General features: G+C 39.0%; 62 protein-coding genes and 2 pseudogenes (2 of these 64 only partly in view). 38 read left to right on the top strand and 26 right to left on the bottom strand.

Annotation, left to right across the window (positions count from 1 at the left end; all coding sequences use genetic code 11):
- On the bottom strand, positions 1–173 hold the 5' end (the start) of the coding sequence (gene prpC, locus ACIPUA_RS22850; protein WP_042845018.1) for a bifunctional 2-methylcitrate synthase/citrate synthase. Its footprint begins 991 nt before the window's first position; the window shows 173 of its 1,164 coding nt (coding positions 1–173); its start codon is at positions 171–173; the stop codon falls past the left edge of the window.
- A gap of 62 nt (positions 174–235) precedes the next feature.
- Positions 236–1,123 (bottom strand): methylisocitrate lyase, encoded by an 888-nt coding sequence (gene prpB / locus ACIPUA_RS22845; RefSeq protein WP_042845017.1) that lies wholly within the window; start codon positions 1,121–1,123, stop codon positions 236–238.
- Positions 1,124–1,367: 244 nt separating this feature from the next.
- On the opposite strand from prpB, the gene prpR reads away from it, so the two are divergent.
- The gene (prpR, locus tag ACIPUA_RS22840; protein WP_105881231.1) at positions 1,368–2,948 is read left to right on the top strand and encodes a propionate catabolism operon regulatory protein PrpR; all 1,581 of its coding nucleotides are present in this window, start codon (positions 1,368–1,370) and stop codon (positions 2,946–2,948) included.
- 608 nt (positions 2,949–3,556) lie between these two features.
- On the top strand, positions 3,557–4,699 hold the full coding sequence (locus tag ACIPUA_RS22835; protein ID WP_042845016.1) for an MFS transporter: 1,143 nt from the start codon (positions 3,557–3,559) through the stop codon (positions 4,697–4,699).
- 68 nt (positions 4,700–4,767) lie between these two features.
- Here ACIPUA_RS22835 and ACIPUA_RS22830 read toward each other — a convergent pair whose 3' ends face one another.
- Together ACIPUA_RS22830 and ACIPUA_RS22825 are read right to left on the bottom strand one after the other, a co-directional pair.
- Positions 4,768–5,712 carry an ATP-grasp fold amidoligase family protein gene (locus ACIPUA_RS22830; protein ID WP_449060194.1) on the bottom strand — a complete coding sequence of 315 codons (945 nt, stop codon included), beginning with the start codon at positions 5,710–5,712 and terminating at the stop codon, positions 4,768–4,770.
- A gap of 382 nt (positions 5,713–6,094) precedes the next feature.
- The gene (locus ACIPUA_RS22825) at positions 6,095–7,192 is read right to left on the bottom strand and encodes a fatty acid desaturase family protein (protein ID WP_131680647.1); all 1,098 of its coding nucleotides are present in this window, start codon (positions 7,190–7,192) and stop codon (positions 6,095–6,097) included.
- Positions 7,193–7,768: 576 nt separating this feature from the next.
- On the opposite strand from ACIPUA_RS22825, the gene ACIPUA_RS22820 reads away from it, so the two are divergent.
- The 4 genes from ACIPUA_RS22820 (at position 7,769) to fghA (ending at position 10,639) form a co-directional block, all read left to right on the top strand.
- Positions 7,769–8,095, top strand: a complete 327-nt coding sequence (locus tag ACIPUA_RS22820) for a DUF1090 family protein (RefSeq protein ID WP_042845013.1) — start codon at positions 7,769–7,771, stop codon at positions 8,093–8,095.
- Between the two features lie 302 nt (positions 8,096–8,397).
- Positions 8,398–8,670, top strand: coding sequence for a formaldehyde-responsive transcriptional repressor FrmR (frmR, locus tag ACIPUA_RS22815; RefSeq protein WP_042845012.1), 273 nt, complete (start codon positions 8,398–8,400; stop codon positions 8,668–8,670).
- A gap of 17 nt (positions 8,671–8,687) precedes the next feature.
- Entirely contained in the window at positions 8,688–9,800 is a 1,113-nt protein-coding gene (locus ACIPUA_RS22810) for an S-(hydroxymethyl)glutathione dehydrogenase/class III alcohol dehydrogenase (RefSeq protein WP_042845011.1), read from the top strand.
- An 11-nt stretch (positions 9,801–9,811) separates the two neighbouring features.
- Complete coding sequence (gene fghA, locus ACIPUA_RS22805) at positions 9,812–10,639, top strand: S-formylglutathione hydrolase (RefSeq protein WP_449060193.1); 828 nt, start codon at positions 9,812–9,814, stop codon at positions 10,637–10,639.
- Between the two features lie 96 nt (positions 10,640–10,735).
- Here fghA and ACIPUA_RS22800 read toward each other — a convergent pair whose 3' ends face one another.
- The 9 genes from ACIPUA_RS22800 to hemP form a co-directional block, all read right to left on the bottom strand.
- Positions 10,736–10,954: a HEAT repeat domain-containing protein gene (locus tag ACIPUA_RS22800; protein WP_449060192.1), complete on the bottom strand. Its 219-nt coding sequence runs from the start codon at positions 10,952–10,954 to the stop codon at positions 10,736–10,738.
- A gap of 328 nt (positions 10,955–11,282) precedes the next feature.
- Positions 11,283–11,495: a HEAT repeat domain-containing protein gene (locus ACIPUA_RS22795; RefSeq protein ID WP_042845008.1), complete on the bottom strand. Its 213-nt coding sequence runs from the start codon at positions 11,493–11,495 to the stop codon at positions 11,283–11,285.
- A gap of 307 nt (positions 11,496–11,802) precedes the next feature.
- The gene (locus ACIPUA_RS22790; RefSeq protein WP_395347456.1) at positions 11,803–12,594 is read right to left on the bottom strand and encodes a heme ABC transporter ATP-binding protein; all 792 of its coding nucleotides are present in this window, start codon (positions 12,592–12,594) and stop codon (positions 11,803–11,805) included.
- Positions 12,595–13,596 (bottom strand): FecCD family ABC transporter permease, encoded by a 1,002-nt coding sequence (locus tag ACIPUA_RS22785; protein WP_042845007.1) that lies wholly within the window; start codon positions 13,594–13,596, stop codon positions 12,595–12,597. It abuts the gene before it with no gap.
- Positions 13,593–14,414 (bottom strand): heme/hemin ABC transporter substrate-binding protein, encoded by an 822-nt coding sequence (locus ACIPUA_RS22780; protein ID WP_042845005.1) that lies wholly within the window; start codon positions 14,412–14,414, stop codon positions 13,593–13,595. Before ACIPUA_RS22780 ends, ACIPUA_RS22785 begins: the two co-directional genes overlap by 4 nt.
- Positions 14,415–14,430: 16 nt before the next feature.
- Complete coding sequence (locus ACIPUA_RS22775; RefSeq protein WP_042845003.1) at positions 14,431–15,480, bottom strand: hemin-degrading factor; 1,050 nt, start codon at positions 15,478–15,480, stop codon at positions 14,431–14,433.
- A gap of 24 nt (positions 15,481–15,504) precedes the next feature.
- Positions 15,505–17,505: a TonB-dependent hemoglobin/transferrin/lactoferrin family receptor gene (locus tag ACIPUA_RS22770; RefSeq protein WP_449060191.1), complete on the bottom strand. Its 2,001-nt coding sequence runs from the start codon at positions 17,503–17,505 to the stop codon at positions 15,505–15,507.
- An 82-nt stretch (positions 17,506–17,587) separates the two neighbouring features.
- Positions 17,588–17,860, bottom strand: a complete 273-nt coding sequence (locus ACIPUA_RS22765) for a hypothetical protein (protein WP_129466200.1) — start codon at positions 17,858–17,860, stop codon at positions 17,588–17,590.
- Between the two features lie 82 nt (positions 17,861–17,942).
- Positions 17,943–18,116: a hemin uptake protein HemP gene (hemP, locus tag ACIPUA_RS22760; protein WP_094301214.1), complete on the bottom strand. Its 174-nt coding sequence runs from the start codon at positions 18,114–18,116 to the stop codon at positions 17,943–17,945.
- A 225-nt stretch (positions 18,117–18,341) separates the two neighbouring features.
- Between hemP and ACIPUA_RS22755 the strand changes: the two genes are divergently transcribed.
- Both ACIPUA_RS22755 and uhpC read left to right on the top strand, forming a co-directional pair.
- Complete coding sequence (locus ACIPUA_RS22755) at positions 18,342–18,971, top strand: NAD(P)H-binding protein (RefSeq protein ID WP_042844998.1); 630 nt, start codon at positions 18,342–18,344, stop codon at positions 18,969–18,971.
- Positions 18,972–19,139: 168 nt separating this feature from the next.
- Entirely contained in the window at positions 19,140–20,465 is a 1,326-nt protein-coding gene (gene uhpC, locus ACIPUA_RS22750) for an MFS transporter family glucose-6-phosphate receptor UhpC (protein WP_042844996.1), read from the top strand.
- 53 nt (positions 20,466–20,518) lie between these two features.
- Here the strand turns inward: uhpC and ACIPUA_RS22745 are convergent, their stop codons facing one another.
- From ACIPUA_RS22745 to ACIPUA_RS22725, 5 genes are read right to left on the bottom strand one after another with little or no spacing between them, the layout of a single operon-like run.
- A complete protein-coding gene (locus ACIPUA_RS22745; RefSeq protein WP_048607809.1) occupies positions 20,519–21,463 on the bottom strand; it encodes a DUF1177 domain-containing protein in 945 nt (314 codons plus the stop codon).
- 2 nt (positions 21,464–21,465) lie between these two features.
- Positions 21,466–22,188 (bottom strand): dipeptidase PepE, encoded by a 723-nt coding sequence (gene pepE, locus ACIPUA_RS22740; RefSeq protein WP_042844993.1) that lies wholly within the window; start codon positions 22,186–22,188, stop codon positions 21,466–21,468.
- Between the two features lie 3 nt (positions 22,189–22,191).
- Positions 22,192–23,385, bottom strand: a complete 1,194-nt coding sequence (locus ACIPUA_RS22735; protein WP_449060190.1) for an aminotransferase class V-fold PLP-dependent enzyme — start codon at positions 23,383–23,385, stop codon at positions 22,192–22,194.
- A gap of 20 nt (positions 23,386–23,405) precedes the next feature.
- Entirely contained in the window at positions 23,406–25,034 is a 1,629-nt protein-coding gene (locus ACIPUA_RS22730) for an OPT/YSL family transporter (RefSeq protein ID WP_042844990.1), read from the bottom strand.
- A gap of 53 nt (positions 25,035–25,087) precedes the next feature.
- Positions 25,088–25,801 (bottom strand): IclR family transcriptional regulator, encoded by a 714-nt coding sequence (locus ACIPUA_RS22725; protein WP_164975506.1) that lies wholly within the window; start codon positions 25,799–25,801, stop codon positions 25,088–25,090.
- A 643-nt stretch (positions 25,802–26,444) separates the two neighbouring features.
- Between ACIPUA_RS22725 and galE the strand changes: the two genes are divergently transcribed.
- The 6 genes from galE (at position 26,445) to ACIPUA_RS22695 (ending at position 33,945) form a co-directional block, all read left to right on the top strand.
- Positions 26,445–27,470, top strand: coding sequence for a UDP-glucose 4-epimerase GalE (gene galE, locus ACIPUA_RS22720; RefSeq protein WP_131680639.1), 1,026 nt, complete (start codon positions 26,445–26,447; stop codon positions 27,468–27,470).
- Between the two features lie 12 nt (positions 27,471–27,482).
- Positions 27,483–28,535 carry a UDP-glucose--hexose-1-phosphate uridylyltransferase gene (locus ACIPUA_RS22715; protein WP_048607805.1) on the top strand — a complete coding sequence of 351 codons (1,053 nt, stop codon included), beginning with the start codon at positions 27,483–27,485 and terminating at the stop codon, positions 28,533–28,535.
- Positions 28,536–28,628: 93 nt separating this feature from the next.
- The gene (galK, locus tag ACIPUA_RS22710) at positions 28,629–29,789 is read left to right on the top strand and encodes a galactokinase (RefSeq protein ID WP_042844983.1); all 1,161 of its coding nucleotides are present in this window, start codon (positions 28,629–28,631) and stop codon (positions 29,787–29,789) included.
- 29 nt (positions 29,790–29,818) lie between these two features.
- On the top strand, positions 29,819–30,859 hold the full coding sequence (gene galM, locus ACIPUA_RS22705; protein ID WP_449060189.1) for a galactose-1-epimerase: 1,041 nt from the start codon (positions 29,819–29,821) through the stop codon (positions 30,857–30,859).
- A 163-nt stretch (positions 30,860–31,022) separates the two neighbouring features.
- Positions 31,023–32,027 (top strand): substrate-binding domain-containing protein, encoded by a 1,005-nt coding sequence (locus ACIPUA_RS22700; RefSeq protein ID WP_042844978.1) that lies wholly within the window; start codon positions 31,023–31,025, stop codon positions 32,025–32,027.
- Positions 32,028–32,313: 286 nt separating this feature from the next.
- Entirely contained in the window at positions 32,314–33,945 is a 1,632-nt protein-coding gene (locus tag ACIPUA_RS22695) for a sodium/sugar symporter (protein WP_042844975.1), read from the top strand.
- 124 nt (positions 33,946–34,069) lie between these two features.
- On the opposite strand, the gene ACIPUA_RS22690 is transcribed toward ACIPUA_RS22695, so the two are convergent.
- Positions 34,070–34,984, bottom strand: a complete 915-nt coding sequence (locus ACIPUA_RS22690) for a LysR family transcriptional regulator (RefSeq protein ID WP_042844974.1) — start codon at positions 34,982–34,984, stop codon at positions 34,070–34,072.
- Between the two features lie 79 nt (positions 34,985–35,063).
- Between ACIPUA_RS22690 and ACIPUA_RS22685 the strand changes: the two genes are divergently transcribed.
- The 4 genes from ACIPUA_RS22685 to ACIPUA_RS22670 are packed head-to-tail and all read left to right on the top strand — an operon-like array spanning position 35,064 to position 37,432.
- Entirely contained in the window at positions 35,064–35,942 is an 879-nt protein-coding gene (locus ACIPUA_RS22685) for an HARLDQ motif MBL-fold protein (protein WP_449060188.1), read from the top strand.
- Positions 35,943–35,966: 24 nt separating this feature from the next.
- Positions 35,967–36,755, top strand: coding sequence for a MipA/OmpV family protein (locus ACIPUA_RS22680; protein WP_449060187.1), 789 nt, complete (start codon positions 35,967–35,969; stop codon positions 36,753–36,755).
- An 11-nt stretch (positions 36,756–36,766) separates the two neighbouring features.
- Entirely contained in the window at positions 36,767–37,003 is a 237-nt protein-coding gene (locus ACIPUA_RS22675) for a hypothetical protein (protein WP_042844971.1), read from the top strand.
- Between the two features lie 42 nt (positions 37,004–37,045).
- Complete coding sequence (locus tag ACIPUA_RS22670; RefSeq protein ID WP_042844968.1) at positions 37,046–37,432, top strand: hypothetical protein; 387 nt, start codon at positions 37,046–37,048, stop codon at positions 37,430–37,432.
- 957 nt (positions 37,433–38,389) lie between these two features.
- Here ACIPUA_RS22670 and ACIPUA_RS22665 read toward each other — a convergent pair.
- Positions 38,390–39,142 (bottom strand): LexA family transcriptional regulator, encoded by a 753-nt coding sequence (locus tag ACIPUA_RS22665; RefSeq protein ID WP_071548264.1) that lies wholly within the window; start codon positions 39,140–39,142, stop codon positions 38,390–38,392.
- A gap of 459 nt (positions 39,143–39,601) precedes the next feature.
- Between ACIPUA_RS22665 and ACIPUA_RS22660 the strand changes: the two genes are divergently transcribed.
- From ACIPUA_RS22660 to ACIPUA_RS22610, 11 genes and pseudogenes are all read left to right on the top strand, one after another.
- Positions 39,602–39,772, top strand: a complete 171-nt coding sequence (locus ACIPUA_RS22660; protein ID WP_164975505.1) for a hypothetical protein — start codon at positions 39,602–39,604, stop codon at positions 39,770–39,772.
- A gap of 393 nt (positions 39,773–40,165) precedes the next feature.
- Positions 40,166–40,627 carry a DUF1367 family protein gene (locus tag ACIPUA_RS22655; protein WP_042844962.1) on the top strand — a complete coding sequence of 154 codons (462 nt, stop codon included), beginning with the start codon at positions 40,166–40,168 and terminating at the stop codon, positions 40,625–40,627.
- An 11-nt stretch (positions 40,628–40,638) separates the two neighbouring features.
- Entirely contained in the window at positions 40,639–41,442 is an 804-nt protein-coding gene (locus tag ACIPUA_RS22650; RefSeq protein ID WP_048607795.1) for an antitermination protein, read from the top strand.
- Between the two features lie 250 nt (positions 41,443–41,692).
- Positions 41,693–42,199: a hypothetical protein gene (locus tag ACIPUA_RS22645; RefSeq protein ID WP_042844959.1), complete on the top strand. Its 507-nt coding sequence runs from the start codon at positions 41,693–41,695 to the stop codon at positions 42,197–42,199.
- 321 nt (positions 42,200–42,520) lie between these two features.
- A complete protein-coding gene (locus tag ACIPUA_RS22640) occupies positions 42,521–43,027 on the top strand; it encodes a hypothetical protein (protein WP_042844957.1) in 507 nt (168 codons plus the stop codon).
- A 107-nt stretch (positions 43,028–43,134) separates the two neighbouring features.
- Complete coding sequence (locus tag ACIPUA_RS22635) at positions 43,135–43,404, top strand: HP1 family phage holin (protein ID WP_449060186.1); 270 nt, start codon at positions 43,135–43,137, stop codon at positions 43,402–43,404.
- A complete protein-coding gene (locus ACIPUA_RS22630) occupies positions 43,404–43,874 on the top strand; it encodes a lysozyme (protein ID WP_449060185.1) in 471 nt (156 codons plus the stop codon). Before ACIPUA_RS22635 ends, ACIPUA_RS22630 begins: the two co-directional genes overlap by 1 nt.
- Positions 43,856–44,017, top strand: coding sequence for a hypothetical protein (locus tag ACIPUA_RS22625; protein ID WP_449060184.1), 162 nt, complete (start codon positions 43,856–43,858; stop codon positions 44,015–44,017). Before ACIPUA_RS22630 ends, ACIPUA_RS22625 begins: the two co-directional genes overlap by 19 nt.
- 32 nt (positions 44,018–44,049) lie before the next feature.
- Entirely contained in the window at positions 44,050–44,481 is a 432-nt protein-coding gene (locus ACIPUA_RS22620) for a lysis system i-spanin subunit Rz (protein ID WP_423810700.1), read from the top strand.
- Between the two features lie 10 nt (positions 44,482–44,491).
- A pseudogene (locus ACIPUA_RS22615) lies at positions 44,492–45,523 on the top strand (DUF3383 family protein); the annotation flags it as partial.
- 41 nt (positions 45,524–45,564) lie between these two features.
- Complete coding sequence (locus ACIPUA_RS22610; RefSeq protein WP_042844954.1) at positions 45,565–45,927, top strand: hypothetical protein; 363 nt, start codon at positions 45,565–45,567, stop codon at positions 45,925–45,927.
- Positions 45,928–46,542: 615 nt separating this feature from the next.
- Here ACIPUA_RS22610 and ACIPUA_RS22605 read toward each other — a convergent pair.
- Positions 46,543–46,737, bottom strand: a complete 195-nt coding sequence (locus tag ACIPUA_RS22605; RefSeq protein ID WP_042844950.1) for a hypothetical protein — start codon at positions 46,735–46,737, stop codon at positions 46,543–46,545.
- 427 nt (positions 46,738–47,164) lie between these two features.
- On the bottom strand, positions 47,165–48,040 hold the full coding sequence (locus ACIPUA_RS22600) for a LysR family transcriptional regulator (protein WP_449060183.1): 876 nt from the start codon (positions 48,038–48,040) through the stop codon (positions 47,165–47,167).
- A gap of 300 nt (positions 48,041–48,340) precedes the next feature.
- On the opposite strand from ACIPUA_RS22600, the gene ACIPUA_RS22595 reads away from it, so the two are divergent.
- The 3 genes from ACIPUA_RS22595 to ACIPUA_RS22585 all read left to right on the top strand — a co-directional run bounded on the left by ACIPUA_RS22595 (position 48,341) and on the right by ACIPUA_RS22585 (position 50,410).
- On the top strand, positions 48,341–48,841 hold the full coding sequence (locus tag ACIPUA_RS22595; RefSeq protein WP_042844948.1) for a DUF4334 domain-containing protein: 501 nt from the start codon (positions 48,341–48,343) through the stop codon (positions 48,839–48,841).
- A gap of 92 nt (positions 48,842–48,933) precedes the next feature.
- A complete protein-coding gene (locus tag ACIPUA_RS22590; RefSeq protein ID WP_197679462.1) occupies positions 48,934–50,028 on the top strand; it encodes a Zn-dependent alcohol dehydrogenase in 1,095 nt (364 codons plus the stop codon).
- 223 nt (positions 50,029–50,251) lie between these two features.
- A complete protein-coding gene (locus ACIPUA_RS22585) occupies positions 50,252–50,410 on the top strand; it encodes a hypothetical protein (RefSeq protein ID WP_155405735.1) in 159 nt (52 codons plus the stop codon).
- A gap of 345 nt (positions 50,411–50,755) precedes the next feature.
- Here the strand turns inward: ACIPUA_RS22585 and ACIPUA_RS22580 are convergent, their stop codons facing one another.
- Positions 50,756–51,754, bottom strand: coding sequence for an FUSC family protein (locus ACIPUA_RS22580; protein WP_042844947.1), 999 nt, complete (start codon positions 51,752–51,754; stop codon positions 50,756–50,758).
- A 274-nt stretch (positions 51,755–52,028) separates the two neighbouring features.
- Between ACIPUA_RS22580 and ACIPUA_RS22575 the strand changes: the two are divergent.
- Positions 52,029–52,240: pseudogene (locus ACIPUA_RS22575) on the top strand (IS1 family transposase); the annotation flags it as partial.
- A 557-nt stretch (positions 52,241–52,797) separates the two neighbouring features.
- Here ACIPUA_RS22575 and ACIPUA_RS22570 read toward each other — a convergent pair.
- Genes ACIPUA_RS22570 through ACIPUA_RS22560 form a run of 3 tightly spaced genes read right to left on the bottom strand, consistent with a single transcriptional unit; the run spans position 52,798 to position 55,417 of the window.
- On the bottom strand, positions 52,798–53,805 hold the full coding sequence (locus tag ACIPUA_RS22570) for a hypothetical protein (RefSeq protein WP_449060182.1): 1,008 nt from the start codon (positions 53,803–53,805) through the stop codon (positions 52,798–52,800).
- Between the two features lie 5 nt (positions 53,806–53,810).
- Positions 53,811–54,824 carry a site-specific integrase gene (locus ACIPUA_RS22565; protein WP_449060181.1) on the bottom strand — a complete coding sequence of 338 codons (1,014 nt, stop codon included), beginning with the start codon at positions 54,822–54,824 and terminating at the stop codon, positions 53,811–53,813.
- 8 nt (positions 54,825–54,832) lie between these two features.
- Positions 54,833–55,417, bottom strand: coding sequence for a phage repressor protein CI (locus tag ACIPUA_RS22560; protein ID WP_449060180.1), 585 nt, complete (start codon positions 55,415–55,417; stop codon positions 54,833–54,835).
- 376 nt (positions 55,418–55,793) lie between these two features.
- Between ACIPUA_RS22560 and ACIPUA_RS22555 the strand changes: the two genes are divergently transcribed.
- From ACIPUA_RS22555 to ACIPUA_RS22535, 5 genes are all read left to right on the top strand, one after another.
- Positions 55,794–56,303: a phage regulatory CII family protein gene (locus ACIPUA_RS22555; protein WP_449060179.1), complete on the top strand. Its 510-nt coding sequence runs from the start codon at positions 55,794–55,796 to the stop codon at positions 56,301–56,303.
- A gap of 7 nt (positions 56,304–56,310) precedes the next feature.
- On the top strand, positions 56,311–56,445 hold the full coding sequence (locus ACIPUA_RS22550; protein WP_267751015.1) for a hypothetical protein: 135 nt from the start codon (positions 56,311–56,313) through the stop codon (positions 56,443–56,445).
- Between the two features lie 9 nt (positions 56,446–56,454).
- Positions 56,455–56,805, top strand: a complete 351-nt coding sequence (locus tag ACIPUA_RS22545) for a DUF5347 family protein (RefSeq protein ID WP_072502804.1) — start codon at positions 56,455–56,457, stop codon at positions 56,803–56,805.
- A gap of 71 nt (positions 56,806–56,876) precedes the next feature.
- Positions 56,877–57,128 (top strand): DUF2732 family protein, encoded by a 252-nt coding sequence (locus tag ACIPUA_RS22540; RefSeq protein ID WP_449060178.1) that lies wholly within the window; start codon positions 56,877–56,879, stop codon positions 57,126–57,128.
- Positions 57,121–57,671: the 5' end (the start) of a replication endonuclease gene (locus ACIPUA_RS22535; protein WP_449060177.1), read on the top strand. It continues 1,561 nt past the right edge of the window; the window shows 551 of its 2,112 coding nt (coding positions 1–551); the start codon lies at positions 57,121–57,123; its stop codon lies off the right edge, out of view. Before ACIPUA_RS22540 ends, ACIPUA_RS22535 begins: the two co-directional genes overlap by 8 nt.

Genomic DNA, 57,671 nt, shown 5'->3' with positions numbered 1-57,671 from the left:
TCAAATTCACACTGAGTTGCTAAGTCATGAATATCAAACCCACGGTAATGTAGGTCATTGCCATTACGGCCTACAGTACAAAGAGCGGTATTTCCAGCCGCGATACCGGAAAGCGCAACAGATTTTTTAGGTTTAAATTGAGATGCTTCAGGGCGATTAAGTTGTTCATTCATCATTTATTCCTTGTAGGGGATAGAGGAGGTGCAACTTGTGTTAAATATGATGGCCTAACGAATTAAGGTTTTTTCTGAGCAAACAAAGCATCAAGTTTTTGTTCATAATCGTAGTAATGAATGCTTTGATAAAGTTCTTCCCGTGTTTGCATAAGAGGAATAACACTTTTTTGGGTGCCTTCTTTACGTAGTGTGGAATAAACCTGTTCTGCTGCTTTATTCATCGCGCGAAATGCAGAAAGCGGGTAAAGCGCAATTGCGATGCCGACACTGCGCAGCTCATCAAGGGTAAACAGCGGGGTTTGGCCAAATTCAGTTAAATTAGCCAACACTGGGGCGGATGTATTACTCGTAAAGCGCTGGTACATGGATAGTTCAGTAATGGCTTCTGGAAATAGCATATCAGCACCGGCTTCTATATAGGCGTGTGCTCGTTCAAGCGCGGCATCTATTCCTTCAACAGCTAAGGCGTCTGTTCGTGCCATAATCACAAAGCTATCATCTGTACGTGCATCAACTGCCGCTTTAATACGGTCAACCATTTCTTGTGTCGAGACAATTTCTTTATTAGGGCGATGACCACAGCGCTTTGCACCAACTTGATCTTCAATGTGCAAGCCTGCGGCTCCTGCTTTACAGAACGATTTTACTGTACGAGCCACATTAAAAGCGGAAGGGCCAAAGCCAATATCTGCATCAACCAGTAGCGGTAAATCACACACATCTGTGATGCGACGAATATCAATCAGTACATCATCTAATGTTGAAATACCTAAATCAGGCATGCCTAATGACCCAGCAGCGACCCCTCCACCAGATAAATAGATAGCTTTATAACCTGCTTGTTTAGCGAGTAAGGCGTGGTTGGCATTAATTGTTCCCACTAATTGCAATGGAGATTCTTGCGTGACTGCATCACGAAATTTTTGTCCAGCAGAAATCGATGACATAGTAGCCTCATTAATTGTTAATGATATGTAATAAATTTATTGTAGTGGTAGTCATATAGCAATTGGTATGCCAGTTTGAAAAATAAAAAATATTTTTTATAAAATTATTAGAAATCAATTAATTAAGAATTTATTTAAATTGTGACATTAAGAGCAGATTTTAAATAATAGGCTATTTTGTTTCATTGAAACATTATATTGTTAAATGAAACATAAAATGAAACATGAGAAAGGTATCGTTTTTATGGATAAACCGATTATTTGGACCGTCTCAGTATCGAGATTATTCACGCTTTTTCGGGATATTAGCCCTGAGTTTAGCGAACAAGCTGACATTACCCCATTAAACCTTGGCTTTGAGCAGGCGGCAGAAGCCGTACGTGAGCGTTTAAAAGAAGGGCATTGTGATGCCATTATTAGCGCAGGTTCGAATGGGGCTTATTTGAAAAGTCATGTTTCAGTTCCGGTTATTATTGTCAAAATTAGCGGCTTTGATGTGATGCAATCATTAGCAAAGGCCAGAGAAATAAGCGATAAAGTAGGAATTATCAATTATAAAAATATCATTCCTTCATTGGATGAGTTTCAATCCCGCTTCGGTTTGCATATTGAGCAACGAAGTTATGTGACAGCGGAAGATGCGAGATCGCAGCTTAAAGCTCTAAAAGCGATGGGAATATCAGTCGTGGTTGGTGCGGGTTTGATTATGGACCTTGCCGATGAAATGGGCATGACAGGGATTTTTGTTTACTCGACGCAAACGATACGACAAGCATTTTCTGATGCGATTGAACTGAGCAGATTATCACAGCAAAATAGTCGTTCCCAAGATAAGTATTTGCCCGTTAACCCTACAAAAGTTCGCTATACTATCAATGACTTGATTGGCTCTTCATCCCCCATGGAACATGTGCGGCAAACGATTATGCTGTATGCCCGTTCAGATGCGACTGTACTTATTCAAGGGGACAGTGGAACAGGGAAGGAAATGGTTGCACAAGCAATCCATCATGAGTTTACCTTATTTAATCAACATAAGCGCAGTAAAAAACATATGCCATTTGTGGCTGTAAACTGTGGCGCAATTCCGGAAACATTGCTAGAGGCTGAACTCTTCGGTTATGAAGAAGGGGCATTTACAGGGTCTCGACGCGGTGGTCGTGCTGGGTTATTTGAGATCGCGAATGGTGGAACGCTGTTTTTAGATGAAATAGGTGAGATGCCAATTGCATTACAAACTCGGTTACTTAGGGTTCTGGAAGAGCGTTCTGTGGTACGGGTGGGGGGGTATAAACCTCTACAGGTGGATGTGAGAGTTATTTGTGCGACACATTGTGATTTAGATAGCTGGGTAAAAGAAGGGCGTTTTCGAGCTGATCTTTTTTACCGACTTGGGGTGCTAAGAATGCGAGTGCCTGCTCTCAATGAGCGCGGAGACGATATTTTGGTGCTAGCTGAAAGGTTATTAAAGCTAGCATTTGCAGGTTTGATGCTGCCATTACCTTCATTTCGGGTCCAGCAATTGTTGGATAGCCGTGATTTTTTTGTCAATTATGCGTGGCCTGGTAACGTACGTGAATTGAGAAATTTAATGGAGCGTGTGGCATTGTATTGCAGCGCTTATCCAGAAAAAGCAATTACAAAAACGATGTTAATGAGTTTGTCACCAGAAAGGCATATCGATGACGGTACTGAAATAGTAACGGAAAATAAACTTGATGAGTCATTAGAGCAAGTGATGGCTCGGTTTAATGGGGACCGCAAAGCCGTAGCTCAGTATTTAGGGATTAGTAGAACAACACTTTGGCGTCGTCTTTCAACTTAAGTCGGTCAGTTATCATTGGCATTGATTAAACACTCCGTAATTATTTTATGAGCTATAAGTTAAGTGTTGGCTATTTTGGAAACGAATCATCTAATGCCTACGCTTATATAAAAAGAAAAAGTGATGGGGTTATTGAATATAAAATAGTTGGGGGTGATTGGTTTTATATAGTCAATATTGTAATGAATAAATTAATAAATGAATTATTTTGTGGGATAGCACTTTTCGCTACTTGGAATATTACTTAAGTTGTATCAAAAAGTAACAGAAACTATTTAAGCTTAGTTTTATTTAACTTATTGTTTTTAATGTGATAATTTATTTTTTGTACCCGTGTTTTATCTAAGTTATCCCTCGTAAAAAACGTGATTTTTCTCACATAAATTATTTTGCTAGTCACCATTAGATTTTCTCATTTTAACTTAGCGATTGAACGATCTATATTGCGCTCAAATTAGTCTTACCTTTGTTATTTTACTACTGCACTAATCGCCGAATTGTGTTCCTTTTTTAAGAACACAACGTTGTCGTATTCTACGATGTAGTTGCAGCGCATATTATTTACTTTGTTAGTTGGAGAGTGGGGCGTGAATCAGTCCACTACTATCATGCGCAAACGCGACAATGCATTCGTTCCTGTTGCAGGGTTAACGATTTTTGCTATTGCATCGGGTTATTTAATGAGCTTAATTCCTCTGTCGATGGGGAGTTTTGGCATTGACACACAATATGCCGGGTGGTTAGCCAGCGCTTATTATATTGGCTTATTAATTGGTTCAATGCTGATTGAACCTGTTATTGCAAAAATAGGCCATCGCTTAGCATTTATTGGTTTTCTGTTAATGTTAGCGGCAACGGTGATTGTACTACCTTGGGTTCCTACCATTGAAGCTTGGCTGCCGAACCGCTTAATCGCAGGGGTTGCTGTCGCCGGTATTTTTGTCGTTGTTGAATCTTGGTTATTGATTGGTGATAACCCTAAAGAACGAGCAAAACGCCTAAGTTTTTATATGACTTCATTATATGGCGGGACAACACTCGGTCAATTGGCGATTGGCGTTATTGGTACGCATGGTGCATACCCTTTTATGGTGGTTTTAGGGTTATTATTATTAGCTGTTATGCCGCCATTATTTGTGCGTGGAGGCCAGCCTGAAAGTGGCTCACACCAAAAATTATCATTAAAGAAAATATCTCGTTTAAGTAAACCCGCAATTATTGGTTGCATGGTTTCGGGTATGACGATGGGCACTATCTATGGGTTAATGCCACTATCATTGAAAAAAGATCAATTTACCACTGACCAAGTGGGTGTTTTGATGGCTTCAATTATTTTAGGTGGGATGTTAATTCAGCCAGTCGTCAGCAAGTTATCTGTTATGATGAGTAAAACATTATTATTGGCGATGGTTTCTTTGTTAGGTGTTTTCGCGATGGGGGTGATTTATATCTCTAGCGATTATTTAGTCATGATTGTGGCTCTAGCATTATTAGGGATGTCAACATTTGCGCTATATCCTGTTGCAATTACCTTAGCTTGTGACAACCTTGATTCGTCCTATATTGTTGCAGCAACTCAGGTTATGCTATTTAGTTATAGTATTGGCTCAGCAATGGGGCCGATAGCAGCTGGGACTTTTTTAAACCAGCAGAATGGGCTAGTGGATTTCTTCTTCCTTGTATTGTTGGTAACGGCAATTTATATGTTAATTGCTAGCTTACGCCGTAAAGCGAGTGTTTTGGCGAATTAAATTTACTCAGTTTGCCAACAACAAAAAGGCTCTGTTACTTAGTACAGAGCCTTTTGTTTTATTTAGTATTATTTTTTCTTGTTAGCGGCAGGGGTGGCGAGTTTAGCCCCTACAGGAACATCATTTTTTGCTGGGGTGATCCGCTGCTCCCACAATTCCCCCAGTTTAAAGTCCCATGAAAGAGGCGATATTTCTGTTCTGCCTGCATTTGGTGCAAAGGTCAACTCACTAAAATAAAGTGTATTTTCATCTGACATTAAAAAGTCGGCTCGACAGTAGTCAAAAGGAGTGACTAGGATTTCCGCTAGACGTAACATTTCTTTAAACAATGGTGGTTCAGGAACAGGGTCCAACATATTCGGGTAGCCAAAGGTAACGGGCTGCAACTGCCAATTAACATCATAGATGTTAATAAATTCATTACCAAGCTCATCAGTATAATCAATTTCAGCATAAACAGGTTTACCAGAGAAACAGTGAACACGGCATGTTTCAGGCACGAGTTTTTTGTTTTTATTGGCAAATAAATCAATATATTCCTCGCAGATAATGCGTGCTGGAATATTTTTATAATGACGTTCACGAGTAATGTAATAAAGGTTTTTGGTTAAATGAAATGCCAATTTATCCTTTGCTTTAGGCCAATTAAATTCAGCTTTATTATTACATATAACGCTACTGCCGCTATCATGACTACATTTTAAAACAAAACGTTCCGGTAGGTCATCAATAATGATTTCATTGGCATTTTTATAGGTCGCTAAAATAGGGACTAAATATTCATTACCTATTGTACGGGAAACATAATCACGTACGGCTAGTTTATTTGCAAACTGAGTGTAAAGTGGGTTTTTGTCACGTAGCATCCTAAAATTCACCTTCTCATTAAAGCTTTTCGGGGCTTTAAAATCAGGAAGATAATTAAGATTTTTAGTAAATTTATTAGCCAGATACGTTTTATCACTGACAACAAATGTGCGTAATTGTTTTATAAAATACTCTGCTTTTTTCATGCGAGTTTTAACCATTCTAAAATTGTAGTGTGTAGTTTTAAATATAATTTTTCTTCGATTATATTTTTTATAACTTAAATAAATCATCAATAAACGTAATGTCCGACTTAATAATTTCTTAATAAATTAATGCTAAATAAATGATAAATAAAAGGTGTTGGTTGTAATGAAGGATAATGGGTTGCTTATTTTTATATCAATAATTAAATCAATTGTTTTAATTGATTGTTATTAACAATGTTTTTTTAGTAATAAAATAGCAAAAGTCTAACGTGTTACTCTTAAGTAATTATTTTAATGGTGACATATCCTAAATTAATTTATTTAGGATATGTCTGGCATTGCGAAAGTAAGGGGGAATAAGACAACATTGTTTAGGGAATTATGATAAGGGAGGCTCCCCCATTTGTCGTAAGAAACGTAACTGCGCAGCAACAAGCTGTTTGTAATTAATGCAACGATACGGCATGTTATGTTGTTGTGCGAGCGTTGCCAAAATCTTGGCGAGAGCAGGGTAATGACGGTGGTGCCAATTAGGGAAAAGGTGGTGAGTGAGGTGGTAATTTAACCCACCGGTTAAGCGCCACAAATAATGAGGTGAAGGGACCCAATCACAAGCCGTCACAAAATTATGATGGTACCAACCATGTTTTATTTGTTTGTCATCAGGAGCGGTAAAAAATTGTGCTTCTGCCCAATGAGTACCGAGGAGCAAGTAAATGACAAAAATAGAGGCGACCATTTGGCTTAATAAATAAGTAATAAATATTGTGGTATAACTGATCCCATGGCTATGAGCAAAGAATAACGGCAACCCTATCATTAAGATTAAATGGCCTAATTTGCTAGCAAGAAAGAGGCTCCATCCTAACTTACCCTCTAAAACTTTTTGAGTTTTTAAGCGTGTTTTCCCAGTTCTATCTGACCAATCAAATACTAATGCAATCCATGTCAATGAGAGTGAGGCAACAAAAGGCCAATAAATATGTTGATATTTCATAAAGGGACGCCATTTCTGGAATGGCGTTTGGCGAAAAACCCCATTTTCTTCAGTATCTAGATCATAGTGTTCAATATTGGCGTAATGATGGTGATAATGAACGTGCCGTGTACGCCAAAATTCAGGCTCTAGTCCTAGAGGTAAGGTTACGAAGCGCCCAAATACACGATTTTTCCAGCGTGTTTTAAACAGGGTATTGTGGCAAGCGTCATGTTGGCCTATTACATTTAATAACATAATAAGTAGAACGAATATAAAGTAAGCGGATACGTAAACCAAAGTGGACGAGGTAAACAGTGTTGGCAGGTAACTCAATAGAGCAATAGCAAACAAGGTCACTATAGCTATTAGGTCAGCTTTCCCTGCATACACATGATCTTGTTTTGCGTGCAGGTACGCTTGGCTCGCCTGTTTTAATGCGTTATGAAAACGTTGCTCGTCAGCATTTGCAAATATTAATTCGAATTCAGAAGGGTGCATTACTACTCTCTGTGGGGGTAATTTTCTTTAGAATCTATACTATAGCGTTACTCCGTAAATAGCCGCAAAATAAAAATGAAAAGCAGTGATGGTTTCGACCTATTCTTAATCAAGAAAAAGTATTCGTTATATCCTGTTTTTTATTAAATTCGCTGGCTATTAGCCAATAGTGCTTAATTGATGAGAAGTTTAAGAAGCCAGTTTAATCAGGGCAGGAAACGACTATATAACGATAATAGTTGAATTAAACTAATCGATTTGATTGGGTGGATAATGCTTAACCAGAGAAAATTGATAAGGTTAAGGAACAAATTTTTAGCTACATCCTTGTAGAATAGTCCGTTGAACATAAAGTAACAAAGAAAAGTATGTCTGTCTGTAATAAAGCATCAGAAAGAATGTTTTTAGCTTCATTCAGTATTTATGATAAATAATCTTTATCATCATTATGGTGTTTTAGTATTTTGTTTGTAATATTATACTGAATTAAGTTAAATTAGGAGTTTGCCTATATTTAATAATGTACAAAAATGATTATATTTTAGCGATTAAAATTTTTGTATGTAGGAGTCTTGAATGAAAAAAGTATTGTTAATATTTTTATCAATATTATTTATCCCATTATCTTCTTCGGCAGGATATAAATACTATGGTTGTGAAAATAAAATTTACCAATTAGAAAAGCAATTAAAATATGCCAAAATGCATGGGAATAGAAATAGAGTTGCTGGGTTAGAACGTGCGATTACTAAGGTACAAAATAATTGTTATGACCATTATTCGGGTGCGACAGGCCCTACGAGGTTGAATAATCAGTATCACTTTGATGATACTGAGAAATTAGAGCGAGAAATAGATATTCTTCGCGAAGAAATTAACCGATTAAAAGCCTTGAACAACTAATCTAAATAGCGGTTATTAATTTGCAAAGTAGATAACCCATCTTTGGAATATTTACTTTGCATTTTTTTATCGAAAATTTTTTACGCCTAAGTGGGCGAGGAAAATTACTTTTCAGCCCTGTATTTAACCCTTTTATACCTTTCTTTCTCTGCATATAAGTTAATTATAAACTATAAACCAAATAGATAACTTATTTTCTTCCTAAGGGAAATTTTGAGTTTTTATTTTAACAAATAGATAAGCCCTGTACAGATAATCTCTTAGATACTATACTCCCCCTATGTATAATGAAGGGCTTGAATATGCCACATTCACCAAAAGAAAAAAAAGCGGTACTGACGAGAGTCAGGAAAATAAAGGGGCAGTTATTAGCTCTAGAGTCGGCTTTGGAAAATGAAGCTGAATGCGCCGCGATTTTACAGCAAATAGCGGCAATTCGCGGTGCAGTTAATGGTTTGATGGCTGGGGTATTAGAAAGTCACTTACGCGAAGGGCTTCAAGAGTCAGCAACAACACAATTGCAAAAAGATTCAGTGGATGATGCTATTTCATTGATTCGAACATACTTGCGATAAATAAATAAGGAATAATGATGAAATCACGTGCAGCCGTCGCATTTGGTCCAGGCGAACCACTGAAAATTGTAGAGATTGATGTAATGCCTCCTCAAGCTGGGGAAGTGTTAATTAAGATTAGCCACACGGGTGTTTGTCATACGGATGCTTTCACCTTGTCAGGCGATGACCCAGAAGGGCTTTTCCCCGTTGTCTTAGGGCATGAAGGTGCAGGGGTTGTTGTGGAAGTTGGTGAAGGGGTAACAAGTGTTGAGGTAGGTGACCATGTTATTCCTCTTTATACTGCGGAGTGTGGGAAGTGTGTTTTCTGTGAATCAGGTAAAACCAATTTGTGTGTGTCTGTACGGGCAACACAAGGTAAAGGCGTAATGCCTGACGGTACAACGCGTTTTTCCTATAACGGGCAACCTATTTACCATTATATGGGGTGCTCAACCTTCAGTGAATATACTGTGGTTGCAGAAGTTTCTTTAGCGAAAATTAATCCGCAAGCCAATCATGAAGAGGTTTGCTTACTAGGTTGCGGTGTAACAACTGGCATTGGCGCAGTTCACAATACGGCGAAAGTACAAGAAGGTGATTCTGTTGCTGTATTTGGTCTAGGTGGTATTGGCCTTGCTGTCATTCAAGGGGCAAGACAAGCAAAAGCTGGGCGCATTATTGCGATTGATACTAACCCCGCAAAATTTGAATTAGCACGTCAGTTTGGTGCAACGGAATGTTTAAACCCTAAAGATTATGATAAACCCATCCAGCAGGTATTAATTGAAATGACGGAGTGGGGGGTTGACCATACTTTTGAATGTATCGGTAATGTCAATGTGATGCGAGCAGCATTGGAAAGTGCCCACCGTGGTTGGGGGCAATCAATTATTATTGGTGTTGCTGGTGCAGGGCAGGAAATATCGACTCGCCCATTCCAATTGGTTACAGGTCGTTCATGGCGAGGCACTGCATTTGGTGGTGTGAAAGGGCGTAGTCAACTACCAAAAATGGTTGAAGATGCTATGAAAGGGGATATCGAACTCGCGCCGTTTGTGACACATACCTTACCATTAGATAGCATTAATGAAGCATTTGATTTAATGCATGAAGGTAAATCAATTCGTACAGTTATTCACTACGACTAAGGGAGGGAGTCATGGAGAGAATTGAACGCCATGCCTCTTTTGGGGGGTGGCAAGATGTTTATCAACATCAATCTACGGTGCTTGGCTGTGAAATGAAATTTGCTGCCTATTTACCGCCTCAGGCAAAAATTCAGCCTTGCCCAGTGATTTATTGGTTGTCAGGGTTAACCTGCGATGAGCAAAATTTTATTACTAAGGCGGGTGCGCAGCAGTTTGCTGCTCAGCATGGTGTTATTTTGGTAGCCCCTGACACAAGCCCTAGAGGGGCTAAAGTGGCGGATGATGAGGCTTATGACTTGGGTCAAGGAGCGGGTTTTTACATTAATGCTCTGCAAGCTCCATGGAATAGCCATTACCAAATGTATGATTATATTGTGTCGGAATTACCCACTTTGGTCGAAGCTCATTTACCCGCTTCAGATAAGCGCTCCATTTTTGGTCATTCCATGGGTGGGCATGGGGCACTGATGATTGGCTTACGTAATACGGGCCGTTATTGTAGTTTATCTGCGTTTGCACCTATTGTGGCTCCATCTCAAGTTCCATGGGGGCAAAAAGCATTTACGGCATATTTAGGGGATGAACGGGAGCGTTGGTCTCAATACGATGCGGTAAATTTGCTTGAAAACGCGGACTCTATTCCCCCAATATTAGTCGATGTGGGTACGGCGGACCCTTTTTATAAAGAACAGTTAAAGCCTGAATTGTTTGCTGATATTTGCGATAAAAAACAGCATGCATATACATTAAATTTACGCGATGGTTATGACCACAGTTACTATTTTATTAGTAGTTTTATTGGTGAGCACATTGCGTTCCATGCATTACATTTGAAATAAAATAGCTAAAACACAAAAAGTGGGGCTCGATAATGAGTTTCACTTTTTTATTATAAAAATTAGAAATATTTAGATAACAAATTTCAGAGTATTATTCTATTCAAAGTGTTGGTTTAATAATTTGCTCACAGCATTGATTGCACCTATTGCAACATCTCTATTTGGGTCATGACAGAGTTCAAGTAATCGGTTAATTGTATTATTTTGCTCAATAGGTAGTTTACAGTTACCTAAAGCTGAAATGGCGGCTATTTTGACGTCATCATTTTTTCGTTTAGTTAAACGAAGAAATGTTTCTAACACTCTATGATCCATAATTTATCCTAAAAAATACTATTATTAAAAATAGATGGGAAAAATATATTAATATTATTAATTTCCTAATTATTAAAGTACAGGAACGTTGATATTAGCAAAATAAAATTATAAATAATATTAAAAAAACTCGGCTGCTGTGTGCTATTTTATGAGAGGGTTTAATCACCAAATTACCTAATAAATCATAGGGGTTTATCTTCGTCGGTATCAGGTTCAATGGTGATTTTTCAGGGAATAAGAAAGCCTGTTAAAGTTTATGACAATAAGCTAGAAGGTGAGTGCTATATACAATAGCATGACTCGAAAAAATAGTATTACCCATAGATTAAAAGTGGTCAGAAAGTTTACTTAATGCTTTTATTGCAGATACCGCAACATCTTTATTTGGGTCTTTGCATAATGCAAGTAGCCGAGTGATAGCCGTCTGCTGCTCAACTGTGGCTCGATAATCCCCCAATGCAGATATGGCTGCTATTTTTACATCATCATTTCCTCGGTGTGTTAATTCTATTAATGTTGTTATGATATTATTTTCCATGTGCTTCCTTGTCAGCTTTACTAAATCACACATGCATTCTAAGTGAAATTACTTGATATTTATTTTTTAATTTAGGCTTATTATTAACGTATTGTTTTGATTCTACTCATTTTTAGAATAATAACCACGTTGTATATTTAATAATGGTAAATCAATAGGCTATGCAGGAAATAAATGATCACAGCAACAACTTATAAGAGTAGGGGTATTTTAAATAGTGACAGATAATTAGATTAAAGGGTAAATAAAAGCACTTTAGCAAGTTATGAGTTAAAGTGCTTATGGGGTAATTAATATTATAAATAAATCAATGGCGTAAATAAATATATGGCGTGTTATTTTCAGGGTGTAGAGTGACGCCTAAATCTGCTTGATACCAACGCGTTAGGTTTTCGGTGGTTAATACATCAGTAGGAGAACCTTTCGCCACAAGTTGACCATCATGGATTAATAAGACTTTATCCGCATATAATGCTGTAAGGTTAAGGTCATGCAATACGCAGCAAACTGCTAGTGGCTGTTCACGAGTGAGTTGGTGTAATAACCGTAGGCTATGCTGTTGGTGGTATAAATCGAGAGCAGAGGTTGGCTCATCAAGAAATAAACAAGCCGGTTGTGGGGTTGGCTGCCATAATTGGGCTAACACGCGCGCTAATTGGACTCGCTGTTGTTCCCCCCCTGAAAGCTGCCGGTAATCCCGTTGGCGCAATGGTTGGCAGTGCGTTTGTGATAACGCCTCATCAATGGCAAGGTGCTTGTTTTCAGAGCCATAAGGTGTTCTCCCCATAGCAACTACATCTTCAACCGTAAATGCAAATTGCAGGTGACTATGCTGTTTCATGACAGCGCGTTTACGTGCTAAGTGGTTGTGATCCCAATCGGATAGTGCCTTGCCTTCTAAAAAGCAAGCACCTTGAGTTGGAGTATTGTAGCCGGTGAGTAACTTCAATAAACTGGATTTACCTGCACCATTAGGCCCAATAATAACGACCATTTCCCCTTGTCCTATCGATAAACTGATATCTTGGATCAAGGTTTTGTCGTGGATTTTGTAAGATAGATTTTTGGCTTCTAACAATGTTGGTTTCATTTGCGTCATTTAAATTTTCCCCGCGGGTTGCCGTAGAATCAACCATAAGAAATAGGGGCCACCAATAAGGCCAGTGAGTAAACCAACAGGTATTTCTGCAGGGGCAACAGCTGTTCGGGCAATAGTATCGGCAATTAAGAGTAGTGAAGCACCGACTATCGCAGAACCTGGGATTAACCAGCGGTGATCAGGGCCAAGTGTCATGCGGATCAAATGCGGAACGACTAAGCCAACAAAACCAATGACACCGCTCATCGCAACAGCACAGCCGACCAACATGGCGCTAAGGAAGAGTAAAATAAATTTAGCGCGTTCAACATTTAGGCCAAGATAATGAGCGTCTTCATCGCCGAGTTGTAAGATATTAAGCTTGTTCCCTTGTGCTAAACAGACAACACTGATGGGCAAAATAACGGAAGCGGCAATAGCCAATGAAGGCCAGTCAACATTCCCGAGTGTTCCCATCATCCATAAGCTAAATGTTCTGAGTTGTTGGTCATTACTGATATAGCTAAGAACCCCAATAAATGACATACACAATGCATTAATGGCAATTCCGGCTAATAAAAGCCGTGCTAGATTGCCATTTGATGAACGATTCAAACTAAAAATAATGAAAGAAACGGTCAGGCTACCCACGAATGCGGCAGCAACGTGACCATAGCCCTGCATAACCGTCGGCAATGAAATGGAAAAAACAATAAAAGCGGCAACGGATAAAGCAGCACCACTACTAATCCCCAATAAACTTGGGTCCGCAAGCGGATTACGAAATAGGCCCTGCATAATTGCACCTGAAACAGCGAGTGCAAGGCCGACTAGGATTGCAATTAAAATACGCGGCAGGCGAATGTTTAACCAAATTTGCCAGTCGGTATCTGTGGCAGAAGCTTGCCACAGCGTTTTAAATGAAAAGTTCATTGCACCTGCATTAGATGCGAGAACGGTCAGGCCACAAAGCACTAGAAATAAAACGATAATCACCAAAAATGGGTTTTTAAAACGGCTCATTGGGACTTTTCTAATGCCTCACGTAGTTGTTGCATGACTTGAGGGGTACCTAAGCTAAAGGTGAGCATACCGACATCGTCAACAACGAGCAGAGCTTTGTTTTTCCCTGCTGGTGTCATTGACATTCCCTGTAATTTCCACACTTTATCGATCCCCCCTAGTGACTTAACGCCTTCTTCCGTAAACACGATTAAATCAGGTTGGCTTGAGAGTAACCCTTCTTGAGATAAAGGGCGGTAACTCTCAAAGTTAGACATCGCATTTTTTGCCCCGATGGCGCTGATAACACTATCTGCGGCAGTCTGCTTCCCTGCTGCAAGGGGCAGGACTCCGCCATGGCTCATGATAAATAGAACTTTTTTATCAATAGGCGTTGTATTGACCTGGCTTAGTGCTTGATTAAATTGATTAATAAGTTGCTCGCCTTGGCTCGTTTTTCCCACGGCGTTAGCAATAGTCTCAATTTTTTTGGGAATGGCTTCTAAATTAGGCTTCCCCGTTACCTTGATGATTTTTACACCACTTTTTTCTATTTGTGATAATGCCATCGAAGGTTTTGCGAGCTCACTCGCTAGTACGAGTGTTGGGCGCATGGATAACACGCCCTCCGCATTTAGCATCCGCATGTAGCCAACATCAGGAAGTTTGGTTGCTTGCTCGGGGTGAAGGCTGGTGCTATCGCGGGCAACGAGTTGTTGTTCCGCTCCTAGGGCATACACAATTTCAGTGACGTCACCACCTAAAGTGACGATACGTTCTGTTGCGTAAGCACTCATTGATATGACCAGCGTTGCAATTGTTAGAAGCCATTGTTTCATAATAAGTTACCTAGTTTTAAATGCGTGGTAATGCGGTGACTTGTTGGCGCCATTGCTCTTGCTCTGGAGTCCCTTCGGTACGCTGCCCATACATTTGTGCGATTTGATTTCCTTGGTTATCAAAGACTTCAAGACTAGTTACAAAGCCATCTTGTGTGGGTTTACGAGTTACCCAGCATTCGGCAATGCCATTTTCAATCATGTGCAAGGTGAAATCAGGGTTGAAAATGTTTAGCCACTTTAAGTCTGAACCTTCGCTTTGGTATGGCATGATTTTTTTTATTTCACCAGTAAAAATTTGCACACATCCGCGGTTGCCCACAAAAATCATGATTTCATTCTGATCCTTAAATGCAGTATTAATCAGCTGATTGAAGGAATCATTAGGGACTTTCCAAGCTAAATCATCGCTAACAGCGGCAAAAACTTGCTGGCGGCTTAAGTTATTTTTCTTTAACAATACAAAAAACTGATGGACATCCGTCATATCGCGCCATTGTTGTTCTAACTGGCGCTTTAGTTCCTCGCTAATAGGTTGACTGGTAAAAGGAACGATGGGCTGATGAACTAATTCTGCATTATCTTGGGTTGTGTATTTGTCAATTAGCGCATACCAAGCCGCCATATCCGTTTCTTCAGTGGTATAGACCTTATGTAGAGCATCACCATGTTTGTCAAAGAACTGAATACTGTGGCGTTCACCTTGTTTGCTTTCTTCAGTCAGGGCAAAAATCGCATCCCAGTGACTAAAAAACATCCGCAAATCAAGTGCGCGAGGGTTCAAAATTAACCCACCATGCGGGCTAAATGTTGCATTGTCATAGCGACCAACTTGCTCATGAACCACGTATTCGTTGCGAGTAATAGCTTTGACTTTCCCAACACTGGCCAATTCGGTCAGAAGCGTAGGTGCATCAATATCTAAGCGCACAGCTTTATCATGACCCACACGACTGTGTAGCAGTTGTGCTTCAGAAACATTTAAATAAGCGGCAAGATCACGAGCGTATCTGGCTTTATTCTCTGCTTTAGCTTGTTGGTAACGCTCGAAAAGTGTTGAATTCACGTGTATCTCCTTAAATTGTGTGAATTACCATTGGAAGCTGACAAGTAGCTTGGCATTACGACCATCTTGCGGAATGCCTTGCGATGAGTAATATTCTTTGTCGAAGGCATTGCCTAGTACCACACTCGTTCCTAACCCTTTGAGCTGCCCATCACCTTGGTAACTGACGTAAAAGTCATGAACTGCATACCCCGCTTGTTTAGGGGCTTTTGAGGCCTTATTGAAATTGGTGTGGCGTGTAAATTCGCTTAACCAGCCTACAGAGAACCCACTATTGGCGACAGGGATTGACAGGTTGCTTGTGACGGATTCTGGCTTGATGGAGGTAATTGACTCACCATTGAATTCATTAATTCCTTCAGTGCGGTTGTAAGCTAAACTCCATTTGGCATAATCATTTGTATAATCGAGAGAAGCATCCCAACCCCAAATTTTGGCGCGCTTGGCATTGATAGACGTGGTGTAGTTTTCCACCATATTAACGTCGGTATTGATGTAGTCTTTCGCTTTAGTATCAAAGTAGCTCGCTTTAAACTGTAGGTTGTCACGAGCCATCATTAAGTCATCAAAACGCAAACCAAAGCCATATTCAGCTGTCCGAGTTGTTTCTGGTTTTAAGTTTGGGTTAGGACGCCATCTGTTAAATTTATTCGGTCCCATAGGGAAGTGAATACTATCGTTATACATTTCCATCATGGTAGGTGCGCGAAATGCTTCAGAATATGAAGCAAACAGCATTGACCAGTCAGTTGGCGTAATACTGACTGCTCCTTTAGATGACCATTTACCTTCTTTGACTTTTTCATTACCTTTCGCTTTCGATTTATAATGGTCATAACGCGTGCCGATAATGAACGAAACAGGTAAATCTTTTAAGGTGATCTCATCTTGTAAAAAGCCAGAAGCAAAGGTGATCTCAGCATCAGGGAATTGAGTGGCTGCCGCGTAAGGGGTTTGTTTTTGCTGATAAGCTTCGCTGCCATAGGTTAAGTTATGCGAAGCAACAGGTAAGTCGTAGAAATTAGTTTTATTATCAATCTTTATACCAGAGGTTTTTTGCGTACGCCCCTCATAAGGGGTGCCTTGCCCTTTGGCTGTGATATTGACCTCTGAATAATAAGGCGTCACTTTTAGGTCGAGCCAATTCTGTGAAGACGGTTTTAAATGGTATGTCGCTTGTGCATCACGTTGGCGAGTCGTGCGGTTAACTTTTAAGTTTTTAGGTGTACTAGTGAGCTCTTGAGGGTTTTTTGGCTCGTGAGCATCGTTGTTGTAGTAACGGAGTTGGCCTGATAATTTTTGCGTATCGTCTATTTGCCATGTTCCTTTAGCTAATAGGTTGCCAATGGTCTCTTTGTTATCCATGTCATCGCCATTACTCATGTGAATATCGCCAGTCTCTTTGGTCACGAAACTGAATACGCCATCAAGGTTGTCGCTACGACCAAAAGCGGTGCCACCAAAACCAATACTATGGTCTCCAGTTGAGCCTTGGGTAAATACACGGAAGCCGTGGTTTTGCCCTTCACGTAATAAATCTTTCGCATCAACGGTTTCCCACGCGATGACTCCCCCCATGGCACCACTACCATATAGCAAAGCTGAAGGGCCTCGAATGATTTCCACTTGCTTAATCAAGGCAGGGTCAATAAAGGTACCATTAATATGGCCCGTATCAGTGCCTTGTCGTACACCGTCAACAAGCGTCAAAATCCCATTGCGATCAAAACCACGCATATAAATATCTTGACCATTGGTGCGAGCGGTTCCTGTCACACCAATTCCAGGCACTTTACGTAAAATATCATTCACGTTATTTGCAGTTTCGGTTTCTGGGGAATTATTTTTGATTACAGTCACCATCATTGGTGTATCAAAGCTATCGCGCTCAGTCCCTGTGGCATAGACGGTCATAACATCGTTGGCATTCTTTTTGGATGAGATTTCAGTGGTTTGGGCCTGTGCACTGGCTATAACCCCCAATATCGCACTGGTTATAACTGACACTCGTAAAACATGGGACATAATTGTGAGACTCCATAACGTATTTTATTTTTCGCTGTATTAAACAGAATGAGTTAAATATTTATTAATTAGCAGCTTATGGCTAAATAAAAGTGAGTGGGTCAGGGGGAACTGACTTTGGTATCACACAGGGGAAATTGAGTGTAAGTGGTGCGCTAGCATAAGAAAAAAGGGGAGTTAATGACTGTAGATCACTGAGATAGGCGTAGTTTGGTTGTGATAACGGAGTAACGTTATCTGTCATTTTACGCAAATAGAATGGTGTAAAACCATGTTGGTGGATCGAATAGTTATTTATGTATACAGGGTGCCCAGAGGCAAAAATAGGGTATACAGACGTCAGTTTAAACTCCATAAGAAACCTTTCCTATGCTTAGGTTAAGCTGGCTGCCTGGATAATAACCTAGGTGGCTTGCGATTTATATTTTTGGCACAGACTACTTAGTTAAAATCAATTTACCTGTACGTGTTTGTCTTAATAAATAAAGTTCGCCATTATGTTGAATTGAGACCTTGCCATTAGGCCCCAAGAGTTGTTGGCTTTCTATTACGTCAGCTTTAACGGTTTGCTTTGCCGTTTCGACGTTGTGTTCTGCAACTGGCGCTGTCATATTATTTACCACACTAAATTTGTTGATAATAGAAATGATATTGAGAATGATTATCTTTAGAATCATTGTCAATATCAAGCGTTTTTCACAAACAAACAACAAAAGGGATACAAACCTTTGAGTCGGGAAGAAAATTATTCATTATGGGAGAGCTAGCAAAGGCAATAAGCGCGATGCAATGCTAAGCTATAGTTAGGGTTCACTGCTGACTCATGGAGAAATAAAGTGAAATTACTCATTGTTGGGGCAACAGGGCTAGTCGGTAGCCATGTATTATCATTAGCTTTAGCTGACCCTCGAGTCACGCAGGTTATTGCGCCTACGCGCCGTGATTTACCTGAGCATGCTAAGTTATGGGCGCCAACGGTTGATTTTAATCATTTGCCAGATGAGGCAGATCTTTGGGGAGTTGATGCGGTGGTGTGTACTTTAGGGTCAACAATGAAAGTAGCAGGGTCAAAGGCTGCATTTCGCCGAGTTGATTATGATTACCCGTTAGCCTGTGCTGAGCTCGCTAAAAAATGGCATTGTCCAACCTTTGTTTTGACTTCGGCATTAGGCGCTAATGCTAATTCCCCTTTTTTCTATAGCCGAGTGAAAGGGGAGCTTGAAAAGCGTTTAATATCATTGGGGTTTTCTTCTTTAACAATAGTGCGTCCAAATGTCATTAGTGGTCACAGAAGCCAAGAACGCCTTGGTGAAGTGGTGGTAATACGGGTTATTTCGTTTTTATCTCGTTTGCTTCCTGCAAGTTGCCAAATTAGCCCTGCAACTAATATAGCCTCAGCGCTACTCGAAGGCGCAGTCAATCCTATTCAGGGTGTGAATATTGTGTCATCAAAACAATTGGCATAACCAATTCACTCATTAAAAAATGAAGCTTAATCGATTAAGTTTTTTTGATGTTGGTAACAAATTGAAATAAAAATGTAATAAAACTGTAACATTTAAGTAAATTCACCTATTGTTGCTATCAATGTATTGTCATATTTTTGCCTGCTAATACTTTTAGTAGGATTCAATATGTCAATATTTAAGGAACAACCAGATGTGCCAGTAACGATGTCAAAATCGGAAATCGACGCAAAATATAAATACTGGCGTCTGCATTTAATGATTGTTAGTTATATTGGTTATGCTGTTTTTTATTTCACACGCAAAAGTTTTAACTTTGTTATGCCTGAAATGCTAACTGATTTGGGGATCACAAAGGGTGATATCGGAATGGTTGGGACAGCTTTTTACCTAACTTACGGCGCTTCTAAGTTTCTGTCTGGGATCATCGGTGACCGCTCTAATCCACGCTACTTTATGGGGGTTGGGTTAATTGCCACTGGGGTCGTGAATATTCTATTCGGTTTAACATCATCCATATCCATGTTTATTGTGTTATGGATGGTAAATGCATTCTTCCAAGGGTGGGGATGGCCACCTTGTGCGAAAATCCTCAATACATGGTACTCACGTAATGAGCGGGGTCTATGGTGGGCGATTTGGAATACCTCGCATAATATTGGCGGTGCCATAATTCCAATTTTGTCTGGTGGTGTTGCATTAGCATTAGGGTGGCGCTACGGAATGATTATCCCTGGTGTTATTGCTATTGTGATTGGTATTGGTTTGTGTATTTTGCTACGTGATAGGCCGCGTACGATGGGGCTACCGACAGTTGGTGAATGGCGCAATGACATTGAAGAATTAAAATATGAAGCCAAAGGGGCGGGGTTACCACTAGGCCAGATCCTTAATCAGTATATTTTTAAAAATAAGGTATTGTGGGTATTAGCGCTGTCTTATGCCGTAATATATATCATTAGAACCGGGATCAACGACTGGGCTAATCTTTACTTAATTGAAGATCATGGTTTTAATCTACTGTCTGCGAACGCCGTCGTTATGATGTTTGAAATTGGTGGCTTTTTTGGGGCTATCGTAGCTGGATGGGGTTCTGACTTAATCTTTAAAGGTAATCGTGCGCAGATGAATGTCATATATGCGCTAGGGATTATCATAACGTCATTCTGTTTATGGATTGTGCCAGTTGATAACGAATATGTATTTTCATTCTTATTTTTTATGACTGGTTTCTTTATTTTTGGTCCACAGTTCCTTATTGCGATGGCCGCTGCTGAAAATTCACATAAAAATGCTGCGGGTGCGTCAACAGGCTTTGTTAGCTTATTTGCTTATATTGGGGCATCAATTGCAGGTTATCCGCTATCGTTGGTGATTGAAAAATACCAATGGAATGGTTTCTATTCGTTATTATTAACCTTATCCATTTTCTTGATCCTACTGTTGATAATTGCGATGGCGATGACAAAAAAGAAAATCAGTAATGATGCATAACGGTTTATCATAAAACCCAAAGGTCACTTTGATAGTGACCTTTTTTCGCTAAATTAACCTTGAATTTGTGCAAGGGAGCCGTACAAGTTATACAACACATCATACTCGTCTTGTTGGTAAAAGCGTATTTTGTTCCAACAAAACTGCTTCGCAACTTCAACAGTAAACCTTGTAGCATCAACAAGTTCACTTTCATAACTTGCACCGGTTTCGCTACCGGGGACCAGTGCTTTGGCTGTGATGGCTAAGCCAACTACAGGAGCATGGGTAGCAACATGGGGTTGCATAATGGAATTGAAATGATAAACACCGTTTTCATAAGGGGAAATATCTTGCGTGGTAATTGGGAATGTTTTTGCTACATCACCAGTCGCATATTCCATTAAACGCACTAAATCTGGAGAAACTCGCAAAATATAGCCTTGCTTGGCAGTTGGTGAAATCGCAATTCCTCGGTGTTTAATAATACTATTTCCCTTGGATGTATCGATAGATAAAATGGCATCCATCTGTTTATCGACTTCGTATTTATTCATCGTAGCTGAGGAAACGGGCATCCCCATAAAGTCGACAGGGTCATGAGGGGTTATCGAAACATGGGTTGCAATATGGGAGGTTATAATCACATCCCCTTTAAGCCGGCTACCTTTTGCTGCCATATCAAGTAGTTTCATCGCACTTGCAAAGGCAACAATAGAGCCATCAGCATCAGACACTAACCCGATTCGATTAGGTTGCGCTTGTTGTGCCCCTAAACGGCCAATAATACCAAGTGTTGGGTAATTTCCACCAGATAGTTTTCCCTCTGTACCGGGAATGACAACCTTAATAAAATGGCATAATTGACGAGTATCTTCAGGAGCCTCGTAGTTGACTGAGGTCACCGTGATTTGAGCATGGTCGGGGCTAACAGAGCTTAATAACGAGGACATTTTTTCCCCATCAACATGGGGGCTGTCCAATAACTCATAGACTTGGCTAACATAGTTCAATGACATTATTATGCTCCTTTAATCATATCTAATCGGAAAGGTTGGTTAGTGGTAATTTCTTCAATTTTATCGGGGCCACGTAGCCATAATGCATTTTGGTCACCTAAAATAGTGCCTTGTTCATTTTCAATAAATAACGCGGTACCTTCGTAGAGGGCAATTAACTCTTCGGTTGGGTTAATCGTCAAAAATTCATTTAAACGTTCTTCGCGGCTTTCCCCATTGTGACCAACTGGTTTGCCAGAAATAAAGTGTGGGTTAATTTGAAATGGTGATATGTTCAGTGAATTAAATGAAGGTGGTTGAACAATAGGCATATCATTAGTTGTACGGATCGTAGGGGTTGCAACATTACTTCCTGCACTCCACCCCATATAAGGTACTCCATCCTGTTTGACGCGCTGGGAAATTACGTCAACAATTTTGGCATCGTATAGGCGTTTTAGTAGAGCGAATGTATTTCCCCCACCAATTGCGATAGCTTGTGCTTCCTGCACTGCACTAATCGGGTCGCTAAAATGATGAATGGATTTTAATTCATAACCTAAGGCTCTAAATACAGGTTGTACAATGGCTTCAAACTTATCAAAGCTAAAAGTCACTGCGGCATAAGGAATAAATAAAATATTTTGTTTTTTATGTTGTAATAATCGATGAATTTGCTCATCAGCATGTTCTAAATAATTCATGTTTCCCATGCGTGAACTACTCATTAATAATGCTTTAGTCATTTTTTATTCCTTTGTAATATCATTAATTGCGTTAATAAATAAATCTATTTCTTTTTCAGTATTAAAATAATGCAATGATAATCGAGCCATTTTTTCTATGTTATAGAACTGCAAAATTGCCGTTGCCATAAAATGCCCTGATTCAATAATGATATTTTTAGCTTCTAATTTTTGCATTAATAAATCAGAGGAAATACCCTTAATGTTAAATGGAATTATTCCTATACGCTGATTGCTATTATCTGGACCATATATTTCAATATTTGGAATTGTGGCTAATTTCTGCATAGCATATTGTGTGAGGGTTTGATTACGTATTTCAATTTGCTCAATACCTAATTGGGATGCATAGTCTAATGCAGAGTTCAAACTGATAATTGCAGGGATATTTGGGCAACCTGCTTCAAAACGTTTAGCGGTCTTGGGTAATATCACCGTACCTGTTTTAGGGTCGATGCTACTATTCCACCAACCAACTAGCATTGGGGTTAATAAGGGGATTAACGACTCACGGACAAAACATATCCCACTGCCTTCGATTGCTCTTAAGCCTTTTCGTCCACAAAAGGACATAAAATCACATTGCCAATTTTGAACATTAACACGATACATTCCAATAGCCTGAGAGGCACTGACATGGCTTAATACCCTATACTTTTGGGCTATTTCACAGATAGCCTGCACAGGTTGCATAACGCCAGTTATATTAGATAATGCCACAAAACTGATGAGTTTCGTTTTGGAGGTAATGGCGCATTCTATGGATGCGGGAGAAATAACCCCTTGCTTATCGGCTTGAACAGTAACAATTTTTATTCCTTTTTCTTCTGCTAGCAATTGCCATATTGAAATATTACTGAGCATTTCGGTATCCGGGATAATAACTTCATCACCTGCTTGCCATGAAATACCTCTAGCAATTAAGCAAATGGACTCTGTACCATTTTTAGTGAATGCAATTTCACTTTCTTTAGCACCAATAAACGTGGCCATTTTTTTCCGGCAAACTTCGACCTGCTGGTATGTTGCTTTGCGAAAACTTGGCAGATAGATACCTTGTTCTGCTGTTTTGTCGAGGTAGGCCTTTACCGCATCAATGACCGGTTTGGGTGGGGGGGCTGCGGCTCCAGTATCGAAATAGACGTAGTTTTGTGAGACTAGGGTATCTTGCTGTGCTTGTTGCCATATATTCATCATAATTATATTCCTATTGAAAACTATCGAGCCCATAGGGAAAGCAGTTTTGCTTTTATCGTTGGAAGAAAGGCTTTGGCGGTGGAATAGAGCGCATCACCGGCAATGAGTCCTCCAGCGAAAGTTGAAATTTTATCTGAGCTAATATTAAAGAAGCGTTGTATGATGACCCGCACGGCGAGCGCTACGAGAACGGTCCAACCTGCAATGGGGTAGTTGATCATCAAGCCTGTTGAAAAAAGAACACCAATTTGGTTTTTTGCCCCGCCAATTAATTGAATAACAGCCCCAGGAATGGCCCACAGTAACAACATCATTGCGACATCAGATGAACTGCCTGCTTGAATTGTTGCTGCATAGAGTCGAGAGGCAGGGACAATTTTGTCTTGCTGAAAATAGAAATCATAAGTCAGTGCAACAACGACTAAGGCACAGGAAAAACCAATAATAGAGGCAAAATATTGTTGCTTTCGGCCATAGCGTTCAACATTTGGGTTTTTGCCGTTACCGCGGATCATAAACCCAGTCTTTAAGTCAAACCCCATATCTGCGAATGCAGGGCCAGTGGCGACACAGAACCCAACTAATACGGCTAATGCTTCAGGGGGAAAACCAATAAGGATACCTATCATTAATGAGATAAGCGCAGCTGCCGTCGCTGGAAACCAACCTGAATGCATGGCAGCCATCCCCACAATCATCTCTTGAATCAAAGCTGCTAGGGTAGCAAAAATAAGGAATCCGATGAGTTGTGGCAATGTCATCGTCACAAAAATTTGGCTAATAAAGGTTAAGGCGAGGGCGGTGAGAAAGTAGAAAATAGCCCCTTTAATTAGTGTTGATTTAATACGGCGGCTACTTTGAATAAGTTCTTCACTTTCTTTAATTCGCTGATCCGTTTCTTTTTTATTACGAAAAACAATGGCACCTATTTGAATGAGTGCGACAATTCCTGCCCCAATCATTACACCGTGAGGGACATAGTGTTCATATAAATTATAACTAATTAGACCCGATTCAGAAAAACCACGAATAAGTAAGCCAATAGCAAACATGAATAATGCAAAGATACTACCGATTAAAGCGATACCTGCAGAGGCCATAGGGATGCCAAATCCCGCACCGATTGCGCCTGCAGCAAAGCCTGTTAATAGAGCACCTAGTCTTTTGCCACCTTTATTTCCTGCCCATAGTGTTTCTGCTGTTGCAACGCCAGCAGGCCAAGAGGCACTCGCTGGGTATGCGCGAGTATTAAATAATCCGTATAATATTGTGCCATCAATAATAATAGCCACAAATGCACCAGCCATCATAGGGTAAATTAATTCAGGCATACCGAGCACCCAAGGGACACCGATTGAGACCATCAATCCATTCGCTGCGGCAAAGGTGGCGGCTGAAATACTGGTTTGAATTAAATTTTGAGCATCTATAAATTTAAATGAAGAAAAAATTGAAAATGGTAATCTTGATAATAATATAGCTAATACAGCGCCAATAATTGAGGTGTTCGCCGATATTCCTAGTGTGACAATAATTTGTATACCGATAATAGCACCAACAAATGATAATATAATTATTGCAATAAGCAGTGCTGGAGAAAAAATAGATACACGTACCTCAGTATCATTTTTATCATGAGATATATTCATAGAGTTACCTATTTTAATATTGAATTATATTTATTTTTTATATTTCTCCATATTTAAAATATGGCAGATAACTTACTTGCTGTAGATTTTAATAATGGATAATATTCAGTTAAATTTTTACTTTGGCTTGAGGCAGCAATACATAAAGAGCCTAACACCCCTTTTTCAAATGAAAAAATAGGTACTGATAGCCCTTGAGTCCCTGCAAGGTAAGCTTCTTTTGAATAGGCATAGCCTTCATCCGCGTAAAGTTTCAATTGATGTTTTAATTCCAAATCATTTTGTAAATTGTGTTTTAAAAGATAATCCTCAATATAAGTCACATCCATTGAACTTAAGATAATTTGTGTAAAAGGCGCTTCGTGTAATGACAAGGCCTCACCTTCTTTTGAGGTAAAGCGTATTAGGTGGTCATTTTCTAAAATAAAATTACAAATGGCGATATCGTTATAGCGACGATAAATAAAAATAGTTTCATGCGTTTTGCTGGCTAATGGCTGGAGGTAATCATTAGCCAACTGAGAAAATTGCCGTGTATTATTTGCTATGTGGCCAATTTCGATGCAGCGTAAGCCCAATAAGTACTCTTTACTGTTATTTTTTTGTAGAAACCCTTGCTCCTCTAAAAGGTTAAACCCACGTTGCACCATTGAGGGGCTTTTACCGATATGACGAGCCAGTTCACGCACTCCCCATATTGGTTTATCAATTGAAAAATGGTCTAGCAGAGTTAAAACAAACCCTGCAGATTGTAACTGATTACTCATGCTTCCCCCTGTGTGCATTAAATTAAACGGTATTATTGTTATTTTTCGTTCCTTTATCAGGAACAGTGTTCCGCTTATCGATGTAAATATATTTAGATGAAATAACATACAAAGTAAATGATTTGTTGCCACAGTGTTAAGTCGGTCACTGAATCAATTGTGACCATTCATCAAAATAAGAGTTATTTTGATGTAATGTGTTGATTTTTATATTTAATTATATGGCTGTAGACTGTTCCTAGTAGCGAAACAGTGAGTGGTAGCGTTGATATATGAGATGAATGGCATAAATCATCAAACAAGAATGGTGGTGACTAAATGTTATTCATAATGTGGTTGGGGGGGAACCCTAATACACTGATTTCGACGCGGTTGAATATTTTTTCGTCATAATAATATTCATAAAGTAACTTATTAGAGTCACAAAGTTACTCTGTGCTTTTTTTATCCAAATCATTATCCTCGATTGGCATCTTATTTTTTCAATTCACATGATATTCATCGGTTCTTTGCTATTTTTGTGTAAACGTTTACACTAAATCGAGTTTGATCACAGAATTGGATATCAACTCGTTGGTATACTCGCCCACAACGGCAAGCTGAAAGGCAAATATGAAATTGAAGGCGTACTAAGGAGTGAAACATGCAGCAGGGTGAAATATTCGTCACTGGGGGATTGGGTTATATTGGTAGTCATACTTGTGTCCAATTAATAAAAGCTGGATTACTTCCTGTTATTGTTGATAATTTACATAATGCTAAATTGGAAGTGCTTAATCGCATTGAACAATTAACTGGGGTGAGGCCGGTTTTTTATCACTGTGATATTCGAGATGAACCGGCTATTAAATCTATTTTTAGCGCCCATCAATTTCGTTCAGTTATTCATTTTGCAGGGTTAAAAGCGGTTGGCGAATCAGTTAAAAAACCCATTGAATATTATGATGTTAATGTCAATGGCACATTGGTTTTAGCTCGTTGTATGAATGAAGCTAACGTAAAAAGCTTAATTTTCAGCTCTTCGGCTACCGTTTATGGGGAACCTAGCACATTACCCATTACAGAAAACTTCCCAACAGGTAACACGCAAAGCCCTTATGGCACCAGTAAATACATGGTTGAGCGTTGCTTATCTGACCTTTATCACGCCGATAATTCGTGGTCGATTTCCTTATTACGCTATTTTAACCCTGTGGGTGCACATTCATCAGGCCTGATGGGGGAAGACCCTCAAGGTGTGCCAAATAATTTAACACCTTATATTACACAGGTTGCGGTAGGAAAAAGGGATAAACTAGCAATTTATGGAAACGATTACCCTACTGTTGATGGGACTGGCGTTCGTGATTACATCCATGTAATGGATTTAGCCGATGGGCATGTTGCTACATTGCAAGGAGTCGGTCAGCAAGCAGGGTTACATATCTATAACTTGGGAACCGGAAATGGCTTCAGTGTACTGCAAGTGTTGCAGGCGTTTGAAAGAGCCGTTGGGAAGCCTATTCCTTATACTATCCAACCTCGTCGTGCTGGGGACATCGCAGAGTATTGGTCTACCCCTGAAAAAGCGTATCGTGAATTAGGTTGGCAAGCGGTGCGTACCCTTGATGATATGGCCGCAGACAGTTGGCGTTGGCAAGTAAATAACCCTAATGGATACAATAAATAGGAGATTGATAGCATGAATAAGATGCCATTTAACCCCTCAGATTGCCCTCATCGCCGTTATAACCCGTTGACGGGGCAATGGGTTTTGGTTTCACCTCATCGAGCAAAGCGCCCATGGAGTGGTCAAGATGAAAAGCCGTCAATAACAGACTTGCCTGAATACGATAAAAATTGTTTTCTGTGCCCAACAAATACTCGTGTTTCAGGCGAGGTAAACCCTAACTATCAAGGTACTTATGTTTTTCAAAATGATCACGGTGCTTTGTTAGAGCAAGCCTGTGCTCAGCCAGAAAACCAGTCAGCGTTATTTCAAACTCAATCAGTCAGAGGCGTTAGCCGAGTCATTTGTTTTTCACCAGATCACAGTAAAACGCTACCTGAGCTTTCACTTCCAGAAATTGAAAAGGTGGTGGAAACATGGCAACAGCAGGTTACGGAACTCAGTAAACAATTTACTTGGGTTCAGGTATTTGAAAATAAAGGTGAAATCATGGGGTGCTCTCAACCGCACCCTCATGGGCAGATTTGGGCGAGTGATTTTCTGCCAAATGAAATCGAACGAAAAGACCATTTTTTAGCACAATACTATCAGCGCCATGGCAGTAATCTACTGATGGATTATGTCAATGCAGAACAAAAATCTGGTGCGCGTACTGTGGTGGAAACAGAGTATTGGATAGCAGTTGTACCTTATTGGGCCGCTTGGCCGTTTGAAACGATGCTGTTACCTAAACAACCGATTAGGCGCATGGATGAAATGAATGAGACCGTCCGTACAGACTTGAGTTTGGCGCTAAAAAAACTGACTTGCCGCTACGACAATTTATTTCAGTGTTCCTTCCCTTATTCGATGGGGTGGCACTTTGCCCCTTATTTTAAACCACATAAAGATATTGAACATTGGCAATTACATGCGTTGTTTTATCCGCCGCTATTGCGTTCTGCAACGGTCAAAAAATTTATGGTGGGTTATGAAATGTTAGCTGAAACCCAGCGTGACCTAACGCCAGAACAGGCAGCCCAGCGTTTAAGAGAGGTTAGCGAAATACATTACAAACAACGCTAAACCTAACGAAATAGCTAAGGAATTATTCAAATTAATATTTGCTTGGATTTTATTGTTCGAGTAAATCAATTTTACGATTAAGGAAAGCAAACAATGGAAATGCTGAAAAAAACGGTTGCTAATTCATTCGAGAAAACCTTTGGTTATCCAGCGAATATTTATGTTCAGGCTCCAGGGCGAGTGAATCTGATTGGTGAACACACAGACTATAATGACGGTTTTGTGCTGCCGTGTGCCATTAATTACCTAACAATGACTGCGGCGGCAAAACGTGATGACCGTATTATTCGAGTAGTTGCTGCCGATTATAATAATGATTGTGACGAGTTTAGCCTAGACCAAGAAATTACATTTTTACCTGAAAAAATGTGGGCCAATTATATTCGCGGTGTAATTAAGTTCTTGCTGCAACGTGGGTTTAAGTTTAACGGATGTGATATCGCAGTCAGTGGCAATGTACCGCAAGGAGCGGGGTTAAGTTCTTCAGCTTCATTAGAAGTGGTTATAGGGCAAACAATGAAGGCCTTGTATCAATTAGATATTAGTCAGCAAGATATTGCGCTGAATGGTCAACAGGCGGAAAACCAATTTGTCGGTTGTAACTGTGGCATCATGGACCAATTAATTTCAGCCTGTGGTGATGAGGGGCATGCCTTATTGATTGATTGTCGTAGTTTGGATTTACTGGCAATTTCTATCCCTGACGACCTAGTTGTGATGATAATCAATTCAAATAAACAACGGGGGCTAGTGGGAAGTGAATACAATACTCGGCGTAAACAATGTGAAGAAGCTGCTGAGCGCTTGGCTGTAAAGGCATTGCGTGACGTGACCTATGATGAGTTTTTGCAAAAACAACATCAATTACCGCCATTAGTTGCCAAACGGGCTAAGCATGTGATTAGTGAAAATGAGCGTACACAGTTAGCCGCAATCGCGTTGACACAAAATGATTTACCCTTGTTAAGCCAATTGATGGAGCAATCACATATTTCCATGCGCGATGATTTTGAAATCACCGTAAAAGAGATTGATACATTAGTCGACATTGTGAAATCTATTTTAGGGGCTCAAGGTGGTGTGCGTATGACCGGTGGTGGTTTTGGGGGCTGTGTGGTGGCCTTAATGCAACAACAACTTGTGCAACCAGTGATTGAGGCTGTTGAAGCCCAATATTCTAAAATGACAGGCTTACAGGCGGATATTTATGTTTGTCAGCCAAGTGCCGGCGCTGGCGTAGTGAGTTTGAGTTGATCATAGAACCTGACAAATTGAGGGAAAAAATGCAATTTACTCACGAGCAACGTCTTGCGTTACAAGCCGCTAAAATTATTGAGCTAACCAATCAAAATGGTATGAAAATTACTTTGACGAACCTGGGGGCAAGCTGGATGAGCTGTATCTTACCCTTAGCAAGTGGTCAGCGTGATGTTATTTTAGGTTCGCCAAATATTGCGCAGCAGATGCAGCAGACGGTTTATTTAGGGGCTACAGTGGGCCGTGTTGCCAACCGAATCGCGAACGCACAATTTTCGATTGATGGCGAAAATTATAAAGTGTCTAGTAATCAAGGAATGCATTGTTTACATGGGGGGGAAGATAATTTCAGTTATCGGGTTTGGGCTATTTCACAGCGTTATGCTCAACAGGTGGTGTTTACTCTGATTTCCCCTCATGGTGACCAAGGCTTTCCCGGTGAGTTGCGAGTCGATACGAGTTATGAATTAACAGATGAAAATCAGGTCATTATTCGTTATCAGTACCAAACATCGGCTACTTGCCCTGTGAACTTGACTAACCATACCTACTTTAACCTTGCTGGGGAAAATACGGAAAAAACGTTATTTGAGCACGAGCTTAAAATCCACAGTAACGATTATGTACCGACAGACAAAGACGGGGTGCCAACAGGGGCGTGGCGCGGTGTTACTGGCAGCTATTTTGATTTTCGCCAAGGAAAGCCAATTGGCCGTGGTTTTTTACAAGATGAAGACCAAATAATGGTTGGGGGATATGACCATACGTTTATCCTTGATAGCACTCGTATTGATGGGAAGCAAACGGTCGCTTCACTTCATGCACCTGCGGGGGATATTCAGATGAATATTTCAACAACCATGCCAGCAATGCAATTATATACAGGGAATTATTTGACTTCTGTCGCGGGAAAAACAAAGGAATATACCCCGTTTTCTGGCGTTGCATTTGAAACTCAATTTCCACCTGATGCGGTAAACCACCCTGAATGGGGGGCTAAATACAGCCCAATTTCATACTCAAATCAACGCTATACTAGCGAAACATGCTATCAATTTATTTTTTAATGTATTATTTCGCATAATTATTAACACCGCAGTGATGCGGTGTTTTGCTATTTAGGCATGAATAATCCGTTGTTTTCATTTAAATGATTTTAATATGCGTTATGCCATTGTTTTTAATCCTAGCTCATTGTTTAATAAGCCATCCTAATTGTAGAGGTATACGATGGCGACAATCAAAGATGTAGCAAAAGAAGCCGGCGTTTCTGTTGCAACGGTTTCACGGGTGATCAACCAATCGCCGAAAGCGAGTCAAGCTTCTATTGCATCAGTAAAAAGTGCAATGAATAAGTTGGGTTACCGGCCAAATGCTGCTGCTCGTGCATTAGTGAACCAAAGTTCTAATACAATAGGTGTACTGGTTAATGATGTATCCGACCCATTTTTTGGGGTAATGGTTAAAGCCGTTGATGGCGTTGCTCATCGAAATGGCAAACATATTTTGATTTGCAATGGTTATCATAATGCCAAAGAAGAGCGCCAATCTATTGAGTTATTGATCAATAACCGCTGTGATGCATTGATTATTCATTCAAAAGCCCTTTCGGATGATGAACTGATTGGATACGCGAAAGAAGTTCCGAGTATGGTGCTGATTAATCGGCATATTGATGAAATCGCTCACCGTTGTATTTCATTAAATAACTATAAAGGGGCATATTTAGCGACTGAACATCTAATTCGTCATGGGCATACTAAAATCGCTTATATTTCTTCAAATCATCAAATTGAGGATGCGGTACAGCGCTTAATGGGCTATCGCGATGCGTTAAAAAATAATGGTATTATTCTTTCAGAAAGTTATGTCGAATATGGTGTCCCTTACGGTGAAGGCGGGGAACAAGCAATGACTAATTTGCTAACCAAGTCATTGGAGATCACCGCCGTGGTTGGCTATAACGATTTTATGGCAGCAGGGGCGATTGCCGTATTGGATGAAAATGAAATTCACTCACCAGAACAGGTTTCAGTAATTGGTTTTGATGATGTTTTGATTGCTCGGTATATTCACCCGCGTTTAACCACTGTACGTTATCCTATTCAAATGATGGCTGAAAAAGCAACGCAATTAGCCCTCTCTTTAGCTCGGGGTGAAAAAATCTTAGGGGATAGCTTAATTTACTCCCCGACCTTAGTTCAGCGCAATTCCGTTCGACCATTGCATTCTTAGTGGTAATGCCATTAGAGCCATGAATTGAGCACTCATTCACTTTTCATGTAAACGTTATCATTTATTTTTGATGGTCATCACGTATTTTAGATTTTAGCCTGCTGACTTTCAGATTCTCTCTGTTATTTATGCCCTTTATGACGCGATTTCTAGGTTTAAATCTAATGTTTAGCTAATTCAGTGAATATTCTTAAGAATATTGTGAAAATATGTGATTTAAGTAACGGTGATTATTTGTGGTAACGTTTACACTAACTTCGTTATCATTTGGCGAAGGAATTTTATTATGCAGACAGAAGGGGTTGGACTAAGCACTTTAGACTACGGGATCTTCATCCTGTACGTGCTTGTTATTATTAGTGTTGGGCTCTGGGTATCACGAGATAAAAACGGGCAAAAAAAAGGAACTAAAGATTATTTTTTGGCAGGTAAAACATTGCCTTGGTGGGCTATCGGTTCATCATTAATTGCAGCAAATATATCCGCAGAACAATTTATCGGCATGTCTGGATCAGGCTTTTCGATTGGTCTGGCAATTGCATCCTACGAATGGATGGCGGCACTTACCTTGATTATTGTCGCTAAGTATTTTATGCCTGTGTTTATTGATAAAGGTATTTATACTATTCCTGAATTTGTTGAAAAACGCTTTAATAAAACATTAAAAACCATTTTAGCGGTATTCTGGCTAGCATTATTTATCTTTGTTAACTTAACCTCAGTCCTATATTTAGGTGCGTTAGCGTTACAAACAATCCTAGGTATACCAATGAATTATGCTATTTTTGGTTTAGCATTATTTGCGGTAATTTACTCCCTCTATGGTGGCTTATCCGCAGTAGCATGGACCGATGTCGTGCAAGTATTCTTCCTGATTTTAGGTGGCTTGTTAACGACAATTATGGCTGTGAGTTATATTGGTGGGGACGCCGGTTTGTTTGCAGGAATGAGCCGTATGGCAAGCGAAGCGCCTACTCATTTTGAAATGATCCTAAGCCAAGATAACCCTCAGTTTAGTAATTTACCGGGGATAGCCGTGTTAATCGGTGGCTTATGGGTTGCCAACTTATACTATTGGGGTTTTAACCAATATATCATTCAGCGTGCATTAGCCGCTAAATCCATCAATGAAGCTCAAAAAGGGTTAGTATTTGCTGCGTTTCTAAAACTTATTGTACCGATTTTAGTTGTTGTGCCTGGTATCGCTGCTTTTGTGATAGTTTCAGACCCTGCATTGCTTGCTGGTTTGGGGACTATGGCACAAGAACATATACCGACATTAGCGCAAGCGGATAAAGCTTATCCGTGGCTAACCCAGTTCTTACCTGTAGGCGCGAAAGGGGTAGTATTCGCAGCATTAGCAGCCGCTATCGTATCGTCTTTAGCTTCTATGTTGAACTCTGTAGCGACTATCTTCACCATGGATATCTATAAGGAATATATTGCACCTGCAACAACGGACCATAAATTGGTTAATGTTGGCCGAGTCAGTGCGGTTGTTGCATTGATCATCGCCTGCTTTATTGCACCATTACTGGGTAATATCGGGCAAGCTTTCCAATATATACAGGAATATACAGGCTTAGTGAGCCCTGGGATCTTAGCGGTATTCTTGTTAGGTTTATTCTGGAAGAAAACAAATGCGAAAGGCGCGATCATCGGGGTATTATTGTCTATTCCATTTGCTTTATTCTTGAAATTAATGCCATTAGGTATGCCTTTCCTTGATCAAATGATGTACACCTTCTTCTTTACTGCTGTAGTGATCGGGTTGATTAGCCTTACAACGGCAAAAGGGGATGATTGTGATGGCGCTATTATTTTAACTTCCGAGACCTTTAAAACGTCAACAGGTTTCAATATTTCCGCTTACGTTATTATGGTTGTTTTGTGTGTTTTATACGCACTTTTCTGGTAACGCCATAGCATTATTAAACTCACCATTAAAATGATAACAAAAGGCGGGATATTCCCGCCTTACTTATTTTTACTCGCTTGGATAGCGATTTTATATACTTTTATTAACAGATGCTCTGATATCGTTATAAATTAGTCGTCTTATAATACGATTCTATTTTGGATTTAAGTGACGCAACAATTTTTTTCTTCCAAGGTTGCATTGATTTTCTGTGCATCATAAATAAATTACCAATGGCAAGGCTATCAGTAAGCTTCGTTTGGTAAATGGTATGTTTTAGTGACTGATTTTCTAGCCAAGGTTCTGGCACAATCGCTAAATATGGGCTGCTATTTATTGCTGATATCACTTGCGAATATTCTGGGCATTTAAAGCCAATAGTTCTAAATAAACCTCTTCGACGTAATTGCCTATCTAGTTCGTTGTCATCTTGGGGCCAAGGTAAACAATAGACATGTTTATAAGATACGAGTTGTTCAAGGCTTAATTCTTTAACGTGCTCTAAAGCTGGTCTTAATGGCGCTCCGTAGATAATGACTAATCGGCTAATACCTATAGTTTCAAATTTTAGCGACGATACAGGGCTTTGATCTCCACCGACAGCAAAGACTAAATCAATGGTGCCATCAAGCACTTCTTCACGCCAAGACCGCCTTTGGTATGGAATACATTCCGCGTAAAAATCTAACTTGAAAGACAGTTCTGATAAAGGAGAGGTCATAATATCCATCAATGCTGGGGGGCAGACAATTTTGAAACTTCTTGAGCCATCAATGGAATCTGTAAATAAATCATCATTCAAGGAAATAAAAAGGGGAACGAGTTTCGCTTTAAGTGTTAAAGCAAATGGGGTTGGAACTTGAAGATTATTTTCTCGTTTAAATAACGGGTCACCCAACGCTGAGCGTAGCCGACTCAATGCGTGGCTGACCGCGGAAGATGAAATACCCAGTTTAGAAGCTGCTTCCTTGGTACTTCCTGTTAAAAGTAATGCATAGAGAACTTTGAGAAGATTAAAATCAAATTGAGCAAGATTCATTTTGTACCAATATTAATGAGCAGAATTCAATTTACTTATACTATCATCTTGTTTCGATGATAAACAAGTAACGGTATTCATGAAACAGTTAAAATTAATAGTATTGCTCTGCATGCAAGGGTTAGTCGTGCAACCTATAGCTTATGCTTCATTACATCCTGAGCAACCATTATCTGTCGCTCCACCTAAAAGTGTCTTTATGGAATGGGCAAAGCCTATCGCACCTTTCAAAATAGCCCCTCAAGTTTGGTATGTTGAAACGACAAATTTAACGTCTATATTGATCACAACAAATAAAGGTCATGTACTCATTGATGCGGGCTTAAATGAAAGCGCAGAGTTAATTCAAAGTAATATTGAAAAACTAGGGTTTAATATTAGGGATATCAAATATATTTTGAACAGCCATGCTAGGTTGGATCAGGCGGGTGGGATAGCTAAATTAAAAAAAATAAGTGGTGCAAAGGTCGTTTCGAATAAACTCAATGCTGAGCAATTGGCTTTAGGTGGTGCAGATGATTTTGCATTAGGTGATGCATTATTATTTCCTTCAGTTAAAACAGATTTACTCTTAAATGATAATGAATCATTTAGTCTTGATGGTGTAACTTTTACTATATTATTAACGCCAGGGCATTTACCGGGAAGTACGTCATGGAAGATAAAACTAAATAATAATGACACACTGATATATGCAGATAGCCTAGCAACTCCTGGCTATTATTTAATTAATAATCTGAATTATCCAGAAATTATTGAAGACCTCCAGTATAGCTATCAAGTTTTGTATGATCAAAAGGTAGATATATTTATTGCAAGTAAGGGAGATAAGTTTGACCTTATAGATAAACTTACAGAATTAAATAATGGAAATGATAAGGCATTTTATGATGAAAATGGCCTTAAACGTTATGTTGAAAAATCCAAAATGTCTTTAATAAGCCAATTACATTTATAATCCTGTAAATAAAGAGTGAAAATCATGACAGTTAAATATTTAGTCCCAATGTTGGGTGCTATTTTATGCACTAATTCTTTTGCCGATGAATTAATATTAGGTGCAGGTGTTGGAATGTCATCACCCTATGAAGGGTCTGATAAATATATTTTAATACCGGATGCGACGATCCAATACACAGTAGATACAAACAGTTTTGGTATATTTAGTTTGGGCACTAGTGGTGCAAAGTGGCAATATAGTCTGTTTGATAATTTTCATATAGGTGTTCTTGGCGCTTATATGCAAGGTCGAAAAGAGGAAATTGGTTTTTCTGGTAGTAAAAATAAAGACTTAAAGGGAATGGGAGACCTTAAAGGTGCTATAGCTGCGGGTTTTGAAGTGAGTTATAGTATAGAAGAGCATTCTATCTATATTAATTCATTGACGGCACTTGGACATAGGGATTATGGCGGGGTAGATGTTGATAATGCAACAAGGGTTGAGTTTGGGGTTAACTCGCATTTTGAATTAAATGATGACTGGTTTATTGATACCAATATATCCACAAGATACGTAAATAAAAATTATAACCAAGCTTACTTCGGCGTGACTGAAAAGCAGTCTCTTAAGACGGATTACGCTGTATATACCCCCAAAGCAGGTATTAAAGATGCAGGTATTCTAATCGGGTTGAACTATAGGTTGAGTGAGAATTTTTTCCTTAATTTAAAATCTGGAGGTTATTATCTATTTGGTGATGCGGCTGATAGCCCAATTACAAAACAAAAATATGGGCTAGTCAATATAATTGGTCTCTCATATGCATTTTAAAGAACATGCAAATGAAAATAAATATTAAATATACTATATATGCATCAGTGTTTTTATTATGTGGATGTGTTGTAGGCCCAGGCTGGTATAAAGAAGGTGTAAATTATGAAGACTCTGAAAATGTCTTGGCAAAATGTAAATATGATATTGGTATTGCTTTAGTGAGTTCAAATGAAAGGCCAGAACTCATCGCTGAATGTATGAAGTCTCAAGGGTATAGATACAAAAACTATTCACATAGCTATTAAATTTAACTTTATATTCTATATTGTAATTTATGGTGCTAACTGATGGCACCTTTTTATTGGATAACTATGATTATTATTTTTAGTAAGTTTTTAAGAGAGTTAAATAGCAGCGGTTTGTTTGAAAATATAAACTATGACTTATACCCTAAGTTGGGAGTAATATATGGATGTGATAAAGAAAAAAGAGAAATAAAAATCACTCTTTCAACATTAAATGATAAAGAAAATAGGGTGACAATCACTGTGCAATCCGATGTTGATTGGAATAAACGAAAACAATTGCGTGCAGTACTTATTAATGAAAGTTTATATATAAGCCATGGCGACTTTATAGATAGGGTTACGCCTATTTTCATAAGGAATTATTTCTTTAAATTTGATATTATAGATTTTTTATCTATAGTCATTTGTCAAAATAGAAAAAGATAATAGGGTTAAGCGGTTATCAGTAGGAAAAGTATCGATATAGAAAAGAATGCTTATTTACCTTAAGTAAGGGGCTATTATCTCTCTGTGCATGTTGATAAATTTTACTTAATGTACTTGTTGCGCATCAGTGATACCCCTTATCAACCATGTTTTAGGTAACTATATATCAATGAAATGACACGGTAAGTGCGTTTTTTTATTTGGGTGGAGTAAAACTAACCTGCATAACGGCCTAATTGCAAAGGCTTTTTCTTACCTATAGGCTTTGATTATAGACAATAGGGCTATCTATTATTGTTACTATGTAATATATCGAGCCAGAAAGTTGCTCATCTATTTATGAATATCATTTAATTTTAAGGGTAACAGGTGGTATTTAACACAAGTTTATTTAGTTGATGAGGGGGAATATATAGGGCTATAAGCAGTAATAACTGTACCATTTATCAATCTATTTTTCATTATCCTTGCTATATATCCTAACGTTTTCTAACGCAATTAAAATGTTACCCTAAACCGATGAAATTTAAAATTCACCATATAGAGCGTGGGCATAGACCGTTTAGGTTGTGCTTTTATTGCGGCTCCTTTAAAATAAAGTTGATCAGTGATTTATCATTGGTCTTGCCTCTTCTAGCGTTTGGTCGCGCTAGCAGAATACTCGGTTAGCTTTGGTCGGCGACCCGAGGTAAAGAAACCCATTTAGGTGGGTTTTTTTACGCCTATCAATCAACGCTTGTCAGCCCTAACTGGCTGGTCTTGCCTCTTACGTTAGCCTAACTCTTTTCCCTAGGTAGGCTGATTTTTAGGTTTGAACACTTATCTAAATACTTGCTGTGTTTGTATTAGTAGAAATAATATTAGCATCGATATTTTTATCATTCAATAGCATTGCTAATTACTCTAGGCGATAAAAAACCGAAAATATTAGCGATAGTATTTAATTGATTGTTTTGGTTAAGCAAAATCAACCATTTTTATTGGAAGAGACTTTATGACTTTACCTATTACGCGTAAATCATGCATCTCAGCTTCTTCAATATAAAAAGTTTCATAGGCAGGATTATCAGATTTGACCGCAAGCTTCCGGCCTTTAACTCGCTGTAATCGTTTTATGAATAGGGAGCTTTCAAAACTAAATACATAGACGCCATCCCCATCAAAAAAGTCACTGTGTGTATCAACGAAAACAACATCCCTAGGATTAATTGCCGGAGACATGCTATCGCCGCTGATATTAATCATCTCAATTCCTTTAAGACTTTTACGACCAAATAACTCAAAAATTTTTTCGGAAGAGAATTCTATTGATTTTATGGTGTCAGGGAAGTCATTATTAATAAAACCACCGGGACCTGCTTTTGCATATATATCCATTAATCTCAATGTGTTGTGATCGCTTCTAATCGATTGTTGTGGGTGAGTGGTATCTTCACTTCTATTTGTTGACCTGACGTAATCGAGTAAAATTTTTAATTCGGGGTTGATATCTTCAGGCTTAACACGAAGTAAAGCGGCAAATTTTAATGTGGTATCTGTATTTAACGCAGTACGGCCATTGAGATACTGGCTGACGGCTCCTTGCGTAGAAAAGCCAAGTGCCTCAGCTGCTTTTTCTTGAGTTAAGCTGAGAGATTCACGTTTGCTTTCCCAGATATTACGTAAATTTTGGGCTGCTATTTTGTCTGATTCTGAAATTTTTCTATTCATATCATCTATTTTATTTGTATTGCTAATATTATGCCACTAGTATTGCTATTATTTTCGTTATTAGTACTGCTAATGTTGAATCGTTAAGTAAAAAAGGAGCTAACAAATAAGATTAAATATTTACCTAAAGAATAACAGTAACTTAATCAGTTTGAATTTGCTCAAACCATTGGCGTGATACAGGGCTATATCAGTTAAGTCATCAAAGGTAACTCCATTCCAAAATGTTGTAAAGGCATTGGTTGGGCATCAAAAACAAACGGGTTATTAGACCACTTGCTTTATCACCCGAAGTGAGGTGATTTGATTTATCTTTTAATCGTTTAATACATCGCTTAAAAGTTGAAATATATGCACTTGGAAAAAAGAAAATCGCTCCCATCATATGGTTATATATTTTATAACGGATATAAGGCCGTCTTGTCATAAGGTTATTAGATGTCGTTAGTTGGAGTGAAAATGAAAAAATCGGTTTATAAAGCAAGTGGTTTATGGAACCAAGAATCTTTCATAACTCTTTTTGTCGCAACAAGCGAAAAAGATGTACTTTCAACAATCGTATTTTGGGCAAATCTTGGTGGCGCTCGAGTCGATGAGCTATCTATCGAGCGTTATTGCTCAGTGCATTAACCAAACTAAGATGAAGTGGCAGGCCAATGACAAAAAACAGTAACAGAACGTAAAGCTGAATAACGTAAGCGGCAAAAAGAATCAGGCATTACTGAGGCTGAGTTATTTCTTGGTAAGCAGGGGGGTAAAAATGCTTCAAAGAAATTGTGCATTACGTAGAGCCAGTAGAGAGCCTTGTAAGAATGCGAATTTGATTCGAATGGATGACATACTGTGATGCTATTCGGCTCTAAACGAAACAATAGGATATCTAAGTTGTTATCATAGACGACTGTGGAATAGGTAGGTTAAACATACAAAACACTGTTTATTTAAACAGTGTTTTGTGTATAATCCATTTATTGGCTTGAACACCCAATCTAAATACTCGCTGTGTCTACTGAGAGAAAAAGTATGGCACAGTATAGCTTTATCAAAATATCTAACGGCTCTCTTGTTTCGGCTTCCCGCCCAGCAAGGGAATTCATGCACGTCAAAATCAAGTGTGGTGGTGTGCTTTCGGCTGATTTCAAGAAAGACCGCGATTCACGACGCCATCGCAACTACTCCGCAATACTCAATTTAGGGGATAAATATTGGCAGCCAATTGGCGACAATACTCCAATTGATAAATTCTTTAATGCTCTCCGTTATTGGTTAGTAGAACAATTGGGCCATTATGAAACCTTTGAAATGTCTGATGGCAGCCTACGCCGTATCACCCAATTAATCAGTTTTACCAAAATGAACGACCTAGCTTTTGGTGAACTCTACAAAGCCACCCTCGATGTACTTTGGAACTGTATTTTATTTCGTAAAATTCCCACCCAACAGGTTGCTGAAAATGTGGCAGCTCAGTTATTAGATTTTATTTAGAGGCAAGACCAATGAAACTCGAAAATGCACTGAAAAACTTTCACCCCAAATCACCGATATTTAGCGATACTGCGAGCAGTACATCACCCGACCGTTTAACTGGAACGGACATCATAGCTGCTATGGGGATGATTGATCCTCAGGCTAAGTTTGGCATGACGGCTTTTCTCGCTAAAAATGATGTCAGCGAAGAGGATAAAATTTCTACCATAGAAGCCTTGACGCAATATGCGAAAAAACAGACCCCAAAGCTGGTAGCAAAAGCTGCAGGTAAAAAACTAGGTCATTGTTTAATCATATTGGCCAAAATCGCATTTGAGGACTACGCTCGTTCGGCAGGTTCCGTTTTCCCATGTTCAACCTGTAGCGGCAAAGGGATGATTGATAAACAAGTCACTACAACAAAATATTCAACAAGAGACGCTGTCTTTTCCTCCTTTACCAAGGACAAGCCCAAACGATATACAAATACTGAGCGTGAGATAGTGGAAACTGAAAAAGTGATTTGCCAGTCATGTAAGGGAAAAGGCCAGTTAACACAGCGCTGTCGATGCAAGGGGCGGGGGAAAGTACTGGATGAAGCACAAACAGAACGACAGGGCGTCCCAGTATTCAAAGATTGCCCACGGTGTGCAGGCCTCGGTTTTAAGCGCGTTCCCTCATCTGTCGCATATAATGCAATAAAGCACTTGGTACCAGAGCTTAACGAAAGAACATGGCGCCGAAATTGGAAACCGTTTTATGAAACATTGGCCAGCAAATGTTTCATTGAGGAAAGTATTGCAGAGCAGGCGTTTAGCAAAGCGATAAAATAAACTGATCAAATAAACAGTAAAAAGCTTGCATTTTGTCCGAAGCTGGTTTATTATTTTTCCACAATGGACATTCTATACCTAATTAAGTAAATCGATGTCTCATTTTACCAATTCAAAACCTCGCGATTGCGGGGTTTTTTTATATCTAAAAACCTCAACAAGTGTTTCGTTTTCTTAAGAGTAGAACCTCACTTCGGCAGGGTTTTATTTTGTGATCTTCTGTGGTTTAGCACGATAAGTGAGGTTTTAAGTGAAAGTCTGCATTATAGGCATTTCTGGCGCAGGGAAAACAACGTTAGCTAAAAAATTAGCCATTGAACTGAATGTCCCTACTTATGCGTATGATGATATATATTGGAATAAAAGGAGTGGAGAATATATTAAAAATACTCCTGAGATAATTAATTCACTTGTTTCTGCCATAAAATCGGAAAGAGATTGGATAGTTGAAGGCGCGTATGATCGTCGGATGCTCCCATTCTTTGAAGACTGCTCTTTGATTATTAGATTGAAGATCCCATATCGGATATGTGTGTTAAGAATAATAAAGCGTTACCTACTTGCAAAAATAACAAAAACAAGACATAAGGAAACGATTCTAAATACCATTGAATTACTTCGCTTTGCAAAGCGATTTGATAACCAATTAAATGTTTTTTTTGATTCAAACCCAGCTGTTATGCATAAGATAGTTGAAGTTAATAACACTAAGCAGTGTTCACTAGAAATTAAAAAACATTTAAATGAAACTTCATAATTTAAAGGGGACAGTGATGCCATTTTCTATGTTTAACCGACTAATATGTAAGGTAACCCTTACAAGTTCAGTGATCTAGTCTTGTGGATAGCTTATATTCAAGAGGTCGCCTAGTGCGGCTTTTTTTGTCTATAGTAAAAAGCTAATTTCTAGTTAATTTTTTATGGATAAAATAGCAATTCTTAAATTAAGCTAAAATTGAGTGGGTTAAATTTTTTATTCTAATAGTTAGTTTTTAATTGATATTAAGATTCATGCCTTTTAATTTATTAAATGTAATAATTTCCTTTCTTGTTTATTTAAAAAAAGGATGTTTTTATTGTGAGTATTTTCAAATTTAAAAAAATAATGGCTATCACTATCTTTTCTTGCTCATTTTCAAGCTTTGCTGCAAATCCACCGTTACAATTTCACATTCACGGTTCTTTTGAAGAGGTTGTTCCTCCGTGTAATTTGACAAGCGAGTCGAGCTTTAATTTGGGTTTTGATACCATTCCAACATATGTAAATATTGGATACGAAACGCAAGCCGAGTTTGTCAGAGTAAGTTATCAATGTATGCAGGATGTTAATGTTAAAGTTTATTTTTCTGATGCTGCCCATAAACTTTCTAGTGCAGCATATCAAACGACAGCGAGCCATATTGGGGTTAAAACTAAAATAAATGGTCAAATATTAAATCCCAATGAAAAACTAGAGTTTAAGTCTAAAGCAGGAGCATCAGAAATCCCAGTTGAAGTTAGTTTAATAAGGCTAGCAGAAACACAAGGTAATGGTGGTAGTTATGACTTTAATTTAACGGGTATTATTGAGACAGAGTATAACTAATATTTTAATTAGTATATTGTGTGCTGCTTTTCTATTAAATTCTTCAAGGTCACTTAGGTGGCCTTTTTTATTAACTCAACCTCAGGCACTCCGTAGGGGGTGAAATCATGCGTATGGATAAATACAGCAACGCAGCCTACGGCAGTGCTGGGCTTACAGCATTCTTTGCAAGTCTATCACTTTATGAGTGGGGCTTTATTATCGGGATGGCGTTTAGCATTATTCTTGGTCTTATTACCTTTTTTATGAATCGACGAGAGCAGCGAAAGCGAACACGTTTATTTGAAGAACTCGTCAATAAAACCGATCCTCTAAACCCCTCAGCCACTGCACGAAAAGCTGCCGAACTTATGGCGAAAGCGCCTAAGGATATCTAATGTCACTCAAACAAAAACTCACTGTGCTTGTTGGTGCAGGGGCTTCGGCTATCGGTTTAGCCGTGATTGCGCATTATGAGGGGATTAGATATGAGCCCTACGAGGATGTTATTGGCGTGCTGACGGTCTGCTATGGGCACACAGGGAAAGATATTGTTCCCAATAAAACTTATACCAAAGAAGAATGTAACGAGCTGTTAGAGCTGGATTTTATGAGAACCAAACTGCAGGTCGATCGCCTAGTTAAAGTTCCTGTAAGCGAACACACCAAAGCCGCGCTTTATTCATTTGCTTTTAATGTGGGTACCGGCGCATTTGCTAAGTCGACCATGTTGAAAAAGCTTAACGCAGGTGATCAATACGGTGCTTGTGAAGAACTAAAAAGATGGGTTTACGCGGGGGGTAAGGTATGGCGTGGGTTAGTGAATCGCAGAGATGCGGAGGCCGTGATATGTCATGGAAGCCTGTAGCCGCTGCAATTTGCATTGTGCTATTTGCGATAGCAATGATTGCATTCGGTGTTTATCGTCTAACAGGCAACACTTGTGGCATTGATAAAGCCAGCTTAGAAAAGCGTTGCCAAAAAGCTATCAACCATTATAAGGGCCGATAAGTTAACTTTTAATCTTCTCTATGGTAACCGCCATGAATAAAGTCAGAGCATTGTTATTTGTCGCTGCATGGGTGGCCATATGGGGAATGTGGAAGCAGTACGAGAAGATAGGCGAACTTAACACCAAGAATGCCAAGCTACTCATTGAACTAGCTGAGCAAGTTAAAATCAATGAAGATTACCAAGAGCGCGTTCAAGCGCTTCATAAACTCGATACTAAACATATCCAAGAGCTAACAAATGCAAATGCTGAAATTGATAAGTTGCGTATTGCTGCTGAGCGCAATCCTGAGCGGGTGTACATCAGAGCCAGTTGTCCGAAAGTCGAAACCAATTCCACCTCCCGCGTGGATGATGGAACAACCGCCAGACCTACTGACTCCGCTAATGTGACGTTTAAACGTTCTCTCTTCCCTGATACAGCGGCCATTAGTGCGTTGTATCCTAATCTCCACCGCATATAAGGTTTTTACTATGCCAATTAAACAAACACGATACGTTGATATTGCATCGGCGGTCATTGGTGCGTCTGCTGTTCCGATGCGCAAACTGACTGCACGTTTATTTTCCACCAACCCGAAAATTCCTACGGGTAAAGTATTGGAATTTACCAGTGGCCAAGTCGATGAGCTATTAGGTATTGATGCGCCAGAGGCTCACTTTGCGCGGCAATATTTTAGCTATGTCAGCCCTGCACCAGTCAGTAAACCCAAAGAATTACAAATTGCCGCCTATGAGCCAGTAGGGCGTGCGCCTACGCTCTTTGGTGCAAAAGCGGCCGCATTAGTGGATTTAAAAATCATTACCGATGGCACGCTATCGGTCACGATAGGGGCTGTAACTAAAAGCTATAAAGATATTGATTTATCAGAAGCAAAATCGTATTCGGATATCGCGTCTACAATTCAAAGCAAGCTTAATGCTGAGAGTGAACCGCAGTTTTCCAGTAGCTATCTGACGTTTAATGCACTGGAAAGCGCGTTTGAACTCAGTGGCGGTGTTCAGGAAAGTGCATCGATAAGTGTCGAGTATTCTGCGCTGGCTGAAGCCATGGGGCTTTCTTCCGGTACGGCATCGGAGGGGAATCCCGCGCAAACGCCTTTAGAGGCTTTCATTGTTGCCGAGCAAGTTTCAGATTCGTTTGGTAGCGCGACATTCCTTGACGAAATGCCATTAGAACAAGCGGTTGCTTTAGCTCAGTATGTTTCGGGTGAAAACGTCAAGTACCAGTTACACCTTAATGTTAGTAAAAATAAGGTTGAAGATTTTAGTGCAGCCTTGATGGGAACGGCTTCTGTTGGGTTAAACCTCAAAACGGATGATAGTTTCTTTATCCAAGCCCTACCCATGGCAGTTATGGCGGCAACGGATTACGACCGCACTAATGCGACGACAAATTACATGTTCCGCCAGTTTAGTATTGCGTTTCCTGCCCAAGTCACTACCGATAAAGATGCGGATCGCTACGATAAGCTTCGTGTGAACTACTACGGTGAAGTAGTGGTGGTTCGGATTCTGTAACCATTGGTAAAGGAAATCTTCCAGCGGTGCCCTTGAAATTCTCTGGCACAACGAGTTCAAATGGTGGTCATACTCATAATCGTGGAACGATGAATATCACTGGGGAATTTGCGAATAATGGTGAGGCATGGAAAAATACAACTACATCAGGACATGCGGCAGGAGCTTTTACAAGGATGACGACGAGAAATGTTACCTCACACACAGAAACATCGAATGGTGGGTGTTACTACTCCTTTGATGCTTCAAAGACATGGTCTGGAGCTACATCTAATAATGGAGCCCACACTCATACCTATTCAGGAAATACAGAAAACCTTGGTTCAGGAACGGCTTTGGCAGTAACCAACGCCTATATTATGTTAATGGGTTGGTATCGTATCTCATAAGTAATTATTGAAGCTAAAGTGGCGCAGTCAGTGCCACTTTTTGATTGCTGTTTATATAAATCAATTAGTTGACTAAATAATTCTAATCATTCACTGTTAATTTTAGATACAAATACATTTGTATCAACTATGAACTTAAAACTGTCGTAATTGTATTCTGAACAAATATTAATATGGGATGCTCTATCACATGTAAGGAATCAATGATTAAAAACGTATAAAATTTAGTATACTTTCTTCTATTAGAGAATATTGTGCGATATTTTAAAATAGCCTGAATATTTCATCTTTATATAATATTAATTTTTTTCATCATAGTGCATCCAGTCGTTAATATTATTTTCTACTTCCCACTCCTTAATTTTACGTATTATTGACTATTAATCGAGATATAAATGATTAATTCAGTGTTTGTCTTATTGTTTTAATTACTTTAATACAGTGAAATACCGTTGCCAAATACAAGGAGATATTATGTATATTAATTTTGCTTATGATATGGTAAACATAGGTTGGTTAACATTTATTATCTTTATGCCTATAGACCCTGTTTTTTCCTATTCTGCGCTATTGGAAATAACGACACTCTCGGTAAAGTAACCTTATTATAATCGGTTAGATAGAGATTGAGGTAACAACAATAATCACATATAAAGCAGCTATGACCAAAACAGCACCAATGATTGTCCTAGCAAAAAGGCAGCTAAGGCTGGTTGGCGGCGATTTAGGGAGTAGCGCTGAAAAACTCCAATAAGCAAGAACGAGTAATAAAAAAGCAAAAAACAAAAGATAAGTAATAGTGAATGCCACTTTGAGTCCCCTTAAATTTAATATGATTAAGTCTAAGGTATTTGGGGTTTATATGCGATAAGAAAAAATGCAGAAAATTGATGGTAATAATATAACTCGCAAAATTTAATATTTAAGCAAGTTGGTTTAAATTATTTTGAATGTCAACATTTCCTATCTTACTTATAAGATGCCAGTAAGCCTGTTCGTTATTAACGTATAACATTAACATGTTCTTGTTTGACCTGCCTCTCAGGCTGATCAGCCAATTGCATAGAGATGGGAACTGAAATGTTGAAATCCAGCAGCCAAGCTAGTTTAGTACTACTATTCGGCTGCCCTTCATTAATCACACAGTACTCAACTGATCCAGAATAGAAATAAATACTATGTAAAACTTTGAGGCTCTTCTAAATTAAACTGTGATTGTCCTTTAGATTTTGCAGACTTAAAGTGAAAGATCCCAAAAAAGCTGACTTTCCTCAGACGCATGACCAATCTTTCGTATTAGGGAAAAAGGAATCGAGTTACTATCATCGAGAGTCTTTCCGATAATATTAGCAGCATTTAGGTAGTCATATCTCAGTCCAAAGCTGGCCACCATAGTAGGTTCCGCTGAGTGAGTACGATCTAAGAGTGCTTGATTGAACTCGATAAACTGAACGAGCGTGGCACCTGCGGCTTTTAATCCAGTGAAAATAGAATCAAACAGTTCAGTATGGAGTGCCCGTGTAAACACTGCGATAGTCTGGCCCTTAAGATCCGCAGGCTTCAGATTATTGACCTTCGCGAGGGGATGATTGGCAGACATCAGTAGTTCAAGCTTGAGCTCACAGAGTAACATTGTCTCAATTTCAGAATGGTGTACTTCACCCAACACAAAAGCAAGGTCTAAACCCCCCTTCAGAACCCGATCAATCAGCCCTGAGCTCCAGCCAATATCGAGTTCAACACTGATATCGGGATAAATTAACGCAAATTGGTCGACCAGTTCTTGTCTGCGAACAATATGGTTGCCGTAAGGAGGAGAACCAAGCCTAAGGTGACGCTCATCTCGGTGTTGCAATTGGGACGCAAGAGCTTCGGTCAGCATCATTGATGCGTGTACGCCGCGTGCTGCTTGAAGTAGCTCGTAGCCCTGTTTGGTTAAGGCAATATTACGTGTGTTCCGAGTAAATAGGGGAAACCCTAACTGCTCCTCAAACTTTTTCAATCGGGCAGACAGCCACGGTTGAGCTACATGTAAACGCTCAGCTGCTCGAGTGAATGAACCTTCCTCAGCGATTATCGCAAACTGCACCACAAGGCGCGGATCAAGCTTCATTGAGCAATTCCTCATTTATATCGCAGAGATCTGCATGTTGTAGCGTAATGTTTAATGACCGTCGCATTTTAACTAAATCCTATTGGAATTATAACGAAATCTTAACCGCTATACTGTTAGCATGTATATTGTTATTTATACGAAATTTGACTTAATTACGAGAAAATTCGTCTTAGACATGGCTTCTTGATAGAGGGATACTTCCATCGAAATCTGTACTAATCCACTACTGGTAAATTGGTTTGGCGTACGGCCACAATTGTTAGCATTAGTGTGAAATAAACAAATTTGGAGGAATGCATGGACACGAAACAGAGGTTCGACCAACTTAAGAATACGGAACGCCTCAATGACGAAATTCTGTTTGAATTCTTTGATTCGCTTTCACCCGTTTCTACAGATGAAGTTCTGGGGCGCTGGAAAGGCGGTGATTTCAATACAGGGCACTGGTGCAATCGTGCTCTGATAGAAAGGAAATGGTACGGAAAGTGGTATCGTAGCAAGATGGACGCAGTGCCACTTATCTGTTATGACGACCAAAATCGCCTATTTTCAAGTCAGGCAATGAAGGGTGAAGCCTCGCTTTGGGATGTAGAATTCCGTGGAAAAGTCTCGACTACCATGATCTACGATGGTGTACCTATCTTCGATCATTTACGTAAAGTTGATGAAAACACACTGCTCGGCGTCATGGATGGTAAATCGTTGGAGGGCTCCCCTGATATTGTTGATAACGGCAAGTACTACTTTTTCTATCTTGAAAAGGTAGATAGTTTCCCAGTCGAATACGTGGAAGAGTGAAAAACTGTTTATGTGGGCAAACGCGGCTATTGCTCGCCGCGAACAAGCTCAAAAGCAGTGTTGAGTGATTTGAAATTTGGATAGGAGAATCCATGATGAAAGCCGCTGTACTCAATACGCCTAACGGGCTCTTTTCGATTGAGAATATTGAGATTGACCACCCGAAAGGGCGCGAGGTTCTGGTGGAGGTCAAAGCATCTGGCCTTTGCCATACGGACTTACATATTGCAGAGAATAACTACGGCTTTCCGCTGCCAGCCGTACTAGGGCATGAACTAGCTGGAATTGTCAAAGAGATAGGCCCTGAGGTCAGAGAGTTCGCTATTGGTGACCATGTGGTTGGTTCTCTGGTTCAATATTGCGGCCATTGCGAAGCCTGCTTGGACGGACGAACTTACCAATGCGAACATCCTGAGGAAACTATGCGAGGTGCAGGGGAGGGACAGCGTCTAACCCTTAATGGTGAGCCAGTCTTACCGATGTTTGGTACTGCTGCTTTTGCAGAATTCACTTTGGTACATGAGAATCAGCTGGCCAAGGTTCCCAAAGAGTTACCTTTTCCTCAAGCTTCAGTTCTAGGCTGCGGTTGCGTAACAGGAGCCGGAGCTGCGATTAACACCGCTGCGATCAGACCAGGAGATACGGTCGCTGTGATTGGTGTTGGTGGCGTGGGTCTTAACGTCATCTCTGGCGCACGGCTTGCTGGAGCTACACGTATTATTGCCATTGATACTCAACCGGCTAAAGAGGAACTCGCTCGTCGGTTTGGTGCGACTGATTTCGTATTGGCGGGAGATGGTGATCATGTTGAAACGGTTCGTACCATGACGAATGGCGGAGTTTTACATGCTTTCGAGGTGGTAGGTGCAAAATCTACCATTGAGCAGTCTGTCAAGATGTTAAGAAAGGGAGGTACTACCTATGTGATTGGTATGCCGAAGCCAGATAACCCCATTAGTGTTGATGCCTTGGAGGACGTGTTGCTTAATCAGGCAACTATTAAAGGGGTTTACATGGGGTCTTCGAATATTAAGCATGATATTCCTATGTATGCCAATCTTTATTTACAAGGACGTTTTAATTTGGATGACCTCATTTCCAAACAGATCGATATCGATGAAATTAACGAAGCTTATCAGGAGCTTAAAAATGGCGGCATTGCACGAAGTGTAATCACCCGCTTCTGACCCAACTCATAAGGAAGCCGCATCATAGATTTCAGTCAAACGGATACATCCTGTACCTTTATTGGCAATGAGATTGTTATTTTAGGGGGCTTGTAAGGGCAATGTAAATCACGGCTTCTAGCCTGTGTTTATAAGACCTTTAAAACACTCTGAAAAACTTAAAATCACATAAAATCATGCAGTAAGGTATTATCTTACTGCATGAAATATTAAGGTGCCCTTCATGAATAATCACCACTTCGCGATAGGGATTTCATTGGCTTTGGGCACAGGTACACTATCAGCACAAGCTCAATCATCCGATGATAATGTGATAGTGACAACGATGATAGTGACAAAGCCAACTGGTTGTGTTGGCCCGGAGAAAAGGCGACGTCTGTAGATCTGATATGTGCTGTACACCACGGTTACCAAGACTGATGGTTCAACAACTATCGAAAACGTTAAAGTAAATCCCAACGCACCGATAGGTTATTTTTATGTCTATTTATACCGTCTTGCCTGCTATCTAGCTTAACGAGCGTCACCTTCCTCTAATCTAAGAATTTTTGTTTTAAATTCTAAAATTACCTTGTTATACCGAGGCACTTATTTGTTATTTTATAGTATTCTTGAACAATTACCTTTGCGTCTATAATAATGGGTTTTAATTTGGCATAGTTATTAATAATAGCAATTTAATTCTAAATTTAAATTGAGTAATTTTAATTTAGTCATTTTTAGATATTCATTTATGTATTTTTCGTATATGGCTAACGGATTGTTTTTGTGTTGCTAGTTTAAGGAAATAGCTACATATAATCGCAAATATACCACCAATCAATGTTTCCATTATTCTTTCAAGTAAAAGATGGTAATCGATATGGTTAAAGTAAATTGACATTTCTATTAAGGATAAAACAAGTCCTGTAAGGCAAAATGTGCCAAAAACGTTGTTTTTTTTGCTGTTACTTATCGGGATTAGAAAAGCAAATAGATATATCAAAGCAAAGCCAACATACGGCATAAAGGCAGTAAAATTAAACGTAAAATATAAAATAAAAACAACAAGTAATGTGCCAATAACTCGATCTCTAGTTAACTTAATGATGTTAGTTAATTTAGGATTTAACACAAATATATATGTCAGTGGTGCCCAGAAGAAATGGTCAATATTAATTGCTCTAGAGGTCAAAACACATAAAAGCAACCCAAAAGAATAGATTAGTGATTGAAAAATAAGGCTATATGATAATTTGTCTTTTTTTAGTGATATATACTTTTTTATTTGGAACATCGTAATTTTTTTACGGTTACTGATGGTGTAGCAAAATACAAGAGTTATGATTGTTCCTATCAGCAAGCCTATTACTAGGCCATCAAAGCTCGATTTGTTGAGTGTCGCCCCTATGATATAAAAAATCATGAAGTATTTAAATGACATATCCAATGAGGAGTCTATATTGTAAAACTGGTAGTAAATAAAAGGTGCTATGAAGAGAATTACCAAAAATAGGCTGCCGAAACCCAAAAAATAGCCTAAGGCAGATCCTATAAAGACAAAAAAAGAACACAGTAGTGAATAGGTGATATTTTTATATTGGCTAGCTTTATTAAATATCGTGTAGCCATGCAGGGTTGAGAGTGAACTCCATAGTGTTGCATCAATGCCAGCAATGTAATAAGTAATAATAAAACTTACTACGAGGCATAATGTGAAATAAAAGCTCTCTAAAAAATTAATCATAGATTTACCTAGTTACTAAATGAAAAAGCAAGGGCTCAGTTTGCTCGATGTTCAAATTATGACTAAATCAAAAAACACATGAAAAGAGCCTGTTAAAAGGTATAGTACTATATTTTCTATTATTTCCAATAAATAGCGTAAATACTTTTTTCATACACTATAGTTTTCACTCTTCAGTTTCAATGAGAATAATTGAATTACTGGTATTTTATGAGAGATGTGTTTTTGGAGCTCGTATTCAATTCGGTGAACAGTCTGTAAGATAGAGATATTTATGCTCAAAGTCGATGTAAAATGCGCATTTTGCCAATCAACGCATCTAGTTAAAAAACATGGATAGCGAATTGTTGAGCATCAATGCTATCGCTGCCAAGCCTGTGCCAAAGATTCCAAGTAGATTATGAATATCGGGCTTGCTAATCTGGGAAAAAGGGTAAAATTATTGACCTCACGGTGAATAATGCAGGTATTTGTGATACTGCCAGAACCCCCCAGCATATTTATTGAACGCGAACACGATCTATTATGATGGTCTACATATTGAATGCATGACCGTTTTTAGGGTGTAGATGCTCTAAATCATTACAACTTTTTTGTAATTTTAAAATCGTACCCGTGTTAACAACAATTTTAAATTTTTCAAATTGTTGTTTGAATTTTCTGTCGGGTTTCTAAATAATCCGCCTCGCCCGTTAGGATGAGGTAATATTTTATGTGGAGGTGAGTATATTAATTGACAAGCATCTTTTTATGAATATACGGATATGATGATTATGTATTTAAATAGTAGAAGTATTCCCGTATAAAGATCCCGTATCGCTGATAGTGTGCGAAATAGATTCCCGCCATCATTGAGAGGTCATTGAGATTTTTTGAAATCTTCTATGCCTACCGGCTGGCGGGAGTTGAACCCGCGTCCGAAATTTCTACATTCTTTATAGCTATACGATAGAACAATAAATTACATTATTTTTCAACTATATATATTTCACTGGTTACTAGTATATGTCATTATTTCATAGTTAAAATGGACAATATATGGATCATATTAACTCACCAATATAGTTATTATATTTATTATAAATTCTTGTGTTATTATCCAATAAAGGCAGGGTGTAAGTAGGATTGCTAATATAGTCGGCAATGATCCAAGCTTTATTTGGCATGTAGTCATTATCTGCATATATGAAAATATCAAAGGTGAAGTTATATAATGATGCAAGTAATTGTTTAAGATAACTATTACATAGAATGCTAGTTTTAATTTTGACCGAATCACCTACGTCAATGTTTTTATAATTTAGTGATGAGGTGAATGACAAATGAATTATTTTTATGATCTCAAAAATTTTCGATTCTAAATTTTTATATGTTTCCACAATATCCGAATTTTTGTTTTCCTCAAAATTTGGATGAGATATTTTTTCAATTAAAAAACTTAAGTCTGACCATAAGGAACTAACCTCATTTAGGTATTTAATTGATACATTTGGGGTAGGGGTGGACATTAAATTAGCATCATTAATAGAATACACTGATTTATACAACAAATAGGGGTTGGTTACTTTAAATTTTTGTTCAAAATCTTGAACGTTATTCTCGGGGGTATAATCTATCATGTAAATAGATACATTAAACGGTTCTAGGACTCTACTGTTAATATACTCAACAAAACTTTTTTTATGCGAAAATAATAAATCTAAGTTATTTTTATTTTTTGTTTGCTCTATTTGTTCATTGGTCTGAACTGTTCTATGTATATTATTAATCACGGCAGTAAACGGAATTGCCAAAGACAATAAGCCTAATGGCAACGTACTGATTTTAATGAACCTTTCAAATCCGTGAGCTGAAAATACAGGTGTTTTTCCCCACCAAGCGAATAGGCCGAAATATATAAATGAAACTATAGGGATAACAATTGCTAACCAAAATAGTGTTTGCTGAGTCAGTGGTTTAGCATCAATCTTGAATGTTTTAAAATAACGGGCTATCCCAAAAATACCAGCAATAATTAATAAATAAATACCTATAAGGTAATAGCTGTTCATAAATTTCATTCCATAAAATTCAAAGGGTTTTTAGTCACTGCATCTTCCAAATGACTTGGTGCAAAGTGTGCGTAAATCATCGTCATTTTGATATCAGAGTGTCCGAGAATATCTCTTAAAACTAAAATATTGCCGCCGTTCATCATAAAATGGCTGGCGAAAGTATGACGTAAAACGTGGGTGCATTGTCCTTCAGGTAATTCAATCCCTGCTTTATTGATAGTGCGCTCAAATGTTTTGCGACAAGGGGTGAATAGCTTCCCGCGCTTCTTAGGAATTTCATTATATAATTCCTTTGAAATCGGAACGGTACGCACCTTTTTACTTTTGGTATTTCTGTAGGTAATACGGTAGGGCGTAACTTGGCTACTTTCTAAATTTTCGGCTTCACTCCAACGTGCCCCTGTTGCCAGGCAAATTTTAGAGATCATCAAAACGCTTTCGCTATTAGATTCTGAAAGTGCCTCAAGTAATAATTTAATTTCATCTTGATATAAAAACGTCACCATACTTTCATCGACTTTGAAAGTCGGTAGCCCAGCTAATGGGTTGGCCAATGACCAATGACCTAACTTTTTCAGCGTACCAAAAACCGCAGATAAATTACGTTGCTCATGATTAACGGTAACGGGCTTAATTTCCATTAATCGACCGTTAATATCAGGAATTTCACCCTTTAAGCGTCCTTCACGATAAAGGCTAAAATCAGAAGCGGTTAATTGGGATGCAATAGGATCACCAAGCCCTGCACAAATGGCCTTGAGTTTTGACATCATTCTGTCAGCATCGGTTAACGTTCTGCCATATAAATCATGCCACTGCGTGATTAAATCCGATAATCGCCTGTTATCCTGTTTTTCACCTAGCCACGGTTTATCTTCCATTTGTCCCAGGATATATTTTTCATAGGATAAGGCTTCGCCTTTGGTCACGAACTTTTTGCGAATACGTTTACCATTGACGCCATTCGGTCTTAAATCACACAGCCATTCGCCAGACTCAATTTTTCTTACAGTCATCTCTATATCTATTGGTTTTCAATAATCGTCACTACACGACCTAACACGGTTAAGTCTTCTAAATCACAATCAAATGGAATTCCAACGCCTGAAACACGGACTTTTTTAATTGGAATTCTTGTTAACTCACGAACGCTAATTTTACCCTCAATATCGACAAGCCATTTGCCATCAAAAACATCTGCAAATTTTTTATCGACGATTGAATAGGTATCGCCATCTTGAACACTAATTGGTTCATCAGGGAGTGGGGCGGTATTTTTGAACATGACCTTATCGAACATCACGCTACTGGCAGGAACAAGCTGACCATTCACTAAGCGATAGTTTGATAATTTGATGATATCAACTTTTTGATTGTCAAATGGGGTTCCTGTTCCAAATGTCAGCCACTCAAGGCTAGCTCCTGTCTCTAGTGAACAACGAACGACGATATCAGCGGGGAATATATCTCTTTTATAACGCATCGATAAGCTACTACTAGCAATACCCAAATGTTCAGCTAAAGCTAATTTAGATGAAAAACCATAAGCCTCAATAGTACGATCAAGGACGTCACTGCCGCCTTTAGTGAAGTTTATTTCTAGACTCAAGGTAAATACCTCTTGATTTTAGCTTTGAGTGAATTTATAGTTCACTCATAGTTAGTGTTAGTCAATGTTATATAGAATGTCACTAGATGATAGCTAGTGATAACCAATAGGAGATTTTGCCTCATGAAACAAAATACCGCAACAGTTTCACATTCTGAGAATCGTTGGGTTCCTTTAAAGTCGTTCTGTGAACGTACAGACATCAAAATTCGTACCGCGAGATACTACATTCATACTGGAAAGCTAAAAATTAAGCCTAAGACAAAACCAAACGAACGTGTTTTTGTTGACTGGTTTGCTTGGAATAATGGCTAGTATTGTTCGCGTTTAGTGAATATTGCTAAACGAATAGTGAAATAATTAACAGGTAAAAGCGATGTTTGAATACAAGTTAACAAAACAGACTAGCTTTAATGATGCATGCCTAGCATTTTCGTTAACGCACAAAGGGGATTTAGTGAAGATAGCGGAAAGCGTCGGCATGAATCCTCAAATGCTACGCAATAAACTAAATCCAGAGCAGCCACACCAAGTGACTTGCAGCGACTTAATTAAGTTAACTGATGCTACCAAAGACCCATCACTATTAGATGGTGTATTGGAACAACTGAATTGCCAGCCATCCGTCCCTATGACGGATATTGGCGATAACAATGTGCAAGGTTATCTACTAGGGGCAACCGCAGAGGTCGGTAAGTTAGCCAGCCATATGGTTAATGGAGTGCATGTTAACAGCGCAAGGTCAGCTGAAATTAAGCAAAGCGTTAATAACGCGATCCGTTGTTTAGCCTTAGTTGGCGTGACTATCTCAGCACGTTTTCATTCAAACCCTGCATTGGTATCCGCGATTGATACGGTAGTAGGTTTTGGCCAATCAATGGTGTGAGGACAATATGACTCAAGCACACAAGCAACAATATAAATACAAAGTTACGGGCGATTCATTTAAAGCAAAATCTAACAATGATTTAAAAGTGATCATCCCTGTAATTGTTTTTGCCACTATCTATTTACTCGCAAGAATATAGGTGGAAATTATGTATCAGAACCCAATAGAGCTAGAACAACGCGCCCAATATCTGCAATTAGACCAGCGTATTAATGGGCTTAATAAAACATCCGAAATTAAATCAAAACACTTTGGTTTAAAAAATGATGAGCTGAAATATTTTATAAAAGAAATGCGCGACCGTTTTAATGAGCATCACGAAGAAAATAAAAAGTTTCTAGGCGTTATTTTCTATATGGCGAATATTGATAAGAGCCGCCATGATTGCCAATTTGAAGATCTCACCACTAAAGAGATTTTTAATATCGTCAAAGCCATTAATCACATAAAAGCCATTAGCGCATTTTTACCAAAAAACTTAGCTTTACCCCTTAATTAAATAACCAACGAAAAATTAATGACATTGATTTGTCAGGGTTTTTTACACGCTAAATTTAGGAAAACAGATAAATGAATATACCAGAACCGATGTTTACACCTGTATATGATTTAGGTAATGGCGAAGATACGACGATGCTTTCTGTCATAAAGCAGAACCGTGAAGATGAAAAGAATACACGTTCGATTATTTTCGCTTCTCGCTTACGTCGTCTTTCCAATCAAGTCATGAAAGACAAGCTGGATTATGCGCAAATCGCGCAACTGTTAGAAAGTGAAGCCAATCACATCGAACATCAGGCGCAAGAACTGAATTATGTTTGAAGCGCAGGAACACAATAGCGACGTATATATTTCAATACGTCGCCAACAAGAAGAAAACAAGCCAGAGTTGCCGAAATCAGCGACTCTGGCTGAACGCATTATGTGGGATGCCAATAAAGATGATGCCGAGTGGCGTCATGAAATTATTGCGCACGTCCCCGATTTCCTTGCCATCTATTTTGCTACCAAATACGCCAAAATCTTTAAAAAATCAGGTCGTCGTCGTGCCAATGAATTTTTACGCAAAACCGCTAAGAATGTATTGCCACGCTTTGAACGAGTGATGAAACAGTATGAATTTAAACACTATGCATCGGGTAACGTACCATTTCCTTTCATTGAGCAACTGGAAAATATCGCACAGTTAGATAGAACGGTTATCAAATCACTAGCCAGTGATATTGCTAGCTTTATGAGTGAAAACTACCAGTCAGCAACAGAACAATACGCGAATAACGACCCACAAAATGAATATGAAGCCCGTGAGCGTTTAGATAAAACCTATTCATTTATCGCTAAATTAACGCTGCAATCAGGCACACA

The organism is Providencia sp. AGC89 (assembly GCF_053543535.1).
The sequence above is the reverse complement of the archived record's forward strand: the minus strand, read 5'-3'. Positions and strand labels throughout refer to the sequence as shown.

Bases quoted from the DNA above. Each gene is read 5' to 3' on its own strand.
- prpB (WP_042845017.1), bottom strand. From the start codon at position 1,123: ATGTCATCGATTTCTGCTGGACAAAAATTTCGTGATGCAGTCACGCAA.
- prpR (WP_105881231.1), top strand. From the start codon at position 1,368: ATGGATAAACCGATTATTTGGACCGTCTCAGTATCGAGATTATTCACG.
- ACIPUA_RS22835 (WP_042845016.1), top strand. From the start codon at position 3,557: ATGCGCAAACGCGACAATGCATTCGTTCCTGTTGCAGGGTTAACGATT.
- ACIPUA_RS22830 (WP_449060194.1), bottom strand. From the start codon at position 5,712: ATGAAAAAAGCAGAGTATTTTATAAAACAATTACGCACATTTGTTGTC.
- ACIPUA_RS22825 (WP_131680647.1), bottom strand. From the start codon at position 7,192: ATGCACCCTTCTGAATTCGAATTAATATTTGCAAATGCTGACGAGCAA.
- ACIPUA_RS22820 (WP_042845013.1), top strand. From the start codon at position 7,769: ATGAAAAAAGTATTGTTAATATTTTTATCAATATTATTTATCCCATTA.
- frmR (WP_042845012.1), top strand. From the start codon at position 8,398: ATGCCACATTCACCAAAAGAAAAAAAAGCGGTACTGACGAGAGTCAGG.
- ACIPUA_RS22810 (WP_042845011.1), top strand. From the start codon at position 8,688: ATGAAATCACGTGCAGCCGTCGCATTTGGTCCAGGCGAACCACTGAAA.
- fghA (WP_449060193.1), top strand. From the start codon at position 9,812: ATGGAGAGAATTGAACGCCATGCCTCTTTTGGGGGGTGGCAAGATGTT.
- ACIPUA_RS22800 (WP_449060192.1), bottom strand. From the start codon at position 10,954: ATGGATCATAGAGTGTTAGAAACATTTCTTCGTTTAACTAAACGAAAA.
- ACIPUA_RS22795 (WP_042845008.1), bottom strand. From the start codon at position 11,495: ATGGAAAATAATATCATAACAACATTAATAGAATTAACACACCGAGGA.
- ACIPUA_RS22790 (WP_395347456.1), bottom strand. From the start codon at position 12,594: ATGACGCAAATGAAACCAACATTGTTAGAAGCCAAAAATCTATCTTAC.
- ACIPUA_RS22785 (WP_042845007.1), bottom strand. From the start codon at position 13,596: ATGAGCCGTTTTAAAAACCCATTTTTGGTGATTATCGTTTTATTTCTA.
- ACIPUA_RS22780 (WP_042845005.1), bottom strand. From the start codon at position 14,414: ATGAAACAATGGCTTCTAACAATTGCAACGCTGGTCATATCAATGAGT.
- ACIPUA_RS22770 (WP_449060191.1), bottom strand. From the start codon at position 17,505: ATGTCCCATGTTTTACGAGTGTCAGTTATAACCAGTGCGATATTGGGG.
- ACIPUA_RS22765 (WP_129466200.1), bottom strand. From the start codon at position 17,860: ATGGAGTTTAAACTGACGTCTGTATACCCTATTTTTGCCTCTGGGCAC.
- hemP (WP_094301214.1), bottom strand. From the start codon at position 18,116: ATGACAGCGCCAGTTGCAGAACACAACGTCGAAACGGCAAAGCAAACC.
- uhpC (WP_042844996.1), top strand. From the start codon at position 19,140: ATGTCAATATTTAAGGAACAACCAGATGTGCCAGTAACGATGTCAAAA.
- ACIPUA_RS22745 (WP_048607809.1), bottom strand. From the start codon at position 21,463: ATGTCATTGAACTATGTTAGCCAAGTCTATGAGTTATTGGACAGCCCC.
- pepE (WP_042844993.1), bottom strand. From the start codon at position 22,188: ATGACTAAAGCATTATTAATGAGTAGTTCACGCATGGGAAACATGAAT.
- ACIPUA_RS22735 (WP_449060190.1), bottom strand. From the start codon at position 23,385: ATGATGAATATATGGCAACAAGCACAGCAAGATACCCTAGTCTCACAA.
- ACIPUA_RS22730 (WP_042844990.1), bottom strand. From the start codon at position 25,034: ATGAATATATCTCATGATAAAAATGATACTGAGGTACGTGTATCTATT.
- ACIPUA_RS22725 (WP_164975506.1), bottom strand. From the start codon at position 25,801: ATGAGTAATCAGTTACAATCTGCAGGGTTTGTTTTAACTCTGCTAGAC.
- galE (WP_131680639.1), top strand. From the start codon at position 26,445: ATGCAGCAGGGTGAAATATTCGTCACTGGGGGATTGGGTTATATTGGT.
- ACIPUA_RS22715 (WP_048607805.1), top strand. From the start codon at position 27,483: ATGAATAAGATGCCATTTAACCCCTCAGATTGCCCTCATCGCCGTTAT.
- galK (WP_042844983.1), top strand. From the start codon at position 28,629: ATGGAAATGCTGAAAAAAACGGTTGCTAATTCATTCGAGAAAACCTTT.
- galM (WP_449060189.1), top strand. From the start codon at position 29,819: ATGCAATTTACTCACGAGCAACGTCTTGCGTTACAAGCCGCTAAAATT.
- ACIPUA_RS22700 (WP_042844978.1), top strand. From the start codon at position 31,023: ATGGCGACAATCAAAGATGTAGCAAAAGAAGCCGGCGTTTCTGTTGCA.
- ACIPUA_RS22695 (WP_042844975.1), top strand. From the start codon at position 32,314: ATGCAGACAGAAGGGGTTGGACTAAGCACTTTAGACTACGGGATCTTC.
- ACIPUA_RS22690 (WP_042844974.1), bottom strand. From the start codon at position 34,984: ATGAATCTTGCTCAATTTGATTTTAATCTTCTCAAAGTTCTCTATGCA.
- ACIPUA_RS22685 (WP_449060188.1), top strand. From the start codon at position 35,064: ATGAAACAGTTAAAATTAATAGTATTGCTCTGCATGCAAGGGTTAGTC.
- ACIPUA_RS22680 (WP_449060187.1), top strand. From the start codon at position 35,967: ATGACAGTTAAATATTTAGTCCCAATGTTGGGTGCTATTTTATGCACT.
- ACIPUA_RS22675 (WP_042844971.1), top strand. From the start codon at position 36,767: ATGAAAATAAATATTAAATATACTATATATGCATCAGTGTTTTTATTA.
- ACIPUA_RS22670 (WP_042844968.1), top strand. From the start codon at position 37,046: ATGGCACCTTTTTATTGGATAACTATGATTATTATTTTTAGTAAGTTT.
- ACIPUA_RS22665 (WP_071548264.1), bottom strand. From the start codon at position 39,142: ATGAATAGAAAAATTTCAGAATCAGACAAAATAGCAGCCCAAAATTTA.
- ACIPUA_RS22660 (WP_164975505.1), top strand. From the start codon at position 39,602: ATGAAAAAATCGGTTTATAAAGCAAGTGGTTTATGGAACCAAGAATCT.
- ACIPUA_RS22655 (WP_042844962.1), top strand. From the start codon at position 40,166: ATGGCACAGTATAGCTTTATCAAAATATCTAACGGCTCTCTTGTTTCG.
- ACIPUA_RS22650 (WP_048607795.1), top strand. From the start codon at position 40,639: ATGAAACTCGAAAATGCACTGAAAAACTTTCACCCCAAATCACCGATA.
- ACIPUA_RS22635 (WP_449060186.1), top strand. From the start codon at position 43,135: ATGCGTATGGATAAATACAGCAACGCAGCCTACGGCAGTGCTGGGCTT.
- ACIPUA_RS22630 (WP_449060185.1), top strand. From the start codon at position 43,404: ATGTCACTCAAACAAAAACTCACTGTGCTTGTTGGTGCAGGGGCTTCG.
- ACIPUA_RS22625 (WP_449060184.1), top strand. From the start codon at position 43,856: ATGTCATGGAAGCCTGTAGCCGCTGCAATTTGCATTGTGCTATTTGCG.
- ACIPUA_RS22620 (WP_423810700.1), top strand. From the start codon at position 44,050: ATGAATAAAGTCAGAGCATTGTTATTTGTCGCTGCATGGGTGGCCATA.
- ACIPUA_RS22600 (WP_449060183.1), bottom strand. From the start codon at position 48,040: ATGAAGCTTGATCCGCGCCTTGTGGTGCAGTTTGCGATAATCGCTGAG.
- ACIPUA_RS22595 (WP_042844948.1), top strand. From the start codon at position 48,341: ATGGACACGAAACAGAGGTTCGACCAACTTAAGAATACGGAACGCCTC.
- ACIPUA_RS22590 (WP_197679462.1), top strand. From the start codon at position 48,934: ATGATGAAAGCCGCTGTACTCAATACGCCTAACGGGCTCTTTTCGATT.
- ACIPUA_RS22585 (WP_155405735.1), top strand. From the start codon at position 50,252: ATGAATAATCACCACTTCGCGATAGGGATTTCATTGGCTTTGGGCACA.
- ACIPUA_RS22580 (WP_042844947.1), bottom strand. From the start codon at position 51,754: ATGATTAATTTTTTAGAGAGCTTTTATTTCACATTATGCCTCGTAGTA.
- ACIPUA_RS22570 (WP_449060182.1), bottom strand. From the start codon at position 53,805: ATGAACAGCTATTACCTTATAGGTATTTATTTATTAATTATTGCTGGT.
- ACIPUA_RS22565 (WP_449060181.1), bottom strand. From the start codon at position 54,824: ATGACTGTAAGAAAAATTGAGTCTGGCGAATGGCTGTGTGATTTAAGA.
- ACIPUA_RS22555 (WP_449060179.1), top strand. From the start codon at position 55,794: ATGTTTGAATACAAGTTAACAAAACAGACTAGCTTTAATGATGCATGC.
- ACIPUA_RS22550 (WP_267751015.1), top strand. From the start codon at position 56,311: ATGACTCAAGCACACAAGCAACAATATAAATACAAAGTTACGGGCGAT.
- ACIPUA_RS22545 (WP_072502804.1), top strand. From the start codon at position 56,455: ATGTATCAGAACCCAATAGAGCTAGAACAACGCGCCCAATATCTGCAA.
- ACIPUA_RS22540 (WP_449060178.1), top strand. From the start codon at position 56,877: ATGAATATACCAGAACCGATGTTTACACCTGTATATGATTTAGGTAAT.